This window comes from Cupriavidus sp. U2, assembly GCF_009663685.2.
In the GTDB taxonomy this organism is placed as follows: Bacteria; Pseudomonadota; Gammaproteobacteria; order Burkholderiales; family Burkholderiaceae; genus Cupriavidus; species Cupriavidus necator_C.
The window spans coordinates 1-56,198 of record NZ_RCOG02000015.1 but is presented as its reverse complement, the minus strand read 5'-3'; the positions used below and the strand labels follow the sequence as shown (position 1 = coordinate 56,198).

55 protein-coding genes and 2 rRNA genes (1 of these 57 running past the window's edge) are annotated in these 56,198 nt (G+C 67.1%); 24 read left to right on the top strand and 33 right to left on the bottom strand.

All coding sequences use genetic code 11. The features are described 5' to 3' along the window. The 19 genes from D9X30_RS14130 to D9X30_RS14040 all read right to left on the bottom strand — a co-directional run. On the bottom strand, positions 1–708 hold the 5' portion of the coding sequence (locus tag D9X30_RS14130; protein WP_153949809.1) for an SDR family NAD(P)-dependent oxidoreductase. It extends 24 nt beyond the left edge of the window; 708 of the gene's 732 nt are visible here — the first part of the coding sequence; its start codon is at positions 706–708; the stop codon falls past the left edge of the window. Positions 709–963: 255 nt separating this feature from the next. Continuing rightward, positions 964–2,166: a 3-oxoadipyl-CoA thiolase gene (gene pcaF, locus D9X30_RS14125; RefSeq protein ID WP_153949810.1), complete on the bottom strand. Its 1,203-nt coding sequence runs from the start codon at positions 2,164–2,166 to the stop codon at positions 964–966. Between the two features lie 38 nt (positions 2,167–2,204). Further along, complete coding sequence (locus D9X30_RS14120) at positions 2,205–2,852, bottom strand: CoA transferase subunit B (protein WP_153949811.1); 648 nt, start codon at positions 2,850–2,852, stop codon at positions 2,205–2,207. Positions 2,853–2,871: 19 nt separating this feature from the next. Continuing rightward, positions 2,872–3,555, bottom strand: a complete 684-nt coding sequence (locus D9X30_RS14115; protein WP_249640962.1) for a 3-oxoacid CoA-transferase subunit A — start codon at positions 3,553–3,555, stop codon at positions 2,872–2,874. A 346-nt stretch (positions 3,556–3,901) separates the two neighbouring features. Then, positions 3,902–6,955: an AAA family ATPase gene (locus D9X30_RS14110; RefSeq protein WP_153949812.1), complete on the bottom strand. Its 3,054-nt coding sequence runs from the start codon at positions 6,953–6,955 to the stop codon at positions 3,902–3,904. Continuing rightward, positions 6,952–8,097 (bottom strand): exonuclease SbcCD subunit D, encoded by a 1,146-nt coding sequence (locus D9X30_RS14105; protein ID WP_153949813.1) that lies wholly within the window; start codon positions 8,095–8,097, stop codon positions 6,952–6,954. The genes D9X30_RS14110 and D9X30_RS14105 overlap by 4 nt, the downstream gene beginning before the upstream one ends. Positions 8,098–8,183: 86 nt before the next feature. Next, positions 8,184–9,548 carry a sigma 54-interacting transcriptional regulator gene (locus tag D9X30_RS14100; protein WP_153949814.1) on the bottom strand — a complete coding sequence of 455 codons (1,365 nt, stop codon included), beginning with the start codon at positions 9,546–9,548 and terminating at the stop codon, positions 8,184–8,186. Positions 9,549–9,561: 13 nt separating this feature from the next. Beyond that, positions 9,562–11,310, bottom strand: coding sequence for a TadG family pilus assembly protein (locus tag D9X30_RS14095; RefSeq protein WP_228771084.1), 1,749 nt, complete (start codon positions 11,308–11,310; stop codon positions 9,562–9,564). A 9-nt stretch (positions 11,311–11,319) separates the two neighbouring features. Further along, complete coding sequence (locus D9X30_RS14090; RefSeq protein WP_249640961.1) at positions 11,320–11,655, bottom strand: DUF3613 domain-containing protein; 336 nt, start codon at positions 11,653–11,655, stop codon at positions 11,320–11,322. Continuing rightward, positions 11,652–12,500: a tetratricopeptide repeat protein gene (locus tag D9X30_RS14085; protein ID WP_228771085.1), complete on the bottom strand. Its 849-nt coding sequence runs from the start codon at positions 12,498–12,500 to the stop codon at positions 11,652–11,654. The genes D9X30_RS14090 and D9X30_RS14085 overlap by 4 nt, the downstream gene beginning before the upstream one ends. Then, entirely contained in the window at positions 12,497–13,627 is a 1,131-nt protein-coding gene (locus tag D9X30_RS14080) for a type II secretion system F family protein (RefSeq protein ID WP_249640967.1), read from the bottom strand. Before D9X30_RS14080 ends, D9X30_RS14085 begins: the two co-directional genes overlap by 4 nt. Positions 13,628–13,645: 18 nt before the next feature. Further along, entirely contained in the window at positions 13,646–14,572 is a 927-nt protein-coding gene (locus D9X30_RS14075) for a type II secretion system F family protein (RefSeq protein ID WP_249640966.1), read from the bottom strand. Then, positions 14,565–15,881: a TadA family conjugal transfer-associated ATPase gene (locus D9X30_RS14070; protein ID WP_153949816.1), complete on the bottom strand. Its 1,317-nt coding sequence runs from the start codon at positions 15,879–15,881 to the stop codon at positions 14,565–14,567. The genes D9X30_RS14075 and D9X30_RS14070 overlap by 8 nt, the downstream gene beginning before the upstream one ends. Position 15,882: 1 nt before the next feature. Further along, positions 15,883–17,115 carry a pilus assembly protein gene (locus D9X30_RS14065; protein WP_153949817.1) on the bottom strand — a complete coding sequence of 411 codons (1,233 nt, stop codon included), beginning with the start codon at positions 17,113–17,115 and terminating at the stop codon, positions 15,883–15,885. A 27-nt stretch (positions 17,116–17,142) separates the two neighbouring features. Further along, on the bottom strand, positions 17,143–18,438 hold the full coding sequence (locus tag D9X30_RS14060) for a type II and III secretion system protein family protein (RefSeq protein ID WP_228771089.1): 1,296 nt from the start codon (positions 18,436–18,438) through the stop codon (positions 17,143–17,145). A gap of 139 nt (positions 18,439–18,577) precedes the next feature. Beyond that, on the bottom strand, positions 18,578–19,552 hold the full coding sequence (gene cpaB, locus D9X30_RS14055; protein WP_153949818.1) for a Flp pilus assembly protein CpaB: 975 nt from the start codon (positions 19,550–19,552) through the stop codon (positions 18,578–18,580). Positions 19,553–19,558: 6 nt separating this feature from the next. Next, positions 19,559–20,020 carry a TadE/TadG family type IV pilus assembly protein gene (locus tag D9X30_RS14050; RefSeq protein WP_153949819.1) on the bottom strand — a complete coding sequence of 154 codons (462 nt, stop codon included), beginning with the start codon at positions 20,018–20,020 and terminating at the stop codon, positions 19,559–19,561. Between the two features lie 371 nt (positions 20,021–20,391). Next, positions 20,392–20,583 (bottom strand): Flp family type IVb pilin, encoded by a 192-nt coding sequence (locus D9X30_RS14045; protein ID WP_153949820.1) that lies wholly within the window; start codon positions 20,581–20,583, stop codon positions 20,392–20,394. Between the two features lie 433 nt (positions 20,584–21,016). Then, on the bottom strand, positions 21,017–22,177 hold the full coding sequence (locus D9X30_RS14040; protein ID WP_153949821.1) for a collagen-like triple helix repeat-containing protein: 1,161 nt from the start codon (positions 22,175–22,177) through the stop codon (positions 21,017–21,019). Between the two features lie 650 nt (positions 22,178–22,827). Here D9X30_RS14040 and D9X30_RS14035 point away from each other — a divergent pair. Both D9X30_RS14035 and D9X30_RS14030 read left to right on the top strand, forming a co-directional pair. Continuing rightward, positions 22,828–24,246: a collagen-like triple helix repeat-containing protein gene (locus D9X30_RS14035; protein ID WP_153949822.1), complete on the top strand. Its 1,419-nt coding sequence runs from the start codon at positions 22,828–22,830 to the stop codon at positions 24,244–24,246. A 136-nt stretch (positions 24,247–24,382) separates the two neighbouring features. Beyond that, positions 24,383–26,059 (top strand): ShlB/FhaC/HecB family hemolysin secretion/activation protein, encoded by a 1,677-nt coding sequence (locus D9X30_RS14030; protein WP_153949823.1) that lies wholly within the window; start codon positions 24,383–24,385, stop codon positions 26,057–26,059. A 32-nt stretch (positions 26,060–26,091) separates the two neighbouring features. Here D9X30_RS14030 and D9X30_RS14025 read toward each other — a convergent pair whose 3' ends face one another. Then, entirely contained in the window at positions 26,092–26,298 is a 207-nt protein-coding gene (locus tag D9X30_RS14025; RefSeq protein ID WP_029050801.1) for a dodecin, read from the bottom strand. A 202-nt stretch (positions 26,299–26,500) separates the two neighbouring features. Here D9X30_RS14025 and D9X30_RS14020 point away from each other — a divergent pair, with 202 nt between their 5' ends. From D9X30_RS14020 to D9X30_RS14010, 3 genes are all read left to right on the top strand, one after another. Beyond that, entirely contained in the window at positions 26,501–27,109 is a 609-nt protein-coding gene (locus D9X30_RS14020; RefSeq protein WP_194946593.1) for a phospholipase D family nuclease, read from the top strand. 307 nt (positions 27,110–27,416) lie between these two features. Continuing rightward, the gene (locus D9X30_RS14015; RefSeq protein WP_153949825.1) at positions 27,417–27,836 is read left to right on the top strand and encodes a hypothetical protein; all 420 of its coding nucleotides are present in this window, start codon (positions 27,417–27,419) and stop codon (positions 27,834–27,836) included. Positions 27,837–28,076: 240 nt separating this feature from the next. Then, positions 28,077–28,793, top strand: a complete 717-nt coding sequence (locus D9X30_RS14010; RefSeq protein ID WP_153949826.1) for a dienelactone hydrolase family protein — start codon at positions 28,077–28,079, stop codon at positions 28,791–28,793. Positions 28,794–28,872: 79 nt separating this feature from the next. Here D9X30_RS14010 and D9X30_RS14005 read toward each other — a convergent pair whose 3' ends face one another. Further along, the gene (locus tag D9X30_RS14005; RefSeq protein WP_153949827.1) at positions 28,873–29,631 is read right to left on the bottom strand and encodes a glycine zipper 2TM domain-containing protein; all 759 of its coding nucleotides are present in this window, start codon (positions 29,629–29,631) and stop codon (positions 28,873–28,875) included. A 136-nt stretch (positions 29,632–29,767) separates the two neighbouring features. Continuing rightward, positions 29,768–30,235 (bottom strand): MarR family winged helix-turn-helix transcriptional regulator, encoded by a 468-nt coding sequence (locus D9X30_RS14000; protein ID WP_153949828.1) that lies wholly within the window; start codon positions 30,233–30,235, stop codon positions 29,768–29,770. 190 nt (positions 30,236–30,425) lie between these two features. Between D9X30_RS14000 and D9X30_RS13995 the strand changes: the two genes are divergently transcribed. After that, positions 30,426–30,977: a YggT family protein gene (locus D9X30_RS13995; RefSeq protein ID WP_153949829.1), complete on the top strand. Its 552-nt coding sequence runs from the start codon at positions 30,426–30,428 to the stop codon at positions 30,975–30,977. Between the two features lie 198 nt (positions 30,978–31,175). Then, positions 31,176–31,448: a hypothetical protein gene (locus tag D9X30_RS13990; protein WP_153949830.1), complete on the top strand. Its 273-nt coding sequence runs from the start codon at positions 31,176–31,178 to the stop codon at positions 31,446–31,448. A gap of 137 nt (positions 31,449–31,585) precedes the next feature. On the opposite strand, the gene D9X30_RS13985 is transcribed toward D9X30_RS13990, so the two are convergent. Beyond that, the gene (locus tag D9X30_RS13985; protein WP_249640960.1) at positions 31,586–32,497 is read right to left on the bottom strand and encodes a LysR family transcriptional regulator; all 912 of its coding nucleotides are present in this window, start codon (positions 32,495–32,497) and stop codon (positions 31,586–31,588) included. Positions 32,498–32,737: 240 nt separating this feature from the next. Here D9X30_RS13985 and D9X30_RS13980 point away from each other — a divergent pair, with 240 nt between their 5' ends. From D9X30_RS13980 to sorB, 3 genes are all read left to right on the top strand, one after another. Further along, on the top strand, positions 32,738–33,559 hold the full coding sequence (locus tag D9X30_RS13980) for an IclR family transcriptional regulator (protein WP_153949831.1): 822 nt from the start codon (positions 32,738–32,740) through the stop codon (positions 33,557–33,559). A 240-nt stretch (positions 33,560–33,799) separates the two neighbouring features. Then, positions 33,800–35,047 carry a SorA family sulfite dehydrogenase catalytic subunit gene (gene sorA, locus D9X30_RS13975; protein ID WP_502799635.1) on the top strand — a complete coding sequence of 416 codons (1,248 nt, stop codon included), beginning with the start codon at positions 33,800–33,802 and terminating at the stop codon, positions 35,045–35,047. A 32-nt stretch (positions 35,048–35,079) separates the two neighbouring features. Beyond that, positions 35,080–35,421, top strand: coding sequence for a SorB family sulfite dehydrogenase c-type cytochrome subunit (gene sorB, locus D9X30_RS13970; protein ID WP_153949832.1), 342 nt, complete (start codon positions 35,080–35,082; stop codon positions 35,419–35,421). A gap of 61 nt (positions 35,422–35,482) precedes the next feature. On the opposite strand, the gene D9X30_RS13965 is transcribed toward sorB, so the two are convergent. The 4 genes from D9X30_RS13965 to D9X30_RS13950 are packed head-to-tail and all read right to left on the bottom strand — an operon-like array spanning position 35,483 to position 38,048. Beyond that, complete coding sequence (locus D9X30_RS13965) at positions 35,483–35,830, bottom strand: 2Fe-2S iron-sulfur cluster-binding protein (RefSeq protein ID WP_249640965.1); 348 nt, start codon at positions 35,828–35,830, stop codon at positions 35,483–35,485. Positions 35,831–35,859: 29 nt separating this feature from the next. After that, positions 35,860–36,174, bottom strand: a complete 315-nt coding sequence (locus tag D9X30_RS13960; RefSeq protein ID WP_153949833.1) for a ferredoxin — start codon at positions 36,172–36,174, stop codon at positions 35,860–35,862. Beyond that, positions 36,165–36,479, bottom strand: coding sequence for a 2Fe-2S iron-sulfur cluster-binding protein (locus D9X30_RS13955; RefSeq protein ID WP_153949834.1), 315 nt, complete (start codon positions 36,477–36,479; stop codon positions 36,165–36,167). Before D9X30_RS13955 ends, D9X30_RS13960 begins: the two co-directional genes overlap by 10 nt. A 30-nt stretch (positions 36,480–36,509) precedes the next feature. Beyond that, positions 36,510–38,048 (bottom strand): hypothetical protein, encoded by a 1,539-nt coding sequence (locus tag D9X30_RS13950; RefSeq protein ID WP_153949835.1) that lies wholly within the window; start codon positions 38,046–38,048, stop codon positions 36,510–36,512. Between the two features lie 274 nt (positions 38,049–38,322). On the opposite strand from D9X30_RS13950, the gene D9X30_RS13945 reads away from it, so the two are divergent. The 7 genes from D9X30_RS13945 (at position 38,323) to D9X30_RS13915 (ending at position 44,399) form a co-directional block, all read left to right on the top strand. After that, positions 38,323–39,261 carry an ornithine cyclodeaminase family protein gene (locus tag D9X30_RS13945; protein ID WP_153949836.1) on the top strand — a complete coding sequence of 313 codons (939 nt, stop codon included), beginning with the start codon at positions 38,323–38,325 and terminating at the stop codon, positions 39,259–39,261. Between the two features lie 113 nt (positions 39,262–39,374). After that, positions 39,375–40,094 (top strand): iron-containing redox enzyme family protein, encoded by a 720-nt coding sequence (locus D9X30_RS13940; protein ID WP_029050817.1) that lies wholly within the window; start codon positions 39,375–39,377, stop codon positions 40,092–40,094. An 84-nt stretch (positions 40,095–40,178) separates the two neighbouring features. After that, on the top strand, positions 40,179–41,627 hold the full coding sequence (locus D9X30_RS13935) for an aldehyde dehydrogenase family protein (protein ID WP_153949837.1): 1,449 nt from the start codon (positions 40,179–40,181) through the stop codon (positions 41,625–41,627). 35 nt (positions 41,628–41,662) lie between these two features. Beyond that, positions 41,663–42,142 (top strand): GlcG/HbpS family heme-binding protein, encoded by a 480-nt coding sequence (locus D9X30_RS13930; RefSeq protein WP_153949838.1) that lies wholly within the window; start codon positions 41,663–41,665, stop codon positions 42,140–42,142. A gap of 16 nt (positions 42,143–42,158) precedes the next feature. After that, positions 42,159–43,163 (top strand): 2Fe-2S iron-sulfur cluster-binding protein, encoded by a 1,005-nt coding sequence (locus D9X30_RS13925; RefSeq protein ID WP_153949839.1) that lies wholly within the window; start codon positions 42,159–42,161, stop codon positions 43,161–43,163. A gap of 171 nt (positions 43,164–43,334) precedes the next feature. After that, a complete protein-coding gene (locus tag D9X30_RS13920; protein ID WP_153949840.1) occupies positions 43,335–44,060 on the top strand; it encodes a GntR family transcriptional regulator in 726 nt (241 codons plus the stop codon). Positions 44,061–44,231: 171 nt separating this feature from the next. Then, complete coding sequence (locus D9X30_RS13915) at positions 44,232–44,399, top strand: hypothetical protein (protein WP_194946594.1); 168 nt, start codon at positions 44,232–44,234, stop codon at positions 44,397–44,399. 69 nt (positions 44,400–44,468) lie between these two features. Here D9X30_RS13915 and D9X30_RS13910 read toward each other — a convergent pair whose 3' ends face one another. Beyond that, positions 44,469–45,314, bottom strand: a complete 846-nt coding sequence (locus D9X30_RS13910) for a phytanoyl-CoA dioxygenase family protein (protein WP_153949841.1) — start codon at positions 45,312–45,314, stop codon at positions 44,469–44,471. A gap of 250 nt (positions 45,315–45,564) precedes the next feature. On the opposite strand from D9X30_RS13910, the gene D9X30_RS13905 reads away from it, so the two are divergent. The 5 genes from D9X30_RS13905 to D9X30_RS13885 all read left to right on the top strand — a co-directional run bounded on the left by D9X30_RS13905 (position 45,565) and on the right by D9X30_RS13885 (position 51,764). Then, positions 45,565–46,476, top strand: a complete 912-nt coding sequence (locus D9X30_RS13905) for an AAA family ATPase (RefSeq protein ID WP_249640959.1) — start codon at positions 45,565–45,567, stop codon at positions 46,474–46,476. 32 nt (positions 46,477–46,508) lie between these two features. After that, positions 46,509–47,543: a DUF58 domain-containing protein gene (locus D9X30_RS13900; RefSeq protein WP_153949843.1), complete on the top strand. Its 1,035-nt coding sequence runs from the start codon at positions 46,509–46,511 to the stop codon at positions 47,541–47,543. Continuing rightward, on the top strand, positions 47,540–49,558 hold the full coding sequence (locus D9X30_RS13895) for a transglutaminase TgpA family protein (protein WP_153949844.1): 2,019 nt from the start codon (positions 47,540–47,542) through the stop codon (positions 49,556–49,558). The genes D9X30_RS13900 and D9X30_RS13895 overlap by 4 nt, the downstream gene beginning before the upstream one ends. A 134-nt stretch (positions 49,559–49,692) precedes the next feature. Further along, complete coding sequence (locus tag D9X30_RS13890; protein WP_153949845.1) at positions 49,693–50,190, top strand: MarR family winged helix-turn-helix transcriptional regulator; 498 nt, start codon at positions 49,693–49,695, stop codon at positions 50,188–50,190. A gap of 2 nt (positions 50,191–50,192) precedes the next feature. Continuing rightward, complete coding sequence (locus tag D9X30_RS13885; RefSeq protein WP_153949860.1) at positions 50,193–51,764, top strand: MFS transporter; 1,572 nt, start codon at positions 50,193–50,195, stop codon at positions 51,762–51,764. A 161-nt stretch (positions 51,765–51,925) separates the two neighbouring features. Here the strand turns inward: D9X30_RS13885 and D9X30_RS13880 are convergent, their stop codons facing one another. Both D9X30_RS13880 and D9X30_RS13875 read right to left on the bottom strand, forming a co-directional pair. After that, the gene (locus D9X30_RS13880) at positions 51,926–52,249 is read right to left on the bottom strand and encodes a hypothetical protein (RefSeq protein WP_153949846.1); all 324 of its coding nucleotides are present in this window, start codon (positions 52,247–52,249) and stop codon (positions 51,926–51,928) included. A gap of 243 nt (positions 52,250–52,492) precedes the next feature. Then, a complete protein-coding gene (locus D9X30_RS13875) occupies positions 52,493–53,950 on the bottom strand; it encodes a DegQ family serine endoprotease (protein WP_153949847.1) in 1,458 nt (485 codons plus the stop codon). 226 nt (positions 53,951–54,176) lie between these two features. Here D9X30_RS13875 and D9X30_RS13870 point away from each other — a divergent pair, with 226 nt between their 5' ends. Both D9X30_RS13870 and D9X30_RS13865 read left to right on the top strand, forming a co-directional pair. Beyond that, positions 54,177–54,650, top strand: coding sequence for a MarR family winged helix-turn-helix transcriptional regulator (locus D9X30_RS13870; RefSeq protein WP_153949848.1), 474 nt, complete (start codon positions 54,177–54,179; stop codon positions 54,648–54,650). Positions 54,651–54,713: 63 nt separating this feature from the next. Further along, complete coding sequence (locus tag D9X30_RS13865; protein WP_029051733.1) at positions 54,714–55,136, top strand: organic hydroperoxide resistance protein; 423 nt, start codon at positions 54,714–54,716, stop codon at positions 55,134–55,136. Positions 55,137–55,183: 47 nt separating this feature from the next. Here D9X30_RS13865 and D9X30_RS13860 read toward each other — a convergent pair whose 3' ends face one another. The 3 genes from D9X30_RS13860 to D9X30_RS13850 all read right to left on the bottom strand — a co-directional run. Next, complete coding sequence (locus D9X30_RS13860; protein WP_502799636.1) at positions 55,184–55,510, bottom strand: GIY-YIG nuclease family protein; 327 nt, start codon at positions 55,508–55,510, stop codon at positions 55,184–55,186. Positions 55,511–55,715: 205 nt separating this feature from the next. Next, positions 55,716–55,829: ribosomal RNA gene (gene rrf / locus D9X30_RS13855) — 5S ribosomal RNA — on the bottom strand. Between the two features lie 122 nt (positions 55,830–55,951). Beyond that, positions 55,952–56,198 (bottom strand): 23S ribosomal RNA (locus D9X30_RS13850); the annotation flags it as partial.

Here is a 56,198-nt window from a genome sequence, read left to right as displayed (position 1 = left end):
GGTTCCGCCGCAGACGTACAGCACTTGTCCCGTCACGAAACCATTCTCGGGGGCGAGGAAGAACAGCGAGGCACGCGCCACGTCTTCCGGCGTTCCCATTCTCTTCACGGCGATGCTTGCCAGGATGCGCCGTGTCTGTTCGCTGCCCTCCGGATTGCTCTTTCGGAACAGCTCGGTGGCGATGGGACCCGGTGCCACGGCGTTGACGGTGATGCCGTCGCCGCCCAGCTCCATCGCCAGCGTTCGGGTCATGCCAACCAGCCCCGCCTTGGCCGCGGAATACACCACGCGCTCGGGCTTGCCCAGCGCCGCGCGCGAGGCCATGTTGACGATACGCCCAAAGCCGGCCGCGCGCATGGCGGGCAGGCAGGCCTGGGTCAGCAGCATCGTGGCCTGCAGCGTCAGGCCGACGACGTAATCGAGATCAGCGGCGGTGGCCGTGTCGGCCGTGCCGGGACGCGTGGCGCCGGCGTTGTTGACAAGCCGGGTCACCGCGAACTGCGAGGTCACCGTCTCCGCCACCGCGCGCGTGGCGTCGGCGTCGGTCAGGTCGGCCTGGAAAAAGGTCAGGTTCGGATGCGACCACGTCGGCTCTGCATAGTCGACATTGATCACACGGGTCACACCATCGGCGAGCAGCATTTCTGCAATCGCACGGCCAATGCCGGAACTGGCGCCGGTGACGAGCGTGGCAACGGGAAGGGACATCTCAGAACTCCGCACCGGCACACATGAGCCGGGTCAGTCAGAAAAAGATGCGGCAAGACCGGCGAGCCCGTCGGCCTGGCCGCAATGCTCTACCTCGTTGGGGAAGAGACACCACTGAAACTTCCCACCTGTATTAACGGCGGGAAGCGAGGGGAATTAAGCGGATGATGAACTGGTCGGTTGCCCCATGTTTGCTAGCCTCTCCCGCAAGGCGGGAGAGGGGCGCGCACAACGACGGCACTCAGTCCTGAACCATCAAACCCGCTCGATCACCATGGCGATACCCTGGCCCACGCCGATGCACATCGTGCACAGCGCGAAACGGCCGCCGGTACGCTCCAGCTGGTACAGCGCCGTCGTCACCAGGCGCGCGCCGCTCATGCCCAGCGGGTGGCCCAGGGCGATCGCGCCGCCGTTCGGGTTCACGCGCTTGTCGTCGTCGGCAATGCCCAGCTGACGCAGCACAGCCAGGCCTTGCGCGGCAAACGCTTCGTTCAGTTCGATCACGTCGATCTGGTCCAGCGACATGCCCAGCTGCTTCATCAGCTTCTGGGTGGCCGGTGCCGGGCCGATACCCATCACGCGCGGTGCCACGCCGGCCGTGGCCATGCCGACGATGCGGGCACGCGGCTTCAGGTTGTGCTGCTTCAGGCCCGCTTCGCTGGCCAGCAGGATGGCGCAGGCGCCATCGTTCACGCCCGAGGCATTACCGGCGGTCACGGTGCCGTCCGGGCGCACCACGCCGCGCAGCTTGGCCAGCGCCTCCATGCTGGTGGCGCGCGGGTGCTCGTCGCGGTCGACCACGATCGGGTCGCCCTTCTTTTGCGGAATCGTGACGGCGGTGATTTCCTGGGCCAGCGTGCCGTCGGCCTGGGCGCGCGACGCCTTTTCCTGGCTGCGCAGCGCCATCAGGTCCTGGTCTTCGCGGCTGATCTTGTAGTCCGTGGCCACGTTCTCGGCGGTCTCGGGCATCGAGTCCACGCCGTAGGCGGCACGCATCGCCGGGTTGATGAAGCGCCAGCCGATGGTGGTGTCGAAGATCTCGGCCTGGCGCGAGAACGCCGACGTGGCCTTGCCCATCACGAACGGGGCGCGGCTCATGCTTTCCACGCCGCCCGAGATCATCAGGTTGGTTTCGCCCGACTTGATGGCGCGCGCGGCAGTGCCGGTGGCGTCCATGCCCGAGCCGCACAGGCGGTTGATCGTCGAACCCGGCACGGCCTCCGGCAGTCCGGCCAGCAGTGCCGACATGCGCGCCACGTTGCGGTTGTCTTCACCCGCCTGGTTGGCGTTGCCGTAGATCACGTCGTCGATGGCCGACCAGTCCAGGCCGGCGTTGCGTGCCATCAGTGCCTTCAGGGGCACCGCGCCGAGGTCGTCCGCGCGCACGCCGGACAGGCTGCCGCCGCAACGGCCGATGGGGGTACGGATGGCGTCAACGATAAATGCGTCGCTCATGTTCTGTCTCGCTCGGTTTTGGTGGTCTGGGTGGTGGATCAGGCGGTTTGCGCCTGCTTCAGGGGCACGCCGGTCAGACGTTGCAGTTCGTCAAACGACAGGCCTTCCGCGAGGTCGCGGGCAACCAGGCCGTCCGGCGTCACGTCGAGCGTGGCCAGATCCGTGTAGATGCGCGTCACGCAGCCGATGCCGGTCAGCGGATAGGTGCATTCCGGCACGATCTTGCTCTCGCCCTGCTTGGTCAGGTGCTCCATCATCACGAACACCTGCTTGGCGCCGATTGCCAGGTCCATCGCACCGCCCACGGCGGGAATGGCGCCGGGGGCACCGGTATGCCAGTTGGCCAGGTCGCCCTTTTCGGACACCTGGAAGCCGCCCAGCACACAGTAGTCAAGATGGCCGCCGCGCATCATCGCGAACGAATCGGCGTGGTGGAAGTACGAACCACCGGCCTTGATCGTCACCGGCTGCTTGCCGGCGTTGATCAGGTCGCCGTCTTCTTCACCGGCAGCCGGGGCGGGGCCCATGCCCAGCAGGCCGTTTTCGCTGTGCAGCAGGATTTCCTTGTCAGCCGGCAGATGGTTGCCAACCAGGGTGGGCAGGCCGATGCCGAGGTTCACCACGGCACCGTCCGGAATGTCTTTGGCCACGCGGGCGGCCATCTGGTCGCGGGTCAGGCGTTGCATGTTCTTTCTCCTTCTAAGCTCAGGCGGCCTGGGCAGCCGAGCCGCCCACCTTGACCACACGCTTGACGAACAGGCCCGGCGTGACGATGTGCTCGGGGTTCATGTCGCCCAGTTCGACGACGTGGCTGACCTGCACGATCGCGCACTTGGCAGCCATGGCCATGATCGGGCCGAAGTTGCGTGCGGTCTTGCGGTAGGTCAGGTTGCCCCAGCGGTCTGCCGTGTCGGCCTTGATCAGCGCGAAGTCGGCGTGGATCGGCTTTTCGAACACATAACCCTGGCCGTCGATGATGCGCGTTTCCTTGCCTTCGGCCAGCGGCGTGCCGTAGGCCGTGCGCGTGAAGAAACCGCCAATGCCGGCACCGGCGGCGCGGATGCGCTCGGCCAGGTTGCCCTGCGGCACCAGTTCCAGTTCGATCTCGCCCGCATGGAACAGCGAATCGAACACATACGAATCCACCTGCCGCGGGAACGAGCAAATGATCTTGCGCACGCGCTTGGTCTTCAGCAGTGCCGCCAGGCCCGTGTCGCCATTGCCGGCGTTGTTGTTGACGATGGTCAGGTCACGCGCCCCCTGGGCGATCACCGCGTCGATCAGTTCCGCCGGCATGCCAGCCAGGCCAAAGCCGCCGATCAGGATCGTGGCGCCGTCGTGGATGCCGGCCACTGCCGCTTCCACCGAGTCATATAGCTTGTTGATCACTTGCGTTCCAGTACGGAAGGGTCCGGCATCGCGCCGGGACCGGCCGCAAGAGGGGCGGCACGCAAAGATGTCTCCGGCAGACTGCTCGGACGGGCGTCCCGCGCGCCGACCCCGTGCTCGGCACGGCGACGACATCGGGACAGGGTCCACAATCTTGCAGTTGTCTTGATGAGCCGTCTTGCGGCGGCTTCGGTGATGGTCGGCGGATCGGGCGTGCAGCGGTGTTCGCTATACGAACCCCAATTCGCAGAATGAACAAAGGTTACACCCGGCGTCAAAACAGGGTCAATAAGGGTCTGCGCGTGGCGGGCGATAATCGGTCACGCCCGGCGCACGCAGCGCACGCTCAGGGCAAGCGCAGCACCGCCTGGCTGCCGTTCGCGCCGGGGCGTACCTCGAGCCGCACATCGATCCGTTCGCGCAACTCTGCCACGTGCGAGATGATGCCGACCAGCCGGCCGGCCTGCTGAAGATCGAGCAGCGTGCGGATGGCGAAGTCCAGGCTTTCCGGATCGAGCGTGCCGAACCCTTCGTCCACGAACAGCGTGTCGAGCTGGATGCCGCCGGCGCGCGACTGCACCACGTCGGCGAGCCCCAGCGCCAAGGATAGCGACGCCAGAAAGCCCTCGCCACCCGAAAGCGTGTTGGCCGGCCGGGTGGTGCCGGTGTCGTGGTCGAACACCTCCAGGTCCAGCCCGCCGGCCATGCGCTGGTCCCCCTGCTCGCGCACGCGCTGCAGCGCGTAGCGGCCGCGGCTCATGCGCAGCAAGCGCAGCGACGCCGCCTCCAGCACCTCGTCGAGCAGCGTCGCCAGGACAAAGCGTTGGAACGTCATGCGGCGCGGATTGTTGCCATTGGCCACTTCCGACAGGCGGCCCAGCACCGCATAGCGCGTTTCCACCTCGCGCCCTTCGGCCGCCAGCGATTCCACCTGCCCCTTGCATTGCAGCAGCGTGTCGCGCGACGCGGCCACTTCGCTGCGCTCGCGGATGGCGGCTTCGAGCCTCACGGCCGCCTGGTCGCGCGTGGCCAGCAGCGCGGGCATGTCGGGGACCTGCAACGCCTGGGCGATGGCGGCGGTGCGGGCATGCCATTCGGCTGCACGGGCCAGCTCGACATCGAACGCACGGATCGCATCGTCCAGCGCCGACATGTCGTCGGCGGACAGGCACGCGGCAGCGTAAGCGTCTTCATGGTCGAAGGCGGCCGCGCGCATGGCGTCGGCCAATGCCGCCTCGCGCTCGGTGACGCGCGCGTCGGCCTGGGTGACGTTGTCCCGCGCGGACGCCAGCGCCGCCGCCGTTGCGGCCTGCAGCGCGACGGCGTCGCGCTCGGCGCCCTGTGCAGCCTGCAATGCGGCTTCGAGCGCGCCGGCTTCGCGCCGGGCAGCCTCCAGCGCGGCCGTCATCGTATCGGGGTCGCGCGAATCCTCGGGCACCTGTTCGCAGGCGGCCCGCCATTCGCCATCCAGCCGCGCGTGTTCCTGCGCGGCTGTGCGGGCGGCCGTGTCGGCAGCCTGGGCCAACACTTCGGCGGCCTCGACGGCCTTGCGGGCGTGCGCCGCCTGCGCCGCCAGCGCCTCGGCGCGCCTGCCTGCCTGTTCGGCTTGGCGGGCAGCCTCGGCCAGCGCGGCGATCTCGGCATCGAGCGCGCTGGCGCCCGCCCCGGAAACATCGCCAGCGGCCTCGATCAGATCCGCCAGCCGCGCCTGCCATTGCGCGGCGCTGGCGCCCGCCCGCTGGTGCGCGGTGCTGGCCTCGGCCAGCGCATCCTCGGCCTTCTGCAACGCCAGCCGTGCGGCATCGAGATCGTCGTCGGTCACCAGCGCCAGCGTCTGTTGCGCCAGTGCCGGATGATCCTTGCCGCCGCACACCGGGCACGGCTCGCCGCGCCGGACGCTGCCGGCCAGGCGCGCGGCCTGCCCGTGGCGCCAGTCCACCTCGGCCTGGCGCATGGCCACGCGCGCCGCATCGCGGGCTTCGGTGGCAGCGCGCTTCAGCGCCTCGCTGGACGCCAGTGCCGCGCGCAGCGGCCCAAGCTCGGCCTCGATCTGGCGGTATTTCGCAATGCGGGCGGCGCGCTCGCGGGCCTGTTCCAGCCGCAACTGCAGCGCCTGCATCCCCGCCGCGCCCGCGCGCGCCTGTTCGGCATCGGCCTCCAGCGCCTTGAGCGCCCTGGCGGCGGCCTGGAAAGCGTCGATCTTCGCCGCGCAAGCCGACTGCGCCATGGCCAGCGTGGTGCCGGCCTGTGCCACGGCATTGCGCTGCACCTCCAGCCTGCGAGCGTGCGGCAGCAGGTGTTCGAGCCGGGTCACCGTGCGTTGCGCGGCGGCCCGGGCCTCCTGGCGCGACAGTTCGGCGCGCAGCGCACGGGCGGCAGTTTCCGCCGCCTGCGCGGCCCGCGTGGCCGATGTCTCGGCTTGCGCCTGGGCCGCGCGCACCCTGGCCTGATCCTGCCGGGCTGCCTGCAGTTGCTGCACCGCCGGCGTGACCTGCGCGGCGCGCCGCGCCGCCTGCAGCCGCGCGCGATCGCCGTCCACGGCCGCCACCTTGGCATTCAGCATGGCATGCGCGCCCTCGGCTTCGCGCCAGGCCTTGATCTGGGTATGTTCGAGCTCGCCCTTGCGCAGCGACGCCTGCGCGGCCTCGCTGTCGGCGCGCGCGACGTCCTCGCGGCGCAGCAGTTCGGCCAGCGTGATCTGCAGCGCGTCGATGCGATCGGTCAGGGCGTCGATCGACGCCAGCCCGTGCTGGTCCAGCAACGTCTTGCGGCGCACGGCAATCTGCTCGGCCTCGCGCCGGATGCTGGCGGCCTGCTCCTTGAGCTGTTCTTCCACGCGGCGATACAGCTCGGTATGGAACAGCCGCTCCAGGATGCCCTGGCGCGCTCGCGAATCGGCGGTCAGCAGCTCGCGAAAGCGGCCCTGTGGCAGCACGATGACCTGCCGGAACTGCGCGCTGTCGAAGCCCAGCAGATCGCGCACGGCGTCGCTGACGCGGCCCGGCTGGCTGGCGTGGCTCTTCCAGGCGCCGTCGAGCATCACGTCCAGCTGCGCCTTGGCGGCTTCCTTGACGAAACCGCCCGCCGCGCGCTGGCTGGGGCGGTCCTGCGTGGGCGAGCGCGACACGCGGTAGTGCATCGCCCCCAGCCCGAATTCCAGCGTGACTTCGGTGCGCAGCGCTGGGTCGGCATTGGCGCTGCGCATGTCCTGTGCGCTGCGCTCGCCGCCCGACGTATCGCCGTAGAGCGCAAAGCAGATGGCATCCAGCAGCGTGGTCTTGCCCGCGCCCGTGGGTCCGTGGATCAGGAAGAACGCCTGCTCGCCGAGCCGCGTGAAATCGATGGTCTCGGTGGCGGCAAACGGACCGAAAGCCTGCAACCTCAGGTACAGCGGTTTCATGCCGATTCCCTTTCCGAAGCCTCCATACCGGCCAGAAGATGGTCCAGTGCGCGGCGTTGGTCGCCGTCCAGGTCCGCGTCAGCCACTTCGCGGAAGAAATTCGCAAACAGACTGCCGGTGTCCAGCTCGCGCATGCGCCGGCCCGCCTCGCCGGCCTGCCCGCTGCGTGCCAGGATGGCGCGTTCGATCGCCAGCGCGTTCGGATACGCCTCGCGCAGCCGCGCCATCGGGTCCAGCAGCGCGCCGGTATCGGTCAGCACCGCATGGACGTAGTCGTCGCGGCGCGCGTCCGCCAGGCCCGCCTCCACCAGCGCGGCCAGTTCGCCGGTCAGGATGCGCAGGTCGCGGCGCGGCTTCAATGCGATGGGCTCGATGCGCACGGCGCCTTTATCGTCCAGTTCGACCAGCGACACGGTCTTGTGGTGATCGGCTTCCGACAGCGAATACTTGAGCAGCGACCCGGCGTAATGAATCCGCTCGCCGATGGTCTGCGGCCGGTGCAGGTGGCCCAGTGCCACGAAGTCGAAACCGTGGAACAGGTCCGCCCCCACCGCCCCGCTGCCGCCCACCGACAGCGGCCGTTCCGATTCACTGACCGCGCCGCCCACCACGAATGCGTGTCCCACCGCCACGGCGCGCACGCCGGCCGGATGGCTGGCCCGGATCGCGTCGAGTTGCGCGCCCAGCGCCGCCTCGTGCGATGACAGCTCGACACCGAGCGCGTCGCGCACCACCGCCGGCTCCGCATACGGCAACGCGTAGATCCGCACTTCGCCGTGGGCGTCGCGCAGCGACACACAAGCCGCTTCCGGCCCCGTGCGGCCCGCCACATGCAGGCCGCGCGCGGCCAGCAGACGCGCGCCGAAATCCAGCCGCTGCGCGCTGTCGTGGTTGCCCGCGATCATCACCACCGGCACATCGGCTTCCACCACGATGCGCGCCAGCACGTCGTCCAGCAGCGCCACGGCCTCGGGCGGCGGCACCGCGCGATCGTAGACGTCGCCGGCAATCAGCACGGCATCGGGCCGCACCTCGCGCACCAGCGCCACGAACTGGTCGAGCACGTGCGCCTGGTCTTCGATCAGGCTGCGGGCATGGAAAAGCCGACCGAGATGCCAGTCGGCGGTGTGGAGAAAACGCAATTCGGGTCCTTCGGCGCGGTGGCGCGTAATGCACGGCCTTGCCGTGCGGTCCCGCATCATAACGTCCCGATGCCGGCAGGCGGCCTTCAGACCGGCTCCGCCTCGCTGTCGGCGATCTGGAACTTGCGCATCTTCTCCCGCAGCACCTTGCGGCTGATGCCCAGGCAGGCAGCCGTATCCTGGCGCCGCCAGCCGTTGGCGTCGAGCGCGGCGATGATGCGGCGGCGCTCCTCGACATCGGCGCGCGGATCGCCCCGCTCGGAACCATCGAACGCACCCGGACGCAGCCCCCGGAACAGCGGCCGTATGCGGTCCTCGTCCCAGCCGCCATACTGCCGCGCGGTGATGCCCACGCGCTCGGCCAGGTTGCGCAGCTCGCGCACGTTACCGACGAAGAACGCCGTGCCCACGGCCCCCTTGAGCCAGTCGGGCATGGGCGGCAGCGCATCGTAGGCGGCCGCGCCCATCATGTGGCGCAGGAACGATTGCAGCAGGCCCACCTTGTCGCCCGGGCCACGATCCTCCAGGCTCGGGATGCGCAACTCGATCACCGCCAGCCGGAAATACAGGTCGGCCCGGAAGCGGCCCTCGCGCACCGCCTCGCGCAGGTCCTTGTTGGTGGCCGCCACCAGCCTGAAATCGAGCTTCACGGCCATGGTCGATCCCAGCCGCGTCAGCGCGTTTTCCTCCAGCACGCGCAGCAGCTTGACCTGCTGGAACAGTGGGAGGTCGCCGATCTCGTCCAGGAACAGCGTGCCGCCGGTAGCCTGTTCGAAAAACCCCCGGTGCGCAAACATGGCGCCGGTGAAGGCGCCCTTGGCATGGCCGAAGAACTGCGACTCGAACAGTCCGTCGGGAATCGCCCCGCAGTTCACGGCGACGAACGGCCCCTTGCCATACTGGCTGTTGCGCTCGTGGAACAGCCGTGCGATGCGCTCCTTGCCCGCGCCGGTCTCTCCGTACAGCATCACGTTGCTGTCGAAGTTGGCGAAGGTCTCCACCTGTTCCAGCAACTCCTGCATGGCCGGCGATCCGGCCACCAGGTCGGCCACGTCGGGACGTGCCTCGCCGGCGGCCAGCAGCTGCGGCATCAGCTTGACGATCTGGTTGCGCAGGTCGCCGCCATTGAAGTCGTGCGGCAGGATGTACGCATACTCGGGCGGAAAGCGGCCCGGATCGGTCTCGCGGTCCGGCGCGCCCACCCAGATCACCGGCATGCCGTGGGCGGCTTCCCAGTCCAGCGTGAACTTGGCCGAGCCGATCGCCGATGCGCTGATCACGGCAATGCACGGCTTCACGCGCGCCTCGTTCGGCAGCGCGTCCAGCGCCCCGGCACGAATCACCTCGGTCCCCAGCGGCGTCAGGAATCGCGCCACGCGGTCGGCAATGTCGTACTGGCCTTCCCACACATAGACTTCGAGGCTCTCGTAGGCCCAACGCTCTGCTTTCATGATGGCTCAGGATTCAATACACAAGTTCGGCGTTGTTGCAGTCCACGCTGTTCAGCCGGACGTTGGCGTTGGCGATATCGATGCCCAGCGTGGCCAGCAGCCAGCCTGCCACCCCGTCGATCAACGGCCCCAGCGGATCAATCAGCGGCGTGAGCAGATCCCCCGGGGCGATGCTCGGCACCTTGAGACCCAGCACATCCAGGGAAAGAACAGGATTGAGATTCCGCAGGAGATCGCCGACGGTGCGACTCGCCGGCGCGGTCGCCGACGTGGAGGCATTGGCGCCAGGGTGCAGCACCAGGTCCGTGCCGGGGGCGGTCGATGCCGTTTGCAGGGTCGGGTGGGCGATCAGGTCTGCCTGGGCCAAGCTGCCCGGAATCAGCGGCAACGGCAGCGTCACGACACTGACGGTGCCCACCCGCAGTTGGCTGGACGACGTGCATTGCAGCTTGTTTTCGGTCAGGCATGCCACCATCAGGCTTGGGTCTACCCTGATGGTGGCGGTCCGCTGGTCTGCCGTGGCGGCGCACTGCAAGGCGGTCAGGTCCGCCTTGGCCTGCGCAACCTTGAGCAGCAGCGGCAGGTCGACGCTGGCTGATACCAGCGGCGGCAAGCCAATATTGGCATGCACGGCCAGGTTGACGCCCAGCTGCGCGGTGGACGCCGTCGTCTTCCAGCTGCCGTCGGGCAGTTGTTTCGCCGGGCCCACCGCCACCTTGGGCGGATCAATAATGGTCAGCGATGCCGTGGCAGTGGCGCTGCCCACCGGTTGCAACGGCACGTTCAGATTCGGAATGTTGAGCGCCACCGCGCTACTGCCGCGCGCCACATAGGCGGCGGTGGTCAGCAGCGATGCCACGTTCAGACCCACTTCGGCCGCCGACGACGCGGCGGGCGTAAGCACGCCGAGATCCAGCAACCGCGCCAGCGTCAGATTGGTGCCGAGCCCGTTCAGGCCGAGCTGCGTCTCGGGGCTGCCCAGCGCCGCACCCAGCAGCGCCTGCCGCCCGGCCGCATTCAGTACCAGCGCGTAGAACTCGCGGATCGACAGCGTGGTGTTCAGCAGCGCATCGACCGTTCCCACGCCAAGCTGGAGCCTCAGCTGCTCCAGCGTGACGTTGGCATTTGCCAGTCCGTTCCAGTCGGCCACCGAAAGATTCACCGTATTGCCCAGCAGCAGGCCCAGCACGCCGCTTGCCGAGTTCAGGTTCAGCAATCCGCTGCCCAGCGAAAACGACGCCACCGGCGGGCTGGCTGCCGCGATGGCCTCGGCATGCAGCTGGCGCGACGTGCCGCCGGGCAGCACGAACAGCAGCGGCACCGTCAGCGTGCCCTGCACCCGCACCGCATTGGGCGATAGCGCCGCCGCGTCGTAGGCGGCGTTGAAGTGCCGAACGCTGTCGCCGTTCACGGCATCGGCCGGGTCCCACACGCCCAGGCACGTGCGCATGCGGTCGGCAGCGTCGGCCGCCGCGCCGGCACAGTCCGCGCCCACTGCACCGCGATAGCCGTTCTGGCTGGCCGCTGCCGTCACGGAAGCCATCACGTTGGCCGTGGTGGTCGGCAGGTCATCGGCACGCTTGAGCTGCTGGGCGCCCGACAGCGCCGCCAGGTCCACCGCCTTCTGCAACTGCCGCTGGCTGTAGAACACGAAGCCGACATCGATCGACACCATGGCACCGATGACCACGGTGGCGATCAGTACGGCGGCCATCAGGCTGATGGCGCCGCGCTGTCGATGGAGATCGGCCCGATGCTGCATGGCGTGTCGCTATTGCCCGTTCATCGGCTGGCTGCCCGCGCCGCCGCGCAGCGGGCTGCCGGTGGAAATCGTCGAGAAGAACTCGGGCAGCGGATGGGTGAAGCTGCGCATGTAGCGCGCGTACCCCAGCGCGGCCTGGTCGCCGGTCAACGGTTGCTGCGGGCCGGCCTGCGATCCGCTGCGCTGGATGTCGAGCAGGCTGCGCGTGGTGTCGCCTACCGCTGCGTCGTTGGGACGCACCTCGGCGGGCGCCGTCGGCTGCTGGGCCATGGCCGGCGCGGCTGCCACCAGCGCGGCGAGCGCCGCCATCCGGGCCAGGCGCGGTGCAAACGGGAAAAGGGTCACGGTCTGGCTCCTGCGTTGAGCGCCACGGACTGCGCGGCCGCCGGGTTCGCATTGGAGTCCGGCATGGGGTTCGCGGCGGCATTCGGATGGGCGTTGCCGCGTGGCGCCGTCCTGTCGCGCAACTGCGCGGCGCGGGTCACGCGGTCCGCTTCCTTGCGGATGGCGGCGCGCGTGGGGTCCGGCATCGCGGCACGCTGCATCATCGCGGTGGCCTCGCTGCGCTTGCCGGTGGCCAGCATCCACACCACGGCATTGCTGATGACCCGCGGATTGTTGGCGTCCAGTTCCAGCGCCTGCATCACCGGCACGCGCGCATCCTGCAGCGCGCCACCACGCATCAGCGCATAGCCCAGGTCGTTGGCCACCTGCGCGTTGACCGGCTCGAGCACCGCCGCCTGGCGCAGTTCCACGGCGGCGCGCATGAAATCGCCCTGCCGGCCCAGCACCAGGCCGATGCCGTGGCGTGCGCGGGCGGCGCGATCGGTGTTCAGCAGGTCGCGATAGGCCTGCAGCGCCGCGTCGTCCTGGCCGGTCTCGCGCAGCGCATCGGCGCGCAGTACCTGCAGCGCGGTGCTGCTGCCGTACTTCTGCTGGTACGCGTCGATATGGGCCAGCGAAGCGTAGTACATGCCTTCCTGCTGCATCTTGCCGATCAGGCCCAGGTAGACGTTCTGGTCGTTGTACTCGGCGCGTGCGGCCTTGTCCTGCAGCCGGGCCAGCTCGATCTGCGCATCGGCCTGGCGTGCCATGGCCTCGGCGCTGTTGGGCGTGCTGGCACAGCCGCCCAGCAACGCCATGGCCGCCGCAAGCGAGCCTGCCAGCAGCGGGCGGGATAGTCTTGTCATCCATGTCCTCCGTTCATGCGGGCCAGCATCCGGATCACGCCGAGGAAGCCGGGCCCCGCCGTCAGGATCAGCAGCACCGGCAGCAGGCTGACCACCATCACGCCGGTCATCTTCACGGTCAGCCGGCCGATCTTGTCCTTCATGCGCGCCTTGCGGGCCACCTGCAGCCGCTCGCCAAACTGGCGCAGCGGCTCCTGCACCGCGCCGCCGTGCTTGTCCACCTGCGTCAACAGCGTGATCAGGCTCTTCAGGTCTTCGTCGTCGAACAGCTTGCCGATGCGCTGCAGCGTCTGTTCCCGCGAGCGGCCCGACGCAAACTGCTGATTCGCACGCTGCAGCTCGGGCCCCAGCACGCGCAGCATCGCGCCGAATTCGGTGACGATGACCTGCAGGCTCTGGTCGATCGACAGGCCCACGCCCTGCAGCAGCCGCAGCATGTCGATCAGCACCGGCAGTTCCTCGGCCACTTCGCGCTGGCGGTTGCCCGCCCAGCGGCGCAATGCGATCTTCGGCAGCAGGTACGCCGTCGCGAATGTGGCGAACCCCCAGGCCAATGCCTGCGCCGTCGGGCCGTCGATCCGCCAGAGCAGCACGGCGCCCGCCAGCGCGGCAGGCACCAGCACCCGCAGGCCGCCGAATACGGCGCGCGGCTGCAGGCCATAAAAGCCGCACTGCTCCAGCAGCAACTGTTCCTCGGCGGCGACCACCGCACGGCCAAGGCGCGATTCGAGCCACGACTGGTTGAAACGGTCGCCGAACGCCGCGCCGAGCCTGGCGCCGAGCGTGGCGGGCGCTGGTCTGGCTGCCGCAGCTGGCCGCGCAGACGCTTGCCCCAGCGCGGCGGCGGCCGCTGCCGCGCGCGCCGACATCTGCGGGGCGGCGGAAGTTGCAGCGGCCGATGCGGTGGCCGTCGCCTGTGCGGCGGCCCCGGCTGCCTGCGCCTGCCCCGGTGCGGCCTCGCCCTGCGCGGCGGCTACACCGTGCATGGCCTGCCGCTGCAGCGCGGCGTCGATGGTCCGTGCGGCCTCGCGCCGCTGCCGCCATTGCCGCAGCAGCGGCCAGGCCAGTACCAGTAGCGCCATCGCGGCCGCAGCCAGGCTCGCGGAGATCAGGGTGGTGGCATCGATCTGCATGGCCAGCGGCTCCTAGATCGACTTTGCCAGCCGGTACAGCATCAGGATGCCGGCCACTTCGAGCCCGGCGGCGCCCAGCAGCATGATGCGGCCGGTGGGGTCCTTCCACATCATCATGATGTAGCCGGCGTTCATCATGAACAGCCCGCCCGCCACCACCAGCGGCAACAGGCCCAGCACCCAGGCGGACAGGCGCGTCTCGGCCGACAGCGCCATCAACTCGCGCTGCGCTTCCTCGCGGTCGCGCATGAAGGTAGCGGTACGCTCCATCACCACGTCGGCACGCCCGCCATATCGCTGCGACAGCCGCAGCACCGACGACACGATGACCAGCTCGTCCAGGTCATAGGCGCGGCCCATCTGCATCACGGCCTGGTCCAGTTCCTTGCCGGCCCGCTGCAGGTGGATGGCCTGCACCAGGCATTGGCGCAGCGGCGGTTCGGTATTGGCCACCGAATTCTGGAACGCGGCCGGCACGCTGCTGCCGATCGTCATCAGGCGCACCACGCCATCGAGGAAGCCCGGCAGCTGGCGCAGCATCTTGCCCTTGAGCCGGCTGATGCGCAGCCACAGCACGAAGGCCGCCGTCGCCACGGCAACCACCAGCATCGCCACCAGGCCGATGGCACCGCCGGCCGCCGCGCCCGCCACGACCAGGCTCAGCATGGGCACGCCCCAGCGCAGGTATGTGCCGCGCGTTGGCGCCATGTCGGCGCGGCGCAGCAGGTCGGCCCAGCGCCGGCGCAGGTCGCGCACCGCGCCATGCGGCTCCGGTTCCGTGGCCGATGCATAACGGGCACGCACCTGTTCGGTCTGCGCGGCCAGGTGGGCGCGAGCGCGCTCGGCGTTGGCCCGGCCACGGGCCGTTGCCAGCATCAGCAGGCCCAGCCCCAGCAGCACCAGGGCAAACGTGGCGATGAACAGGCTGGCGCTAGAGATCAAAGCGGTCGTCCAGGGCAAAGGTGGCCGGACGCATGCGCGCCAGCTTGGGCGAATGGGGCAGGATGCCAAGCGAATGCCAGCGGTCGGTCTCGGTGCCGTCGGCGTTGATGACGGGCTCGTGGCGGTACAGCTCCTGCGTGGAAATGATGTTGTCGCCCAGCCCGGTGACCTCGGTGACCGACAGGATGCGCCGGCGTCCGCTGGACAGCCGCCCGATCTGCACGATGAAGTCCACGGCATTGGCAATCTGGCGGCGCAGGCTCACCTCGCTGCCCTGGAAGCCGGCAAAGCCGGCCAGCATTTCGAGCCGGTACAGGCATTCGCGCGGGCTGCTGGCGTGGATGGTGCCCATCGACCCGTCATGGCCGGTACTCATGGCCTGCAGCATTTCCAGCACCTCGCCGCCACGCACTTCACCCACGATGATGCGGTCGGGGCGCATGCGCAGGCTGTTGCGCAGCAGGTCGCGGATGGTGACCGTGCCCGTGCCCTCGAAGCCGCCGGGACGGCTTTCCAGCCGCACCACGTGCGGATGGTTCAGCGCCAGCTCGGCGGTGTCCTCTATCGTGATCACGCGCTCGCCCGCCGGCATGAAGGTGGCCAGCGCATTGAGCAGCGACGTCTTGCCAGAACTTGTGCCGCCGCTCACCAGGATGTTGCAGCGCGCGCGCACCGCCGCTTCCAGCAGTTCCGTGATCTCGGGGCTCATGGTGCCCAGCGCCTGCAGGTCGGCCGGCGTCAGCGGGTCCTTGCGGAATTTGCGGATCGATACCACGGGGCCCGCCAGCGCCAGCGGCGGGATGATCACGTTGATGCGGCCCCCGTCGGGCAGGCGGGCGTCGACCATCGGGTTCGATTCGTCCAGGCGCCGGCCGATCGGCGCCAGGATGCGTCGCACGATGCGCAGCAGGTGGCCGTTGTCGGCAAAGCGCACGGGTATCCGCTCCAGGACGCCGTGCCGCGACACGTAGACGTCGAGATGCCCGTTCACGAGGATGTCTTCCACGGCCACGTCGTGCAGCAGGTCCTCGATCGGGCCAAAGCCGGCCAGTTCCTTGGTCAGCGCCTCGGAAATCTGATGCAGCTCGGCCTCGTTGATCGGAATGCGGCGCAGGCGCGTGAAGCTTTCCAGCTCCAGATCGACAAACCGCTGGATGGCGGTGCGCGTCCAGCGGCCAAACTCCGCCCCAAGTTCCTCGATCCGCGTCAGCAGATGTTCGTGCGCGGCTTCCTTGATCTTGTGGAATTCCTGGGAAACAGGAAACGGCGCGGCGGCGTTATCCGAGAATTCGATGGCTTCGGTCATGTCAGTTCCCCGCCCGTGCAACGCGTGCAACACGCAACGCCTCGGGCAGCTTCTCCTTGATCCGGGCCAGGATGCCGCGCTCGGAAGCCTGTTCCGTGCGGTAGCCCAGCCGTTCCATGAGCGCGCCCACGGCACGCACGTAGGGGTCGGCCGGTGCGGCCTCGGCCAGCACCGCGCCGCGATTGGCGGCCTGCACCAGCGCCGCGCGCCGGTCGGGCAGCGTATCGACCGTTGCCACGCCGATGCGCTCGGCGATCTGCGCCGCATCCACGCCAAGTTCGGGATCGAAGCGCGACACCATCAGATGCAGGTCGGGGCGGTCGATCTCGCGCTTCTTCAGCTCGTGCAGCAGTTCCGCGGCCGAGACGATGGCACCCACGCTCTGCTCGGCCACCATCACGACGGCATCGGCGGCCTTGACGATCTGCGACATGAACTCGGCATTCGAAAATCCGCCCAGATCGATCACCTGGAGGTCGAAAAACGCACGCAGGCGGTCCAGCAGCGCCAGCGCCTCGGAAAACGACACATCGCGCAGTTCGGCCAGCGCGGCCGGCAGCGGCAGCACCGACACCCCGCTGACATGCCGTGCCAGCGCGGTATCGACGAACACCTGGTCAAAGCGGCGCAGGTTGCGCACGGCCTCGACGAAATGGAATTCGGGCGCGATGTTCATGTAGAGCGCGCCGTCGCGCACCGGCAGGCCAAGGTCCAGCAGCAGCACCTCGGCCGGCGGGCCCGCCCCCTCGCGCTGGCGCACGCTCGCGGCCAGGTTCACGGCCAGCGTGCTCACGCCGACACCGGGCCTGGCCCCCAGCAGCGCCACGATCTTGCCGTGCCGGTGCGTGGGCGTCACGGGCCGCACCTGGGCGCGGGGCACCATCAGCCGCCGCACGGCGTCGGTGGCCTGGGCCGGCGCACCGCGCAGGTCGATGAAGTCGCGCACGCCGGCGCGCAGTGCAGCCAGCATCGCTTCCGGTTCGCCGGCGTTGCCGATGGCCACCAGCGGCAGTTGCGGAAACAGCCGCGCCACCTGCTCGGCCAGCCGGGCCGAGGCCTCGGCATGCAGCGCGCCGAAGTCCAGGAAGACCAGCCCGGGACGAACGGCGCCGACCTGCTCGATAAAGGCTTCCTGTGCCCCGTCCTCGGCCACCAGCGTGCCGGCGCCGCCCAGCGCCTGGTCCAGCCACTGGCGCAGGGTCTCGCGCCGGGTGTTCAGCAGGAAGGCATCCATCCTCGTCACTCGCTCCATCTGCCGCCGCTACCGCGAAAAACCCGGCAGGGTCGGATCTGCGTACTCGCCCAGCACGAAGCGCCCCCAGATATTGGGGCTGGCGCTCGTGCGGCCGTCGTTGGCCACGTTCGCAGCGGCCTGGGAATCCCGCGCCAGCGGTTTCACCAGGCGCGGCGTGACCACGATCATCAGTTCGCGGTCCTCCTGGTGGAAGTTCAGGTTCTTGAAGAAGCTGCCGATGATCGGCAGGTCCCCCAGGAACGGCACCTTGCTCACATTGCTGACCGTGTTGCGGCTGACCAGCCCGCCAATCACGAAGCTCTCGCCGTCGCCCAGTTCCACCGTGGTATCGGCGCGCCGCGTGACAATGGCCGGCACCGACGCCCCATTGATGCTGATGCCGCGCGACGGATCGAGATCGCTGGCCTCGGGCGCCACCTTCAGCGCGATGCGCGACTTCGACATCACCGTCGGCGACACGGTCAGGCCGATGCCGAATGGCTTGAACTGGATCGTCGTGGTGCCCAGCGCCTGCGGCACCGGGATGGGGATCTCGCCGCCCGCCAGGAAGCTCGCGCTCTGGCCCGACAGCGTCACCAGGCTTGGCTCGGCCAGCACCCTGACCAGGCCATTGCTTTCCAGCAGGCTCAGGTTGGCGAAGATGCCCTCCTTGGCCCAGGCCGCCACCAGATTGAACGCGCTGCTCATCGGCAACGCGCTTTCGAAGGACGGCGACGGGCCGATCGTGGCCTTTGTCAGCGACGTCGGGCTGAACTGCCCGAACGTGAAGCCGCCGCTGCTCTTGACGAAATTGAGCCCGACCTCCTTCAGCACGGTCTTGCTGATCTCCACCACTTTCACATCGACCTGCACCGTGTTCGACACCGGCACCACCGAGCGGTCGATCACCACGCCGCCCTTGCCGTCCGGCCCGCCCACCGCCGCCCGCGCCGCCTGCTGCGTGCGCGCCGCGGCGGCGGCGTCGCGCGATTCGCCCCGGATGGTGGCGCCAGCGGCGGACAGGTCCACCTGCGCGCCGTCGGCATCCGGTGCCACCGCATCGACCTGCACGCTGTAGGTCACCGGCGCCGCGTTGCGGCTCCAGACCATCATGTCGGTCACGCCCGGCTGCTTCGCCACCACCAGCACGGTGGGCGCGCCATTGCGCTGCTTGAGCAGCAGTGCATCGGCCACGGCGGGGTTGCCCACGGCCACGCGCTCCAGCGCCTGGCCCGGCTTGATCTCCTGTTGTGCGCCGGCCATCAGGCGCAACGTGCGCGCGGCGGGCGGCGGCCCGGCGTCCTGCGCCATGGCCGGATGCATCGCCCCGGCCAGCACGGCCGCCATCGAGACGGCAGCCGTCATCATCGCGGCCCATCGGCGGTGGATACGATCGGTGTCGATCTGGCGCGCACGCGCCCGTTCACGGTCTGTCGTCAATGTGGGCATGCCGTGTCGTCCGCTATTCGATCGCTCGCTTGCCGGCGCGGATCACTTCCACGCCGTTGTTGTTGTCGGGGATTTCGCGTCGTGGCGCCGAGGCCGTCAGTGACGCCATCGGCTGCGCGGCGGCGCGCATGGACGGCGCGGGGGCCAGGGCGCGCGGCGCGGTGTTGCCCGCTTGCGCCTGCCCTACCAGTCCGGCCAGGCTCATGCCGGCCGCGGCCTTGTCCACGGGCGCGCGTTCGGCTTCCGGCGGCACGCCGGCGCGGGCCTGCAGCACGGTGGGCGGTTCGGCGAACATGCCGTCGCTGGGCATCGATGCATCCGACGGATTGCGCAGCGCCAGCACCAGCCGCCCGGCCTGTTGCGCCATGGCCAGCTTGCCGACCTGATCCACCGGCACGGATAGCACGGCCGTCTTCGCGCCGTCGCGGCGGGCCATCATCTGTTCGCCCTGCACCTTGCGTGAGTCGTTGACACTGCCATTGCCGTACGCCAGCACGCGCAGGCGCGACAGCAGCAGGCGTGTCTGGCTTTCGGCAATCTCCTGGTTGTCGCGGCGCAGGATCACGAACACATCGACAAAGTCGCCGGGCTGCACCTGATGGCCCACGCCGACCGCCTCGTCCACCGACACGGCCAGCGCACGGTCGCCCTCCGGAATCTGCCGCGCCAGCCCGGACAGCAGTTGTCCTTCCAGCACCGGCACGTTGCTGCCCAGGTTCACCACCGGCACCTGGCCGACCACGCGGGCCGCGTCCTGGTAGGCGCCGGCCGGCTCGATCGGCAGTTGCATGACCGCGAGCGCGTCGGCGCTCAGGGGCTTGCCGGCTTCCACGGCTCGCGTGGTGACCACCACGGCATGGGTCGGGGCGGTGCGCGCAGTCGGGATCGGCACCGCCTGCTGGCGTGCCACCTGCCACGCCAGCAGCGCGAGCAGTCCGGCCAGTATCAGCAGGACGGTGGCCAGGATTCGAATCTGTTTGCTGCTCATGTGTCCTCAGGTATCGGGAGAGAGCTGGACCACCGCGACGCCGGTCAGCGATGCGGGCACTGGCACGAACGGCACCACCGGCAGGAACGTTTGCGTGGGGAGATCGAGCGTGACCTGCACGCATTGCGTGCCGGGCGGCGCGCTGCAGGCCACGGCCTGGGCCAGCGAGCCTGCCGCGAATCGGTTGGCGATATTGGGTGGCAGCGTGCTGCGCGCGGCCAGGTCGGCGGCGATGACCCGCTGGGCGAGCGTGGTCGCCAGCGTGCCGCCGTTCGCGGTGAGCGGATAACGCAAGGCAGCCCGCGCACCTTCCTCGGCGGCGAGCGTCAGGACTTGCTGCAGGGCCAGCACCATGCCGTAGTAGACGATGCCAAGCATTACCGCAAACAGCAGCGGAAACACTATCGCGAACTCGATTGCGGCCACTCCGCCTGCGCGGCGCCGGTTCGCGTTCCCCCGTAATGCCATGCTTCACCCGGTTTTTTTCAACTTGCATGCATTGGCGACACATGACACCGTGCGGCGGACACCGGCATGGCTGCGCGGTGCCCGCTGCGGCGTGCCCCACCGGGCTGTGCCGTACTACGTTACGCGACTTGGAACCACTCTTACCGATCTTGCCCGGCCGTCCATAGCCCTGCCCGCGGCCAGTGCCTACCGCCACCACTTCTGCCACTGCGTTCCGGCGGGCACGAAGACGCCCGCCGCGGCTGGCATGGCCGCCAGCACGGTGCTCTGGTAAATGGTCTGGAGACGTCAGGTCAGCATGAAAGACGCCGTGAGCGATGCACGGACGCCGCTTATGCTTTCCGGATGGTCAGTTGGAGTCTGTCGGCAGGTCAGCTGCCGTTGTTCTTCGCGAACATGGTGGTGACCCGGGCGGCAAGGGTAGTGAAGCCGTCGCTGATACCTGTGCCGAGGGCCTGTGCGCCCACGACGATGCCTAAAGCAATCAGGCCTACGATCAGGCCATACTCGATGGCAGTGGCGCCGCGTTGGGTCTTGCGATGACGCGCCAGATTTTTTTGCATGATGTTCACTCCCGAAAGTGCGTAACCCCTGCATGGATCCCCAGCAATACGCTCCTGACCCCGATCCGACTGCCATCTGTATGAACTGCCACTGTGGCGTTATTGTGATTTTTGCGCTGGTGGATACATTTATAAGACAGGCTTTGTTTCAACCATACCCCCCATTCGGGCTAATGGTTGTCCCAGCTTAAAGTAGGACAGACGTTTGAAACAATGCGGCCGCCTTCCTCCATCGGAATGAAATCATTCGAATTGTTAAAGAGCGCGCAACAAATGAAGCGTGCCGTGCGGCGCCCTGCACGCAGTCATGCAGGGCGGCCTCACGGCACGAAATAAAAGGATGCGCCGCGCGGGGTAAGGACGACAGCGCACCGTAAATTAGCCGGGGCGGTTGACAGGGAAAGTCCCGACGCCTTCCGCGTTGTATTTCAGATCAATGGTGCGTCAGCCCGCCGAGCAGGCCGGTGACAGGCGCCAGCGCACTGCTGCCGCTGGACGAGCCGGCGCCGCTGGCCGCGCTGGTCAGTCCGCCGGTGACCGTGCCCAGCAGGCCCGTGACCGGCGCCAGCGGATTGCTGCCACCCGAGCCGCCACCTGCCGCGCCGCCCACCGTGCCGAGCAGGCCGGTCACAGGCGCCAGGGGATTGGTGCCCGATGTGCCGCCAGCGGCCGCGTTCAGGGGCAGGTTGTTCAGCAGCCCACCGAGCGGATTGCCGCCGGCGCTGCCATTGCCGTTGAGCAGCACACCTGCCACCGCCACCGTCTTGCCCGCTTCGTTGACGACGCCGCCGAGCGGCGACACCACCGGCGTGTTGGTGTTGGCGATCATGCTGCCCGCCGTGGCCACCGTGTTGCCGACCTGGGTCAGCAGGTTGTTTACCGGCGCGCCCAGGCCCGTCGCCGCGCCTACGGTCTGCGTGGCGTTGGTCAACTGCGTGGTCAGCGGCACGATGGCCTTGCTGGTGCTGTCCGTCAGTTGCGCGACCGGCCCGGTGGACAGCGCGTCGCCCAGCTTGCCGCCGAGGCTCATCACCCCTGCCCCCACGGTCTGCACCACGCCGCCGGCGGGATTGGTCACGGGCGCCAGCGGCGACAACTGGTCGCTGCCCAGCGCCTTGACGAGGCTGCCCGTGCTGACCACCGTGGCGCCGGCCTGCGTCACGACATTGCCGGTGTTGGCAACGGTCACGCCCACCGGGTTGTCCACCGCGCCAATCTGGCCCAGGCCATCGCGCACCCCCGCGCCGAGCGTGGCAACGGTCTCGCCGGTCTGGATCACCACATCGCCGGTCGCGTTCTTCGCCGTCGCCGGTACCAGCGGCAAGCTGGTGTCCTTGATCTGCTGGCCGATCTGGCTCACCGCGTTGCCGGTGGATACCACGGCGCCGCCCGCGCCTTCCACCACCTTGGCCGTGGGCGTGGTTTCGGCGGTGGGCTGCGGATTCGTCGTCCCCGGATTGGTCGGCGGGGACGGCGTGGACGGATTGGCCCCGCCGCTGGAAGCGCCCGAGGCGCAGCCCGCCAGCAACGTCACCGCTGCGGCACAGGCAATCGCCATCACGTTGAGGGGGCGCGTCTGCTTGGTTGCATGCATGTCCTGATCTCCTGAGTTTGTTCTTTGCGAGTCCGCTGTCTTCATGTCCGCGCTGCGCACGCGCTTCGCCGCGACCCGGTCGGCGATCTGGTTCGTCTGGCGTGGCTGCGGACCGATAGCGCAAACGGTGTGCCAGCGTCAATCGCATGTTCGATACGGGCGCTGGATGCGGGGGACTGCAGGGCTGGAACCCGTTGTGGCGCAAGGCTTTCGGGGATGCAGGCCGGTGGCTGCGCGCGCCGCTGGATGCGTCGTGCGGGACGGCGTTGTGGTGTTACGTGCTACGTAACGTGTTCCCGGCGGGCGTTACGCCAGACGGCCCCGGGCACGAGGCCAGGACAGGCGCCGTGGCACGGCCATGTCACCGCACATGTCACGCGACGTTACGTAACGCGTAACGCCAAACACGGGCCGCGCCACCACCGCGCGCTTCATGCGCGCGTTTGATCCATTTGCCGCAAAGCCTTGCCACACGGGCGTTTGCGCACCGCACCCCCTGCTTTGGCATGGCGTGGCCGGCAATGGCCGGCGTCACTGGCACACCGCTTGCGCAATACAGCGCAGCCACGGCACGTCACGCAAGCCCTCGCAACGAAGCGGCATGCGATACGTGAACCAGGGTCGGGAACATTAAAAAAAGGAAAAAGGTCATGCGCACACAAGAACATTCCGCAAAGCAACTGGTCGTGACGGTATTGATGGGGTCCATGCTGGTGCTGGCGGGCTGCGCCAGCGGCAGCGGTTCGACGTCGATGGGTACCAGCGGCACCGGCAGCTCGGCCGGCACCGGCAACGCGGCCAATACCAGCGGCACCGGCGGAACCGGTGGCACTGACGCCGCCAACAACGGTGGCACGAACAACAACGGTGGCGGCGGCGGCGGCGGAAACAACAACAACGGTGGCGGTGGTGGTGGTGGCACCGCTGCGCTGACGCCCACCAGCGCCATCGTCAGCAACGCGGGCGGCATCGTCACCGGCGTGGGCAGCACGGTCGGCGGCGTGGGCGATGCGATCAAGGACGCGAACGTGCCAGTGGTGCCGGCGCAGACCAAGGATGGCCTGGCTGGCGTGGTGAGTTCGGTGGGCGACGCGGTCAGCGTGCTCGGCACCGGCGTGCAGTCGGGCCTGGGCAATATGCCCAACGCCACGAATCCGGTGGGCACCACGGTGGCCAGCACCGGCGGCGTGGTGAGCGACCTGGGCAACGCCGTCAGCCATGCCGGCAGCGCGGTCAGCGGCCTGGGCAGCGGGCCGCTGGCACCGCTCGCCGCCGTGACGACGCCGCTGGGCGGCGTGGTCTCGCAAGTGGGCGGTGCCGTCAACAATGTCGGCGGCCAGTTGGGGACTGCGCTGTCGAGCGGCCCCGTGGAACAGCTGACCAGCGGCGTCAGCAAGGCCATCGTGCCGCTGACTTCCACACTGACCAGCGGCACGCAGACACTGGGCGCCGCCACCGGCCTGGGCCAGCCCGTCAACAACCTGCTGGCGACCGTCGGCGGTGCGCTGGCCACGGCGGGCACGCAACTGACCCATACGAATACGCCGGTCGTGTCCGGCGTGGGCGGCATTGTCACGGGCACCGGCACGACGGTGGCATCGCTTGGCGGCGTGGTGAACAACCCGGCCGGCGGTGCGGCGGGCAGCCCGCTGGCGCCCGTGACGGGGCTGGTCGGCGGCCTGACTGGCGGCCTCACAAGCACCACCGGCGGCGCGTCCGGCCCGCTGGCACCTGTTACCGGACTGGTCAGCACTGTCACCAGCGGCCTGGGCAGCGCCACCGGTGGCGGCGGCGCAAGCCCGCTCGCGCCTGTCACTGGCCTGGTCAGCGGCATCACCAACGGCGTCACGGGCGGGGCGGCCAGCACCACGGGCGGCAGCGCCACCCCGCTGGCACCGGTCACCGGCCTGGTCGCCGGCCTGACCGGCGGCAATGCGCCGGCCAGCAGCACCCCCGCATCGGGCGGCACGGCGGCGGGCACCAAGCCCGCCAACCCGTTGGCGCCAGTCACCGGGCTCGTCGGCGGGCTGGTTGGCGGCCTGACCGGCGCAATCGGCGGCAAGCACTAGTTTCACGGGGCGCATGCGCGCCCGTTCCAAGCAAAGCGTCACGGCCACCCATGGGCGGCGGGGAAGCGGCATCCCCTCCGTCCCGTGGCACGCGACCTCATAGCCGCAATGCAGTTTTCCATCGAGGGGTAAGACCATGCGACCACGCAATCGCGTTGCCGCGCTGATGATCAGCGTCGGCGTCATCCATAGCGGCCTGGGCCACGCCGAACGCGGACCCGTGCAGGGCGATCCCACCCAGACGCTGCCCAGCATCGCGCCAAGCAAGCCGGCGCAATCCAATGTCACCGTGCAGGTGGAACGGCCTGATTCGGCGCTGCAGAACCTGCTGGCCTCGCGGCTTACGCCCCGGCATTTCCAGATCGAGGGCGCGAAGACGCTGCCGTTCGAGCAGATCGCGGCCAGGTTCAGCCCGCTGGCCAATCGCGAGATCACCGTCGCGGAACTGCTGCAGGCCGCGGAGTCGGTCACGCAGATGTACAAGGACGCCGGCTATCCGCTGTCGTTTGCCTTCGTGCCGGCGCAATCGTTCGAAAACGGCAACGTGCTGATCACCGTGGTGGAAGGCTACGTGGCCAACGTCACGGTCAAGGGCAAACCCGGGCCGGCGGAGGCGCGGCTGCGCAAGATTGCCGACCAGCTGAAGAAGGACCGTCCGCTGCGCCAGGAGAGCTTCGAGCACTATGTCAACGTGCTGGCGCAGCAGCCCGGCATGCAGGTCAACGCCACGGTGCAGCCGCCCACCACCACCGATGGCGCGTGCGACATGGTGCTGGAGGTCAGGCGCAAGCCGTTCACGTTCGGTACGGGTGTCGAATGGATGTCGCCGGGCGTGCGCGCCATCGCCACGGCCACCACCAACAGCCTGACACCGCTGGGCGAGCAGTTGTCGTTCTCCACACTGTTCCCCAGGGGCCGCGACAGCGAGGAGTACTACGCCGCCACCTACGCCCAGCCGCTCGGCACCGAAGGCATGCTGGGCAAGATCACCGCGTCGCACTATCGCGGCGTGCCCGAGAACAGCATGCTGGCCCCGATCGGCTTCAACCCGCGCTACGTGAACGACTCCAAACGGCTGGGCGGCACGCTGAGCTACCCGGTCATCCTGAACAACCGCCACGCGCTGACGCTGACCGGCGGCTTCTATGCCAACAACCAGTTCGAACGCTATACGCAGGCCGTACAGCCCGGCGCAGGCCGCCAGGTGGAACTGTCGACCAGCGTGCGCGTGGCCAGCGCCGAGGCGTCATACCAGCAACGCGGCACAGGCGTGACGCGCAGCGCCACGCTGGGCGTGTACAAGGGCTTCGATGCGCTGGGCGCCGATCGCCAGAACAACCTCAACGACCTGAGCTTCTGGCGCACGCGGCTGCTGGTGTCGCAGGCCACCGACCTGCCGATGGGCTTCGGCATGGCGCTGTCGGCGGCAGGGCAGTACAGCGGCAACCGCCTGGCGTCGAGCGAGCAGATCAGCTTTGGCGGCCGCTTCTTCGGGCTGGGCTACCCGGCCGGCGAGATCGCGGGCGACAAGGGCTGGGGCGCATCGGCCGAACTGAACCGGCTGTTCGCAGTGGATTTCACGTACCTGAAGACGCTGCAGCCGTTCCTGGCCGCCGACATGGCGCGCGTGTACTCGAACAGCGTCTCGCTGTCGCACCGCACGCTGCAGTCGCTGGCCATCGGCCTGCGGTTCTCGGACCGGCGCTACTACACGATGGACGTCTCGCTGGCCCAGCCCGTGGGCGACAAGCCCACCAATGCCAGCCACCGTTCGCCGCGCATCAACCTGCTCTGGTCGTACCAGTTCGATTAAGCGGTGGGCCGGCGGGTGGCGCGGCCTGCGCGTCAGGTCACACGGAAGCCGATCTTCAGCGTGACCTGGAAGTGGCCGACCTTGCCGTCCGTCACATGGCCGCGCGTTTCGACCACTTCGAACCAGTCGATATGCTTGATGGTCTCGCCGGCCTTGGCCAGTGCATTGCGGATGGCCTGGTCGCTGCCATCGGGTGACGATCCGACGATCTCGACGAGCTTGTAGGTGTGGTCGGACATGCGAGGCTCCTTGTATTCGCGATGGATGCGGCGGCACAGCATGCCCCGCCGCGACACGATGCCTTCATCATAGGCACCAGTCGGGTCGAGTCCCAAGGCGCCGCCGCAGTTCCCCAACCCGGCCGCCATGCGTTTCCTGTTGCGAACTGGGCGCATGGCCTGTTACGCTGCCTGCCCTCGATTTCCTGTCATCCGTAACCTGATGTTTCCTTCCTTGCTCCAATGCAGGCGGCTTGCCACGGCGGGCATGCTCGGCCTGCTGGCCGTCGCGGGCACCGCCCAGGCCCGTACCAGCTCGATGTTCGATCGCGCCATCGAGACGCTGACCACCCCGCGCGCGCAGACCAGCCAGTTCGCCAGCGGCAGCACGTACACGCTGTGTTTCGTGCCGGACGGCCCGAGCTGCCAGGACATGATCGTCGACGCCATCAACCGCACGCGGCACAAGCTGCTGATCCAGGCTTACTCGTTCACGAGCGCGCCCATCGCCCGCGCCGTGGCCGAGGCGCACCAGCGCGGCGTGGACGTGCGCGTGATCGTCGACAAGAGCCAGGCTTCCGAGCGATACACCAGCGCCACCTTCCTCAAGAACGCGGGAATTCCGGTGGTGGTCGATACCAAACCGGCCATCGCGCACAACAAGGTGATGGTGTTCGACGACCAGGCCGTGTTCACGGGGTCGTTCAACTTCACCAAGTCGGCCCAGGAGCGTAATGCGGAGAACGGCATGCTGATCCGGGGCGACAGCGCCGTAGTCAAGGCATACAGCGACAACTGGCGCACGCGATTCGAGCAGTCGTCGGCCTACTGATCGCCGGCCGGCAAGTCACAGAATGAGAGGGGCGCCATGTGAACGGCGCCTCTCTTTGCGAGCTTCCCGCACGAATAGGGGCAGAACTGCCCGCTGTTCGCGCCACGCCCCAGACTCTTCCCGCAGCAAGATCAGTGAATCGCTGACAGACGCCCCAGGTGCAGTGGTGTGTACTTCAGGTACGTATCCCGAGGATGCGCGACAGGCCATCGTCCAGGCCTGCGTACCTGCCCTGAACCTGCCTCACGGCTGCAATGCCTGCATTGGGTACCCGTCGCTCATCCCGTCAACCTGGCAGGAGGAAGCGATGCAAACGCAAAACACGACGATCACTCGACAGGTACGTGTCTGGTGCGCAATCGGCGCCGCTGCGGCGGCGATGGGCATGGCAGGGTCCGCTCACGCGGACATGAAGACGTCGACGGCCGGCCCGTTCACCTATGTTTGCGGCGGCGTGGCTGCCGACGAACAAGCCGAAATGCGTAGCGAGGCGTCCCAGTACGACATGGGCCTGCTGTTCACGCAGGGCGGCCGCGGAGAATATCTGTCGGACGTCAACGTGAAGCTCATGCGCAATGGCCAGCAGGTGGCCGAGTTCACGGCCACGGGCCCACGGTGCCTGATCAAGGGGCCGCGCGCCGCTTATCAGGTCGTGGCCACTTACGAGGGCACATCCAAGCGCACGACGGTGAGCCCTGGAGAAAAGAATGTGCAGATGCGCTGGTAACCGGCGCGGATGAACAGTCAGTCAAGCAGTCCTGTGCCGCGCCGCTGGCGCGGCCGCCATGCCGGCTACCCCTCCCGCGGGTGCCGGCATATTTTTTTGCCGGTCGGCTACCGGCCAGCCGCGCTGCACGATTGCCGCGGCGGTGGCACACTTGGCAGTCTCTCGCCGATCCCCCGGATCGCGCGGGTCCGGCGCCCGCCCCCACCGCGCCTGCCCTGACAAACCCTGGAGTCTTCCAACATGAGCACCACGCCCAACAGCCGCTGGATCCGTATCGACACCGCCGACGGCAGCTTCGACGCCTATCTGAGCCTGCCGCCCGGCGGCAAGACCGCCGGCAACCCCGGCATCGTGCTGGTACAGGAGATCTTCGGCGTCAACGAACACATCCGCAGCGTGGCCGACCAGTACGCGGCCGACGGCTACGTGGTGCTGGCCCCGGACGTGTTCTGGCGTTCGGCCCCACGCGTTGAGCTGGGCTACAGCGGCCCGGACTGGGAAAAGGCCATGGAACTGCGCAAGGCCGTGAACCTCGAAGACACGGTGTCGGACATCGCCGCCACCGTCGAGGCGCTGCGCAACGAAATTGGCGAAGGCGGCAAGGTGGCCGCGGTAGGCTATTGCTTCGGCGGCCTGGTGTCGTACATGGCCGCGGCGCGCGGGCTGGTGGATGCTGCGGTGCCCTACTATGGCGGCGGCATCCAGAACAACCTGCAGGAGGCAGCGGCCCTCAACGTGCCGGTGCAGTTCCACTACGGCGCACTGGATGCCCATATCAAGCCCGACGATGTGGAGAACGTACGACAGGCCGTGGCCGGCAAGCGAGGCACCGAGGTCTTTGTCTACGACCAGGCCGACCACGGCTTCAACTGCTGGGCGCGCGCGTCGTACCACCAGCGTTCGGCCGCGCTGGCGCATGGCCGCGCGCTGACCTTCCTGGCCAACGCGCTCTCCTGATCGGCCAGACAGCCAAAGAAAAGCCCGGCCTTGGCGCCGGGCTTTTTTGTTGCTGGGTGTCGACGACCGATCCGGTATGTCAGTAGGGCACGGCCGTGCCGTTCTGCACCTTGACGCGGTCGCCGATGCGCAGGTTGTAGGGGCTGGCCTGCGTCAGCGTCATATAGGCGTTGTCATTGGTACGCACCCGCACGCGAAATGCCGGCGGCGTGGTGTGGGTGCGCTTTTCCACCTCGTTGCCGGCCAGCGCGCCGGCCACCGCGCCGCCGATGGTGGCCACCGTGTTGCCACGACCACCGCCGATCTGGTGCCCCAGCAGGCCACCCGCCACCCCGCCCAGCACAGCGCCCACGCCGCTGGCGTTGGCCGGCTGTCCGCCCACCTGCTCGATCGACTCCACCCAGCCGTAACGCACCGCGTAGGGGTCGTTGTAGCCGGCGCTGTTGCCGTAGGTGCCGTCGTAGCTGCCCTGGGCCTGCTGCGGGTAGCCATACTGGTCATAGCCGGGCTGCTGCGGATAGGCGGGCTGCTGGGCCTGCTGCGGGTAGGACGACTGGGGATAAGTCTGCTGCGGGTACGACTGCTGCGGATAGGCAGGCGCGCCACTGATCTGCGTGCCCGAGGTGCCGTAGGCCGATCCATATCCGGCATTGCCATAGGCACCCTGGTAGCCAGCACCCTGGTAGCCGGCGGTCTGGTAGCCGGTCTGGTAGCCCGTTCCATAGCCATCGCCATAGCCGGCGCCATAAGGGGCGGCGCAACCCGCCAGCGCCAGCGTTCCGGCAGCCGCGGCGGCCAGTGCAAGCGTGCGGGCGGCCGGGCGAATCGTGATGGACATGATGGGGACTCCTGCGACGGTGCGCGTGTTGATATTGCGCGGGAGTCTAGTGCCGCGCCATGCCGGCAGGTGTCACCGGAGATTGTGATGGGTAACCGGCTGTAACGCGGCGGGCCCGACGTGGGAGAGGCGGCGCTCAGCCGCGTTCGGACTCGTCGTCGTTGAAGGCCGTGATGCGCGCCACCCGAAACGCGCCACGCAGCGATTCCAGCTCGGCCCGGTGCAGCGCGGCCAGCCGGTTCAGGCATCGCTCGCCCTTGGCCAGCAGATGGATCTGCACCACGCGGCGGTCGTCGGGATCGGTCCGGCGCGTGACCAGTCCGGCCGCTTCGCAACGGTTGACCAGCGCCACCACGCCGTGCTGCTTCGCCTGCAGCCGCTCGGCCAGCTCGCCCACGGACGCCCAGTTCTTGTCGCGGCTGCCGCGGATATGCAGCATCAACAGGTATTGCTGCACGGTTACGCCTTCGGCCTGCGCGGCATCCTCGGAAAACCGCAGGAAGCGGCGCAACTGATACCGGAAATCGGACAGCGCCTCGAAGTCACGCTTGCTCAATACGTTGGCATCGTTCGAAGACTTCGCGGGAGCGGCGGGGCGGGGCATGGGCGGGGAGGCGGCTGCGCGTGCGGTATCGGACAAGGCGCCCATTATATGGGGGGCATGGCCGCGCCCGGTGCGATGACACGCATTGCACCCCTATTTTCCACGGGGCCTGGGCAGCGGGGTATGGCAGAATCTGTGCGGTCGTCGACACCCTGTCGCCCTCTAACGTATTCAAGGGAAAATCCGCCCGATGTTCACGGAAATCATCCTCTTCCTGCTCGATACCGTCTTTACGCTCTTCGGCATGGCACTGCTGCTGCGGCTGTGGATGCAACTGACACGCCTGCCATCGCGCAATCCGGTATCGCAGGGGGTGTTCCAGGTCACGGACTGGCTCGTGCGCCCGCTACGCCGCATCATCCCAGGCCTCGGCGGCATCGACTGGGCCACCGTGCTGGCCGCCTACCTGACCGCCGTGGCGTTCCTGGTGTGCCGCGCGCTGGTGCTCGATGCCGATCCGCTGGCGTTCCTGCCCGTGATCCTTGGCCTGGCCGTGCTGAACCTGCTGAAGTGGGGCATCAGCATGGTGATGTGGGTCACGCTGCTCATGGCGGTGCTGTCGTGGGTCAATCCGCAATCGCCGCTGGCCGGCCCGATCTGGCACCTGACCGCGCCGCTGCTGCGGCCGATCCAGCGCGTGATGCCGCGCCTGGGCGGGTTCGACATGTCGCCGCTGGTCCTGTTCGTCATTGCCCAGATCCTGCTGATGCTGATTGCCGGCGTTAGCCGTGGCGTAGTGTAAGCAACCACTAACCTTGCATCGTTGACCGGTGGCGGCGTGCCACCGTACCACAAAATGTATCCCTAGGGTTTACCCCTAATGTCCAGACGGCTGGACAGTCTGTCGAGGATTCGCCCTTTTTCGTGCGCGTGCCGACGCCTACATTACAGCCACCGCGGGCCCACCGCGATCTCTGCCAACAAGTAGGAACAGCACACCATGAAGACCCTCGCCCTCTCCCTGCTCTGCGCCATCGGCCTGTCGGCTGGCGCCACCGCCGCCCAGGCTGCGCAACCCCTGTCGGACCTGGCTCGCCTGGACGGCAGCATCGGCCGCAAGATCGATCCGTACCTGGACGGCGCCCGTGGCGTGACCGAAAAGCGTGACGTGTATTCGGAAGGCGCCCGCTCGGTGACCGACAAGCGCGATGTGTACTCGGAAGGCGCCCGTGGCGTGACCGAGAAGCGCGACGTGTACAGCGAAGGCGCCTAAGTCCTTACCCGCTGCAGCGGCTTCGCCTTTCCCCCAAAGGCGAAGCAGGCCCGGGGCACGCTCCCCCGCGTTCCGCCGGGCCACCTTCCCTACCCCCTCTCCCGCGTTCCCCCGTACCGCATCCCCCGCTGGGCCAGTTACTGCCCCAGCGCGTCAAGCTCCGCCCCCATCATCGATTCGATGGCTTCCATGAAGGCCCGCACCTTGCGCGGCTGGAGCCGCCGGTCAGGCAGCAAGGCAAACACCCTCAACGGCGGCAACGGGTAATCGGGCATTACCCGAACCAGCCTGCCCTGCGCGATTTCCGTTTCCGCGGCCGTCATCGGCACCCGCGCGATCCCCAGCCCCGCCAGCGCGGCCTGCATGCGCAGTTCGGCGTTGTACGTCTGCATGCGCGGCCGGATCGGCACCGGAATTCGCTGGCCGTCGCGCGAAAATTCCCATACCGACGCACCGGGCGTGGCCAGCGTGGGCATGTTGGACAAGTCTTCGGGCTGCATCTGCGCCGGCAGGCTGGCTGCCAGGCTGGGCGCCGCCACCAGCCCGCGCTCCACATGCCAGATGCGTCGCGCGATGGTGCCGGAATCGGGCAGATCGGTATCCACGGTCACGAAGGCGATGTCATAGCCTTCCCGGATCGGATCGACCAGCCCCTGGGCAATTTCCACCGTGATATCCAGCGCCGGATGGGCGGCCAGCGTGCGGCAGATGACGCCGCCCAGCTGCTGCGCCCCGAATTCGTAGGGCGTGGCAATGCGCAGCATGCCCTGCACGCGTTCCTCGCGGGCCAGCGTTTCCTGGCGGATTTCACGCAGCCGGGCGAACAGCGGCGCCACGTCGCGATAGACGGCGCCGCCGGCATCGGTCAGCCGCATGCGGCGCGTGGTGCGTTCCAGCAGCTTGGCGCCGATGGCGGTTTCCAGCCGGATCACCGCCGCGGACACGCGCGATTTCGGGCAGTCCAGGGCCGCGGCCGCGGCCGTGAACGTGCCCTGCTCCACCACGCTGCAAAATGCCTCCCAATCATTCCACTGGATTGTCTCGCTCACCGAACCCATTCCCTTGTATGACACTGTTGTCGTGGCCGCCCGTCGTGGCCGCCTTGTTGACGGCATCTGCCGCGCCGGACGGCCGCACATTATGCGGTAGACAGATTCGTCTCGTCAGTGCCCCCGATAGTTCCACGCGGCCTGTGGCACTGCGGTAAAGGTTGCTCCGGACTGGCAAAGCAGGCACATTTCCTCTACCCTTTCGGCCTTTCCGAGGCTTTCCGAACTTTCTCAGACCCCATGGCGCATCCTGCCGATTCCGCTACGTCCCGTGCGCCCGCCGCCGGTACGACCGAAAAGCCGAGCGACAGCTATGTGCAGTCATTTGCGCGTGGCCTGTCGGTCATTCGCGCGTTCAACGCCAGCCATCCGGCCCAGACGCTGACCGAAATCGCCCAGGCGAGCGGCCTGACCCGGGCCGGCGCGCGACGCATCCTGCTGACGCTGGTGGGGCTGGGCTACGTGCAGAACGACGGCCGGCTGTTCCGGCTGACGCCCAAGATCCTGGACCTCGGGTTCGCCTACCTGACCTCGATGCCGTTCTGGAACCTGGCCGAGCCGGTCATGGAGGCGCTCTCGCAATCGGTCCACGAAAGCTGTTCGATCTCCGTGCTCGACGGCACTGAAATCGTTTATGTACTACGCGTGCCGGCCCGCAAGATCATGACGATCAACCTGTCGATCGGCAGCCGGCTGCCGGCCTACTGCTCGTCGATGGGCCGCGTGCTGCTGTCCGGACTCGACGACGCCGAACTCGACCGCGTGCTGCAGGCGTCGGACCTGCAACCGCGTACCCGCCGCACGGTCACCGATATCGCCGCGCTGAAATCGCTGATCGCCGATATCCGCAGCCGTGGCTGGGCCCAGAACGACCAGGAACTCGAGGAAGGCCTGGTGTCGCTGGCCGCCCCCATCCGCAGCCGCACCGGCCAGGTTATCGCCGCGCTGAACATCAGCGGCCAGGCCAATCGGACCAGTGCGCAGGAAATGACGGACCAGTTCCTGCCGCCGTTGCTGGAAGCCGCCGAGAAGATTTCGGCGATGGTCAGTTTGCGGACCTGACCGGCCCCCCTTTCGTTTCAATCCCCGCCTTTTTTCCAGCGCACCGGGTCATGCCCGGTGACGCCGGGCATTCCTGCGCGTCTCCATGGCATCCGGGCGCTTTTGCATTCGACACATCGGATTTTCCGGTCAGCCATAGCGAAATAACTTGTTTCGCCAATATGGCGCACTACGATTACGCTCAACGGCTCCGACACCGATAAAAAAGCGGCCGATCCCGGCTGCCCGCGAGGAGACAAAATGGCCAGGAAACCCACAAGAGGCGACATCGATCCACGGCGTCGCGGCGTGCTGATGGGCGGCGCTGCCCTGACGCTGCAGGCGTCGCTCGGATTTAGCGCCACGCGCGCCTTGGCCGCGGCCAATACCACCGAAATGCCATTCGAAAACGGGCATCGCGAACTGGTGGCATTTCCGCAAAAACGGCCGCTGATCCTGCTGACCAACCGCCCCCCGCAACTCGAAACGCCATTCGAGGTATTTGGCGAGAATGTGATCACGCCGAATGACGCGTTTTTCGTTCGTTATCACTGGAGCGGCATTCCCACTTCGATCGACGCATCGACCTATCGCCTGAATATTGACGGCCATGTGACGCGCCCCGTGTCGCTGAGCCTGCAGGATTTGCGAAAGCTGGGCGACCCCGTGGAAATCGTCGCGGTCAACCAGTGTTCGGGCAATGGCCGCGGCTATTTCTCGCCGCGCGTCAATGGCGGTCAACTGGGCAATGGCGCGATGGGGAATGCGCGCTGGACGGGTATCCCGCTGCGCACCGTGCTGGAAAAGGCCGGCATCAAGGCCGGCGCCGTACAGGTCAGTTTCGACGGGCTGGACCGCCCGCCGCTTGAAAACGGCCCTGACTTTGTCAAGGCGCTGTCGATGGACCATGCCATGGACGGCGAGGTCATGCTGGCCTGGGCCATGAACGGCAAGGATCTGCCGATGCTGAACGGATACCCGCTGCGGCTGGTCGTGCCCGGCCATTACGGCACCTACTGGGTCAAGCACCTGTCGCACATCGAGGTCCTGGACAAGCCCTTCGAGGGCTTCTGGATGAACCCGGCCTATCGTATTCCGGCCAACGACTGCGCCTGCGTGGCACCGGGTACCGCACCGGCCAGCACCGTGCCGATCGGCCGGTTCAACGTCCGCTCCTTTATCACCAGCCATATGCCGGGCAGCTTTATCAGGTCCGGACAGCCCACCGTGATCAAGGGCATTGCATTCGACGGCGGCCATGGCATCGCCGATGTCGCATTTTCCGACGACGGCGGCGCCAACTGGCGCTCCGCCGAACTGGGCAAGGACCTGGGCCGTTATTCGTTTCGCGAGTGGAGCATCGCTTTTCAGCCGACGCGAAAGGGAGAATTCGATTTGCGGGTGCGTGCCAAAACGCGATCGGGAGAACTCCAGCCGCTGACGGCAACCTGGAATCCGGCGGGATATATGCGGAACGTCGTGGAATCCACGCGCATTCTGGTAGTTTGAGGGGGCCAATCATGAAACCGCACTACACCTTCATGCTGGCCATCGCCTGCGCATTGGCCCCGGCGCCCGGGTCAACGTATGCCCGCCCACTGGAAATCAAGCTGCCGCAGGAAACGGCCAGCTACAAACCCAGCACGCTGCCCGGTTATCACCTGGCGCTGCAGAATTGCATGACCTGCCATTCGGCCCAGTACGTATCCACGCAGCCATCGACATCGACCCGCGCGTACTGGGACGCCACCGTCAAGAAAATGAAGAAACCCTTCGGCGCGCCGCTGAAGGACGAGGATATTCCGGCGATCGTGGATTATCTGACGAAGACTTACGGGGCGGAACAGGCGCAGGGGACATCGAACGCTGCCGTGACCAAATAGCGAATGCGGGGGCGGATCTTTCCACCCCCGCATTCCATCTTCCATCCGCTTCCGGCCTCGATTACCGCGGCCCCGTCCTCGGTTCCCACGACACCGCCACGTCGCCCTTGATGAACGTCTGGCATGCCATGCGATAGCCGGCGGCCAGGTCGTCGTCATTCAGGTGCTTGCGCTCCTTGGGCTTGACGGCGTCGGTATGTTCCAGGCCCTGCTCGATCCGGCACTTGCAGGTGCCGCAGATGCCGCCGCCGCACTTGAATGGAATCCCGCCCTGCTCGCGCAGCGATACACGTAGCAGATTGCTGTTTTCCGGCGCGGTCACGGTCTTGCCGCTGTTGGTCACGAACGTGATTTCGACGGTGCGCGTCTGTGGCGTGGCGGCGCCGTGGGTGTCGGTGTGTTCGGTCACGGTGGCATCGGCTTCGGTGTCGGCCTGCATCATTGTTTCCTTATCGAGAGATCCATGCTGCCGAAGTGCGCCAGCTTCTGCAGCGCATCGTGGGCAGCGTCGAGCGTGTCGAAACGCTCCAGGAATTTGGTCGGCACGTGGTTGATCACGGGGTCGGCGTCGGGCGCGGAGGATTCCTCGATCACGCGCACCTTCACCGGCTGTTGCGTTTCCGTCAGTTCGGCAATCACGAAAATCGCCTTGGGTCGCCCGTAGAACAGGTATTCCCAGGTTTCGCGGGGTTCCACGCCGGGCACGGCCTCGGTGCGAAACTGGCCCGGCTTGCTGGTCAGGATCACGAACATGCTGAAACCACCATTTCAGGCTGTTCCAGTTCGATGTCGTGCGTCAGCCAGATCTGGCAGGCCAGCCGGAAGCCCTGGTCCAGCCGCTCGCCAAGCTGCTTCTTCTCTTTCCAGTTGGGCGGCGGCAGGTGTTCGGCGCCGGCCAGCACCTTGCAGGCGCACTTCGAGCATTTGCCCATGCCGCATTCGTAGCGCAGGTTCGGATACGGAAACTGCTTGATGCCGGCGCGCACGACGAGATTGGTCTCAGGCTTGACCTCGTCGACAAATACCTGGCCGTTCTTATGGAAGGTGACTTTCGGCATAACGATTTCTTTAATCTGGAATGACTCGGCTCAACGCCACAGGAACATGGCGCAGATCGTGGAGACAAACAGGCCGGCCAATACCGGCAACAGCAGCGCCCGCACCGCATCGAGCACCGGCACACGGGCAAAGCCGGCCACGGCGATCAGCGACGACCACGCGATCAGCGTCCCGCCGCCCGTCCACACCGCGCCCATCTGGCCCACGGCCGCGAGCGTGGCCGAATCGAAACCGACCACCGGACCCAGCGCACCGGCCAGCGTGCCGGTCAGCGGCAGACCGGCAAAGCCCGATCCGTCGATGCCGGTGATCATCCCCACGAGCAGAACGCCGAACGCCACCAGCACGTGGTTGTCCGGAATCATGTGCTGGTAGGCCTGGATCAGTTCGAACAGCAGGCTCGGTGCGCGACCTGCGTCCACACCCAGGATCTGCGCGGCGGTTTCGCCGGCACCCACGAAGAAGAAGCCCGCGATCGGCAGCACTGATCCCATGGCCTTGAACGCAAACACGAAGCCGTCGGTGATGTGGTCGGGGCAGACGTCGAGCATGCGGCGCGGGCCTTCGGCGGCCAGTGTCGCCAGCATCATCAGCAGCGCGGCCACGCCGCCCACCAATGCCGCGGCGGCGCCGCCCTTCAGGTCGGGCATGCCCGACGAGATCTTCGGCAGCACCATCAGCGTCACCACGCAGATGAACGCCAGCGGCGTCAGCACGGCGAAGAACTTGGACCACTTCACACGGCGGCGCGCCACCATCGCCAGGCTCTGCTCGATGTTCGCGTCGGTAGCCAGCGGCTCTTCATGCGATGTGCCGCGTGCGATCTCGGCCTTGTCGAATGTGCCGGTGGCCTCCACGGCGGTGTCCGCCCCGGTGGCGCGGGCCTGCCAGCGATCCAGCAGCGCGCCGCTGGCCGGCACGATATGGCGGCGCATCGACAGGTAGGCCAGCGACAGCGCGATGGCGCCAGTGATGATCGACAGGATCAGCGCGCGGTCCGCCACCACGGCAGCACTCACCGCCGCACCGGCCGCCTTGGCGCTGATGCCCGGCGCCACACCGATCACGTAGTCCGATGACAGCGCCATGCCCTGGCCGGCGATGGCAATGGCCATGGCCCCCGCCAGCGGCGGCAGGCCGGCTGCAATGGCGGCGGGCAGAAGGATGGCGGACACCAGCGGCACGGCCGGCGTGGGCCAGAAGAACAGCGAGATGACATAGGTGATGCCAGCCAGGATGAAGTAGGCGCTGTGTCCGTTCTTCATCACCACCCGGAACGGCTCGACCATGCGGATATCGGACCGCAGCGTCTTCAGCGCATTGAGCAGCGCCGTCATGAACGCAATCACCAGGAAGATGTTGAACAACTCCTTGGCCGCCACCAGGCTTGCCGAGAAGATGCCGCCCAGTGCGCTGATGGGGCTGCCGGTGATGGCCAGGATCACGAGGAAAGTGCCGACGATGGACGGCACCACGACATTGGCCCGCAGGATCATGGTCAACACGATCACGGCCACGCCTAGCAGATACACCCAATGTGCCAGGCCAATCTCAACAGCATGTTGCATGAGGCTCCCCTTTCCTGGAGGCCCTTGTGGGGGCGGTATAAGAATTCTGTAGTGCGACTGTTTTTGTATACTATATCCCGTGCTCGCTTCGAAACAAGCGAAAACTGCGCGACCTAGGGAAATCACCCGATCGGTGCGGAGATTGGCCTGAAAGCACGGTTTGCGCGCATTCCGCACCACTCCGGACATGCCGCACGCCCCGGGAAAACCCTGTGGTTTTCTTCGAAACTATGTGTAGACTGTATACCGAAATAGCTTCCGAGACGATTTCACCATGCTCCATGTCACCGACGCGATGATCGACCGCCATGTCACGGCCGCCGATGCCCAGGCCGCGATGCTCGAAGCCTTCCAGAGTTTCGGGCGCGGCGAGGCCGCCATGCAGGAACGAATCCGCACGGAAGCCGGCGGCGTGAAGCTCTCGACGCTGGGCGCCGTCATTCCGGCCCAGCAGGTAGCCGGCGCCAAGGTGTATACAACCATCGCCGGTCAGTTCTCGTTTGTCATCCTGCTGTTTTCGACGGTTGACGGACGTCCGCTGGCGTCGTTCGACGCGGGCGCCATCACGCGTTTGCGCACGGCGGCCTGCACGGTGCTGGCCGCGCGCCGGCTGGCGCGTCCCGATGCCGAAACGCTGGCACTATTCGGCGCCGGCACGCAGGGCGTGCAGCATGCGTTGCAGTTGTCGGCCGCGTTGCCGCTCAGGCGCATCCTGGTCTGCGATCCCTATGCCGATGCGGCCGCCGCCGAGCGTCTGGCCGCGCAGTGCGGCATCCCGGTGACCTTTGCGCAACCCGAGGAAGCAGCCGCTGCGGCAGACATCATCGTGACGGCCTCGCGCTCCACCACGCCGCTGTTTTCGGGCGCCATCGTCAAGCCCGGCACGTTCGTGGCCGCCATCGGTTCCAGCCTGCCGCACACCCGCGAACTCGATGACACGCTGCTGTCGCGCGCCGCCACCGTGGTCGTCGAATGGCGTCCGCAGTCGCTGCGCGAAGCCGGCGACCTGGTGCTGGCCGACAAGGCCGTGCTGCCCGACGACAAGATCGTTGAACTGGCCGATGTACTACTGAACGGAACCGATACCCGCGCGGCGCGCCGGCAACCGGACGACATCGTGATCTACAAGTCGGTCGGTGTCGGCCTGGAAGACGTGGCCCTGGCAGGCGTGGCCTGGCAGCGCATCGCTGCGGCGGAGGCCGCGGCCGCCTGATTTCGCACCACCGAAGTCGCCGCGTGCGCGCGGTTTTTTTATCGTCTGAACGATGTTGTAGAAAGTATACAAATTCATTCCACCCCGAACGCAGACAAACAGGAGTCCCCAAAATGGCTGAACTGATGAACCGTGAAGAATTCCGTGCCGCCCTGGAAAACGCCATCAAAGGCAAGAGCGCCAACCAGGCGCCGTTCAGCAAGGCATGGGCCAGCGGCACGCTGAGCCGCGAGCACCTCGCGCGCTGGGCCGAGAACCACTACCACTACGTGGGCCCGTTCGCCGACTACCTGGGCTATATCTACGCCCGCACGCCCGACCACATGACCGAGGCCAAGGACTTCCTGCTGGCCAACATGTACGAGGAAGAAATCGGCGGCGACCGCCACACCGACCTGCTGATCCGCTTTGCCGAAGCCTGCGGCACCACGCGTGAGCGGGTGGTGAGCCCCGACAACATGTCGCCGACCACGCGCGGCCTGCAGAGCTGGTGCTACGCGGTGGCCATGCGCGAAGACCCGGTGGTGGCCGTGGCCGGCCTGGTGGTCGGCCTGGAATCGCAGGTGCCTTCGATCTATCGCAAGCAAACCCCGACGCTGCGCGAAAAGTACGGCTTCACCGACGAAGAGGTGGAGTTCTTCGACCTGCACATCGTGTCCGACGAAATCCACGGCGAACGCGGCTACCAGATCGTGCTGGAACACGCGAACACGCCCGAGCTGCAGCAGCGTTGCCTGAAGATCTGCGAGATCGGCGCGCAGATGCGCCTGCTGTACACGACCGCGCTGTACTACGACTACGTCGACACCAAGCCGGAAGCCGCTGCCGCCTGAGGCATACCTGTCAGGAAGTCCGGACCCGGCGCCCTGCACGGCGCTGGTCCGGCGTCTCTCCGAACCCGAACAAGGCCCCGCAAGATGACCGAGACGTACCGCAACTACATCGACGGCGAATGGTGCGATAGCGCCAGCGGCCGCACGCTCGACAACATCAATCCCGCCGACACGCGCGACATCGTCAGCCGCCACGCGGCGTCCGACGCGCGCGATGCCGCCGCCGCCGTGTCCGCCGCAGCCGCCGCCTTCGACAGCTGGAAGAAAACGCCGATCGGCAAGCGCGCGAAGATTCTCAACGACGCGGCCGCCCACCTGGAAGCCAACGCCGACGCCATCGCCGCCGAACTGACGCGCGAGGAAGGCAAATCGCTGAACCTGGCGCGCGACGAGATCATGCGTTCGGCGCAAACCCTGCGCTTCTACGCGGTGGAAGGCCAGACCTTCAGCGGCGAAAGCTATCCGAACGACGACCCGGACATGCTCGTGTACAGCCTGCGCGAGCCGCTGGGTGTGGTCACCGTGATCTCGCCGTGGAACTTCCCCGTGTCGATCCCGGCGCGCAAGATCGCACCCGCGCTGATCACCGGCAACACCGTGGTGTTCAAGCCGTCCTCCGATGCGCCGCTGTCCGGCTATCGCCTGGCCGAGGCCTTCGTCAAGGCCGGCATCCCGAAGGGCGTGCTCAACTTCCTGACCGGCAGCGCCGGCGAGGTGGGCCCGACCATCGTCGAATCGCGCGCGGTGCGGGCGGTGTCGTTCACCGGATCGACGCAGGCCGGCGAACAGATCCACAAGTCCGTGCCGATGACCACGCGCACGCAGATGGAACTGGGCGGCAAGAATCCGCTGATCGTGATGGAAGACGCCGATCTCGACCGCGCGGTGGACCTGGCCGTCAAGGGCGGGCTGTCGCTGTCGGGCCAGGCGTGCACCGGCACCAGCCGCATCCTGGTGATGCGCGAGGTCAGGCAGGCCTTCACCGACAAGCTCGTGGCCAAGGTCAAGACGCTCAAGATCGGCAGCGGCATGACCCCGGGCATGGACCTGGGGCCGCTGGCCACGCGCAATCAGTTGCAGACCGTGCTGGGCTATATCGAGGCCGGCAAGCAGGAAGCCACGCTGCTGTGTGGCGGCCAGCAACTGACCGATGGCGATTTCGCCAATGGCTTCTACGTGGCGCCGGCCGTGTTCACCGACGTCACGCAATCGATGCGCATTGCCCGCGAGGAAATCTTCGGCCCGGTGCTGGCCATCATCGAAGTGGACAGCTACGCCGACGCCATTGCTAAGGCCAACGACACCGAGTACGGGCTTTCCGCCGCCATCGCCACGCGCAATCCGCGCTACATGCACGACTTTGCCCGCGACATCGAATCGGGCACCGTGAAGATCAACCGCACCACCACGGGCAACCTGATCAACGCGCCGTTTGGCGGGCTGAAGCGGTCCAGCACATCGACGTTCCGCGAATCGGGCCGCGCCGGGCTGGAGTTCTACACGCAGATCAAAACGGTCTACCAGGGCGTCTGAAGCCAGGCCGTCCGACACAAATTAAGGAAACAGCCATGAAGAAAGCCATCAAGCTGGAACTGAGAGAAGCGCGCCACATGGTGGCCGCCGCCGTGCGCAAGGCCGAGGAAATCGGCGTGCTGGAATCGGTCTGCATCGTCGACGACGGCGGCTACCCGCTGCTGCTCGAACGCATGGACGGCGCGCGCATCACGGGGCCGCAGATTGCGTGGAACAAGGCGTTCACCGCGGCCGGCCACAAGCGGTCCACGCACCTGTTCAACACCGCGCCGAACGGCCCGGCGCTGCCCGGCAACGAGGCATTCGGCATCCAGTGGAGCTTCGAGGGCAAGTTCGCCGTGTTCGTGGGCGGCTACCCGATCGTGGTCAATGGCGAAGTGATCGGCGGCGTTGGCCTGTCGGGCGGCAACGGCGAACAGGACACCGCATGTGGCGTCGCCGCGCTGGAAGCCCTGCGCGACCTGCTGGCGGCCGAAGACCTGACCGTGCTGGCGCAGGCCGATATCAAGAAGTAAGCAAGGGGGAATCGTCATGTCCCATCGGGTGGAGATTGCGGAAACGCAACAGGTGTTCATGGTGGCGCCCGGTGAATCGGTGCTCGACGCCGCCCTGCGCTGCGGCGTGGAACTGGCGCACGAATGCACGTTTGGCGGCTGCGGCACGTGCCGCATGCGCGTGGTGCAGGGATCGGTCTCGTACGAGGATTTCCCGATGGGGCTGACCGAGGAAGAGCACGCCGACGGGTTTGCGCTGGCATGCCAGGCGCGGCCCGACGGCGACCTGGTCATCAGCACCGCACGCGCGGCCGGCCCGCAGGTGCCGGCCCGGCGCGCCACGGCCACCGTGCTGTCGGTGGCGCCGCTCGGCCCCGACGTCATGCATCTGCGCCTGGCGCTGCCCGGCGACGAGCCCTTCGTCTACGAGCCCGGCCAATACCTGAAGGTGCTGATGGACGATGGCACGCATCGTAGTTTCTCCATGGCATCGGCACCGGCTGGCAATACCGTGGACTTCCACGTCCGGCAGATCGCCGGCGGCCGCTTCACGTCCACGCAGCTGCCGCAGTTGCGCGCGGGCGACCGGCTCGAAGTGGAATTGCCGCATGGCAATTTCAGCTTGCGCAAGGAAGACTACCGGCCGCTGCTGATGGTGGCCACGGGCACCGGTCTGGCGCCCATCAAGAGCATGCTCGAATCGCTGATGGACGATCCCGACTGCCCGCCGGTGTGGCTCTACTGGGGCATGCGCTCGGCGGCGGACCTGTACTTGCACGACGAGATCGCCACCTGGGGCGAACGGCTCTATGACTTCCAGTACGTCCCGGTGCTGTCGCGCGCCGACGACAGCTGGCAAGGCCGCCGGGGCTATGTCCACGAGGCCGTGGCCGCCGACCTGGGCGACCTGTCCGAGCACGCCATCTATCTGTGCGGATCGCCGAACATGATCCACGACGCCAAGCAGACGTTCATGGTGCTGGGGGCGCAGGCGCCGTTCATCTATTCGGACGGCTTCACGTTCCAGCACGCGGGAGGCTGAGGCGCCAGGCAGGCTGAAAGGGCCGAGGGAGGCCGGACGCCGCACCGGCGGAATGCCGGTAGATGTCTACCCTATGTCTTCAATGAGGAGGTGACGGTATACAATAGCGGCATTCACGCCGCGGCCCTTCGACCGCGGCCCATCACCGATATCCGACGGCCGATCCCGATCATGAACGACGCCACCGCTGCCCTGAAGCCGGGTCCGGACACCCCGGCCGCAAGCCTGGGCGCCCAGCATTCCCCCCTGTTCGCGCTGGTCACGGACACCCTGCGGCAACGCATCCTGGGTGGCCAGTACGAACAGGGCGAACGTCTGGTGGAAAACACGCTGTCCCTGGAACTGGGCGTATCGCGCATCCCGGTGCGCGAAGCGTTGCGCGCGCTGGCGGCCGAAGGGCTGGTGCGCATCGAGCCGCGGCGCGGTGCATCGGTGGCGCGCCTGTCGCCCAATATCGCGCGTGAAATGGTGGAAGTGCGAGCCACGCTGGAAGGGCTGAACGCGAAGCTGGCAGCCCAGCGCCGCGACCCGGCACTGATCGCGGAACTCGAAAAGGTCCTTGAGGAAGGCAACGATGCCGTCAACAGCGGCCAGACCGAGCGATTCGTCGAACTGAACTCGCGTTTCCACGAGGTACTGGGCAATATCGCGGCGAACAGCGTGCTGCAGGACATGATGCGGTCGCTGCGCGAACGCACCGCGCTGCTGTTCGCCCCGGCAAACCTGAGCCGCGCCCGCTTGAACTGGGACGAGCACGCGCAGATCCTGCAGGCCGTGATTGCCGGCGACGCCGACCTTGCATCGCTGCTGGCCACGCGGCACGTCTACAGCGCGGCCAAGGCCGTGGAATCGATCAACGGCGCCGAAGCGGCAGCCAACGCACACCCGCCTGCCTGATAGCGATACGCACCGGCAGCCGTTCCCGCAGCGCGCTGCGGGAACACATCTTGCCCCGCTTTCTACGCACCACTTCGACTCAGGCAATCCCTTGTTGCGCACCACGAAATGGCGCAGCGCACCATCCGAGTGTATACTGTAGGCGTTTCTTGACCGCAATAGGGATTGACCATGAACTACCCGGATGCTTCGTACCTCGACCGTCCGGTGGGCGAGCAGCTTCTGAGCCACTTCGCACGCCGTGACGCCGTCCGCCATGCCTCGCCGCTGCTGCCGTTGCGCCTGGCCGACCTGCTGGCACTGTTTCGCGGCAACGCCTCGCGTCACAAGGCCGTGTGAACCCGGCGCGTGACCAAACAAGAAGCCGCCCAATCCGGGCGGCTTTTTTTTGCTTGGCGGCCAGCGGTGTCAAAGCGCGGCCGGGGGCATCTCCACGCTGCCGAACTCTGCCGAGCGCGAGCCGGTGACCGGGCGATTGCTGGCGCCGAAATAGGCGAACGCCACCGACAGCTTCACGGCCTCGGAATCGTTGCGGCCTGCCGCATGGAACAGCCGGCTGTCAAACATCAGCACGTCGCCGCGATGCAAGGCCAGCGGCATCGCCCCCTTCAGCAGCATCTGGCTGGCCGGATGCGCCTCGACCAGAAATTCGGCCGGGTCCAGCTGGGCCGGATCAAGCTTTGCGCGATGCGAACCCGGAATCACGCGCAGCACGCCGTTGCGCTCGTCTTCGTCACCGAGCGCCAGCCACACGGTGACCAGATCGGGCTTCATGAACGACCAGTAGCGCGTGTCCCGGTGCCAGCCGGTCTGGCTGCCATAGTGCGGGTGCTTGGTCATCACGCAGTTGTGGTGGGCCAGCGTCAGGCGGGCGGGTTCGCCCAGCAGCGCCTCGACGGTGGCCACCAGTTGCGGATGGCTGGCCCAGCGGCGGAAGACCTCGTCGCGGCCATACGCCTGGCGCAGGCGCCGCACCGTGTGGCCGCCGGCTGCCTGGCGCGTGGCTGGTGCTCCGGGGTAGCCCAGGTCGGCCTCGAACTCCACCGGCGGCACGGCCGCCGCCAGATGCTCGCGGGTCACGGCCTCCAACGCCGCGCACGTGGCCTCGCTGGCAAAGTTGCGCAGCACGATATAGCCGCCCGCATGGAATTCGCGGGCCAGGCTGGCCAGCGCCGCCTGGTCGGCCAGCGGCGCTGAAGAGTCGAAATCGAGTGAGGCAGGCGCGCCAGACACGCGCGGTGGCGAAGCAGTCATTGCAGCGGCTAGGACGATTCTGAAAAGTGGCAGGGTGCCAACAGTTCGATGATGCCAGAACGCGCGAGATCCGGCGCGGCGCGGCGCCCGATTCCGGTGCATTCCCGGACTGTCTGTCGCGTACAACCGTGCGGAAACCCACTGTCCGATGCGACCTCCACGCCGCTACAATGGCCTGACCTTGCCGGACCCTGCCGCACCCGGCGCGCATCGCAACGTCATCGCCAACCCGCCATCGAGGCCGCCTAACGTGACAGCCAGACCCAGGATTACCGCCTCGCTGGCCGAGGCCCAGGACCAGCTTGGCCGCATCGTGCTGGGCAAGCCGCGCCAGGTGCGGCTGGCGCTGGCATGCATGCTGGCCGGCGGCCACCTGCTGCTCGAAGACGTGCCGGGCGTGGGCAAGACCACGCTCGCGCATGCGCTGGCGCAAACCCTGGGCCTGCAGTATCAGCGCGTGCAGTTCACCAGCGACCTGCTGCCGGCCGATCTGGTGGGCGTCTCCGTCTATATGCGCGACACCGGAAATTTCCGGTTCCATCGTGGCCCGGTGTTTGCGCAGCTGGTGCTGGCCGACGAGATCAACCGCGCCCCGCCGAAGACGCAGAGTGCATTGCTCGAAGCCATGGCCGAACGCCAGGTGACGCACGACGGCGTCACGCACGCGCTGCCGGCGCCGTTCTTCGTGATCGCCACACAAAATCCGCTGGAGCAGATCGGCACGCATGCGCTGCCCGAATCGCAGCTGGACCGCTTCACCATGCGCATCTCGCTGGGCTACCCGGACCCCGCCTTCGAGCGCGTGCTCTATCTGGGCGGCACCGCCGCGCAGGAGGCCTCGGCCGTCATGGATGCCGACCAGGTGCTGGCACTGCAGGCCGCGGCCAGCAGCGTGTACGCCAGCCCGGCGCTGGTGGATTACGTGCTTGCGCTGGTGCAGGCCACACGTGCGGACGCCGGCTTCGTGGCCGGGCTGTCGCCGCGCGCTGGCCTGGCGCTGCTGGCCTGCGCGCGCGCCTGGGCATTGCTCGACCAGCGCGACATGGTGGTACCCGAGGACGTGCAGGCGGTGTTCGCCGCCGTGGCCGCGCATCGGCTGTTGCCGGCGGGGCAGGCGGCCACCGCGCTGGATCGCCTGATGGCTGGCGTGGCGATTCCCTGAAGCGCGACGTTTTCCGCGTCACGCACCCCACCATGCCACGTGCCCCATCGGCGTCCGTGAAGGCGCCCCAGGCATCCGCACCCCACCGCTCCGCGCAGGCAGGTGTGGCGACGCCGCGCCCCCGCCGTCCGCGCAAGCCCGTCAATGGCGTGGTCACGCTGGACCGGCGCCATCTCTATATCCTGCCCACCCGCAGCGGGCTGGGCTTTGCCATGCTGCTGCTGGCCATGCTGGTCACATCGCTGAACTACAACATCAGTCTGGGCTTCGCCCTGACATTCCTGCTGGTTGGCATCGGCATGTCGTGCATGTGGATGGCCTATCGCAACCTGCTCGATCTGGAAATCTCGGCGGGGCCCGTGTCGGCGCCGTTTGCGGGCGACGTGGCGGTGTTCGCGCTCAACGTCGCCAACCACGACAGCGGCGCGCGCATCGGCATCGAAGCCGTTGCGTCGTCCGGTGGTGCGCCCGAGGCTGCGCCGGCACTGACGCTGGATGGACTGGGCCAGGGCGTGCTGGCGGTGCGCATGGCTGCGCCGCGGCGCGGCCGGCTGGCGTTGCCGCGCGTCACGGTGTCGAGCCGTTTTCCGTTCGGGCTGTTCCGCGTCTGGAGCTACGCCGATTTCCCGGTCACCACGTGCGTCTATCCCGCGCCCGAGCGACACGCGCCGCCGCTGCCGGTCGTGGCTCACCCCGACCAGGACGGCGACGACGGCGACATCGGCGCGGTGTCCGAAGACGGCATCGACCAGCTGCGCAGGTATCGTCCGGGCGACCCGCTGCATCGCATCGCCTGGAAGCACAGCGCACGCACCGGCCGCTGGCTGAGCCGCGCGGGCCACGTGCCGCGCCTGCCGGGATGCTGGATCGACTGGAATGCCTTGCCGACGACGATGGACGCCGAGGCCAGGCTGTCGCGGCTGTGTGCATGGTTGCTGGCCGCCGGTGATCAGTTCGACATCGGCCTGCGGCTGCCGGGCGTGGAAATTCCGCCGGGTCACGGCGCGACCCATCGCCGCGCCTGCCTGGAGGCGCTGGCCGTCTGGCCGGAGCGGCGTGCGCCATGAAGGCATCGCTTCCCCCCCGCGCGCTCGGCCATCAGGAACACGGCATGCTGATCGGCCAGCTGGCGCTGGTGCTGGCGCCGCAGCCCCGTTCGCTGCCCGTGTCCGTCAGCGTGCTGCTGGTATTGCTGCTGGCATGGCGCTGGCTGCTGTGGCGCCAGCGGGCCCCGCTGCCGTCGAAGCTGATCGTCGGCACAACGGCGATGCTGGTGCTGCTGATTGCCGGGGCGCTGGTCTGGCGCGGCGGGGGCGGCCTCGGGCGCGAACTGTGCGTGGCCTTGCTGGCCGCGTTCGTGATCCTCAAGCTGCTGGAAACGCGGGCGCTGGCCGATGCCACGCTGGTCACCCAGCTGTCGTTCTATCTGCTGCTGACGCTGTACCTGGAAGACCAGCCGTTCTGGCTGGCGCTCTACAGCATGGCCATCGGCGCGTGGATCCTGCGCAACTGGCTGCTGTTCCATCATCCCGAAGCGCGTGGGCGCCTGGCCATCTGGCCGCTGCTGGGCCGCATGGCGCTGTTCGGTCTGCCCTGGGCGCTGTTCCTGTTCGTGCTGTTTCCGCGGCTCGATCATCCGCTCTGGCGCCTGCCGCAATCCGAGCCAGTCGGGCGCACGGGCATGAGCGACACGATGCGCCCCGGTAGCATCGGCCAACTGATCCGCTCGCCCGAGGTGGCCTTCCGCGCCGATATCGACGGCGATGCGCTGCCCGTCAGTGCCTTGTACTGGCGCGCCCGGGTGCTGTGGAACTACGACGGCGCGGCGTGGCGGCCCGACGATGAACCGCCGACGCGACAGGCTGCGGGCTTGCGCAACGAGGGGGATGGCGCTGACCACGTCGCAGCCGGGCCGGGCGGTGCGAGTCCGCGCGAGTACAACGTGACGCTGGAGGCCACGCAGAAGACCTGGCTCTATCTGCTGGACCGTGGCGTGGCGGTGTCGGACAGCCTGGCCGCCTGGCACTCGGCGGACGGTGAGTTCTTTGCCCGCAGCCCGGTGGACCGGCCCCTGCGCTATCGCGCGCGGTCATGGCTGCAGGGGGTGCCGCAGCCGCTGACCCGCCGCGCGCTGCAAATGTCGCTGGCGCTGCCCGAAGGCAACCCCCGCAGCCGCGCGCTGGCCGCCGGCTGGATGGCGCGCTACGCCGACCCATGGCAGCGCGTGCAGGCCGCCATGCGGCTGTTCGCCGAGGCGCCATTCGCGTACACGCTGTCGCCGCCGCCGCTGGGCAAGGCGCAGGTCGACAGCTTCCTGTTCGATACACGGCGCGGCTTCTGCGAACACTACGCCAGCAGCTTCGTCTTCCTGATGCGCGCCGCCGGCGTGCCCGCGCGCGTGGTGATCGGCTACCAGGGCGGCGAGTACAACCCGCTGGGCAATCACTATGTCATCCGCCAGTCGGATGCCCATGCCTGGGCCGAGGTCTGGCTGGCCGGACGCGGCTGGGTGCGGGTGGACCCCACCAGCGCCGTGGCACCGAGCCGCGTGGAAAGTGGCGTCGATGCGGCGCTGGCAAGCGAGGACCTCGGGGCGCTGCGCGACCTCCGCGCGCCGGGCTGGCTGCGCGAGCTGCGCTGGGGCCTCGACGGGCTGACCTACAAATGGCAACGCTGGGTGCTCGAATACGATCGCGGCCAGCAATACCGCCTGCTGGAACAGGCCGGTCTGGGCGACCGGCTGCCACAGTTGCTGGCCATCGGCATCGGCCTATTGAGCCTGGCCGCGCTGGCACCGATGTGGCTGCGCCGCCGTCGTGTGGACCCTGTCCAGGCGCTGTACGACCGGTACTGCGCCGTGCTGGCGCGCCAGGGCATTGCGCGCGGCATGGCGGAAGGGCCCCACGCCTTCGCGACACGGGCCGAAACCGCACTGCCACACGCTGCATCCTCAGTGCGAGCGTTCACTGACATTTATGTGGCCTGGCGCTACGGCGTGCCCGATGCGACGACGCAGGCCAACATCGTCGCCCGACTGCGCAAGGCGTTGCGCGAACTGGGACGAAGCCTGGGACGCGGCTGAGTGGCCCGGATACCGCAGATCCTTTAAACGCCGGATCGTCCGGCTGGCCGTCCACACCGTCCAGCCGGAGAACCTTGCGGGGTCACAGATCCACGCATATAGTTTCATACGTAACTATTACAGATGAAACTGATATGTCGTTTGAACGCCGCATCGACCGGTTCTGCGCCGAGCACCCCGACGCCCCGCGCGACCTCATCATGGCCTCGCGATTGCTGCTGCGTTCCGCAAGGTTGCTTCGGCTTCACATCGAGCGCGCCCTGGCGCCCTTCGAACTCGACCTGAGCCAATACCTGGTGATCAGCATGCTGGCGATCGACGCGGGCGAGCCGACCATGCCATCGGAACTGGGCATGTCCATCGACGCCACGCGCACGCAGATGACGCGGTTGATCGATGGCCTGCAGGCGCGGGGCCTGGTACAACGCAAGACGTCGGAGCACGACCGGCGCAGCCTGGAACTGACGCTGACGCCGGCCGCCCACGCGCTGCTGGATCGCGCCGCGCCCGCCGTGCATGCCGCCTATGGCCAGGCGTGGGCGCCACTGGGCCAGGACGGCCTGGCCACGGCCACGCGCGACCTGGGCACGCTGCACGAGCATCTGGCCGCGCTGGCAGCAGGCAAGCCGTGACGATGCAGGCAAGCGCGTGGCACCGTTTGCGCGCCGGCATGCGCTGGCTGCGGCTGCTCAGTCATCGGCAGCGGCAGACGTTGCTCATGATGCTGCTGGGCCTGACCACGGGTGTCGAGTTCCTCGAAAACATCATGTTCGTGTTTGCGTCGAGCCATATCGTCGGCGGCATCGACGCGGACCCGCGCAGCTTCGCGCTGGTGCAGGCCGCATACGCGGTCGGCAGCATGATGATGATTCTCAAGCAGCAATGGCTGGCGCAGCGTTTTGGGTACCGCTACTACCTGACCGGATCGCTGCTGCTGTTCATGTCCGGCACGGTCGTGGCGGCCACCAGCACAGGCTTGCCGCAAATGGTCGTTGCCCGCTTCATGCAGGGCGTGGGCGGCGGCGCGCTGTTCACAAGCTGCCGCATCCTGGTGAACCTGATGTTCGCGCCCGCCGACCGGCCACGCGCGTCACGCTTCTTTATGCTCGGGATTTTTTGCGCATCGGCCATGGCGCCGGCGTTTGCTGCCGAACTGGTGGAGCACGGCGTGTGGCAGGACGTGTTCTACGGCGTGCTGCCGTTCGCGGCGCTGGCCGCCGTGGGCACTTGGCTGCTGCTGCCCGATGCCGAACCCCGCGCCGATCAGGAAGGTCCGGCGCTGGGTCCGCTGCTGCTGTTCGGCGTGGCGGTCGTCGCGTTGCAGGCGTCGATGACCGAAGCGCGCTTCGACATCTTTTCGCATCCGCTGCGCGTGGGCGTGGCCGCGGCGGTCGCGCTGGCCCTGCTCGGTGTGTTCCTCTGGCAGCAGTGGCATCACCACACACCGGTGCTGCATCTGCGCGCGCTGCGGCAACCCGTGTATATGACGGGACTGGCCATGTATTTCGTCTATTACATGATCAGCAACCTGAGCAGCTATGTGTTTCCGATCTATGCCGAGCAGGCCCTGCGCTTTCCGCTGGCCACCACCGGATGGCTCAACACACTGGCTGCGTTGATCAGCCTGGCGGGCATCTGGGTCTACCTGCGCGTGGCGCGCCGGCTCGCGCACAAGAAGCCGGTGATGGTGACAGGCCTGCTGCTGATGGCGGCCGCGATGGCGTTCTTCTCGTTCATGCCACCGGACATCGCCCCGGCGGCCCTGGTGCCCGGACTCATCGCCAAGGGGCTGTTCGGCGTGATGGTCATCATCCCGATTGCCGGGCTGACCTTCCGCACGCTGAGCGGCGATGACTTTGCGCACGGCTATCGCAGCAAGAACCTGGTGCGGCAGATTGCCAGTTCGTTTGCGTCATCGCTGGGCGCGGTGCTGCTGCAGAACCGCCAGTTCGCGGTGCATACGAGCCTGGTACATGCCATCGGCCAGCGTCCGGCCGAAACCGACGGCTGGATGCACACGGCACAGTCCCTGCTGGCGGCGCGCGGGTTCGATGCCGGGCAGGCGCATGCCGGCGCCCTGGCGCAAATGGCTGCGATCGTCGACCAACAGGCGCGGCTGATTGCCTGCGAAGATCTCTATCGGTTGATTGCCGCGATCGCGCTGGTGGCTGCGGTCTTCATGCTTGTGCAACGCCGGCTGGACTAGCCTGGCAGATGCAATGAGATGCAATGCGGAGGAGGTACTACCGGGACGCTGGCGACAGCGCGGCAATGGCGGCGGTCATGCCATCGCGGAGAGCATGCATGCCTGTGTCAGGCACGCGGTTCAGTCTCGGACTGTTCGGCGGAAGCTGTGAAACGCCAGCTTCAGAACAACGACAGCTGGCGCATGCCGAAGCCAACCGTTTCTTCCACACGGGCGCGTGCATGCGCGAGCGAGCCCTCGGCGCCGGAATAGTTGCCGGCCGCCCAATGGTAGACCACGGGCAGATCGCCGCGATCGGACAAGCGGACTTCGCCGAGCTTGTCGCCACGTTCGTTACGGTAGTAGTGGGAGCGGTAGCCGCGCTCCCAGTGGGGCGGGACTTCCTTCTTGCGCCGACGTGCCGTCGCCTTTCTGGCAACTGGCGCCAGGCGCCTCGCCAGATCGGTGCCGGGCGAGATGGGGGCGCGGTTGAAATCCAACTGCATAGACTTCCTTCTTCTGTCGATTCAGCAAGAACCTGAAGTGGTGACGTGAGTCACCACACGCTTCATGCATCGCAGTCGAGATCATACCTGTTCAAACATCTCTTTGGGGTGTTTTGTCGCCCAGAATTCCGCTTCTGGCAAGGGTTTGCGGGCGTATACGCGTATACGTATACGCCCGCCGGACACCTGTCGTATACCTGCCGTATACGTGTTTTGCGAAGCGTAAACCGCTTGCGCCAGAGGTCAGCCGAGGTCGAGCGGAATGAAGATCCGCGCGTCGTCGCGCTGCACCAGCAGGGCCACCTGCTTGCCCGATTTCGACACCAGCGAACGCAGTTGCTCGGCCGAGGAAATCGGCGTGCCGTTGAGCGACAGGATGACGTCGCCGGGCTGGATGCCGACACGCGCGGCCGGCCCCGCCACGTCTTCGACCACGAGGCCGCCATCGATACCGCTGTCGCGCCTTTCGGCCGGCGTCAACGGCCGCACGGCCAGGCCCAGACGGCCACCCACTTCACCACCGCCCTTGCCCTGGGCCACGGCGCTGTCCTTCACGGCGCCAATCTTCACGCTCAGCGTCAGCGGCTCGCCCTTGCGAATCACCTTGAGATCGGTCTTGGTGCCGGGCTGCAGGTCTGCCACGTGCTCGGGCAGATCGCCGGAGTGGTCGATCACGTCATTGCCAAGCTGCACGATCACGTCGCCGGGCTTCAGGCCGGCCTGCGCGGCCGGGCTGTCCGGCTCGACCGAGTTCACCAATGCGCCGGCCGGCTTGGGCAACTTGAACGACTGCGCCAGCGCCTGGTTGACTTCCTGCACCGAGATGCCAAGGCGGCCGCGCGTGACCTTGCCGTGGGCAACAAGCTGCTGCTCGACCTTCCTGGCCACGTCGATCGGAATCGCGAACGACAGGCCCTGATAGCCGCCGGTCTGGCTGTAGATCTGCGAATTGATGCCGATGACCTCGCCACGCTGGTTGAACAGCGGGCCGCCCGAGTTGCCCGGATTCACGGCCACATCGGTCTGGATGAACGGCACGTAGGTATCATCCGGCAGCGAACGAGACTTGGCGCTGACGATGCCCGCCGTCACCGTGTTCTCGAAGCCATAGGGCGAGCCGATGGCCAGCACGGGTTCGCCGACACGAATCTTCGACGGATCGCCGAGTCGTACCGTCGGCAGGTCCTTGGCATCGATACGGATCACGGCGATATCGGTCTGCGGATCGCTGCCCAGCACCTTGGCCTTGAACTCGCGGCGGTCGGTCAGCTTGACGGTGACCTCCGTGGCGTTGTCGACCACGTGGGCATTGGTCAGGATCAAGCCATCGGGACTGACGATAAAGCCCGAGCCCAGGCCTTTCACAAGCTGCGGCTGCTGGCTCTGCGGCCCCTGGAACTGCGGACCGAAGCGCTTGAAGAACTGGAACAGCGGATCGTCCGGGTCCATGCCCGACGGCACTTGCGCCGAGGTGCGCTGCGCGCGGGCCGTCACGCTGATATTGACCACAGCGGGACCGAACTGGTCGACGATGCCCGAGAAGTCAGTCGGGGTGGCCACGGCGGCGGCGGCGGCAACGGCTGGGGTCGGCGCTGCATAGCCGGGGGTGATCGCGTCTTTCTGGAGATAGGCGTATCCGCCGGCCAGGGCAGCAAGCGCGGCAACACCGACTGCGGAACGGGCAAGAGTCTGGCGAATCATGGTGCTTTCCTTTCTGGATGAGGGACAGCGCCGGGTGGGCGCGACAGGGCCATCCTATGCACCCACACTTAAACCAGACTTAAGGCTTGTCACCGGGGCGACTGTACAAAGGTCGTACGGCATCCGCCTTTGATCCGCTTTGATCTGTCACGGCCCGCCCCTATCCTTCATAGGGCCGATAGAAAATTTATCTTGCACACAATTTAATTGTGTATAAGATATAGCCATGACGACGCAAACGACGACCCCTTCCAAGACAGGTGACTGGCTGCAACTGGACCAGCAGCTCTGTTTTGCCCTGTATTCGACGTCATTGGCCATGACCAAGCTCTACAAGCCGATTCTTGGTGAGCTTGGACTCACTTATCCGCAGTATCTAGTGATGCTGGTGCTGTGGGAGCATGACGAGGTCAGCGTTTCGGAACTGGGCAGTCGGCTGACGCTCGATTCGGGCACGTTGACGCCGCTGCTGAAGCGGCTCGAGTCGGCGGGATTTGTGCGTCGCGGACGCGACGCCGAAGACGAGCGTCGAGTGCTGGTCAGTTTGACGGATGCCGGGCGTGGCCTGCGAAGTGCCGCAGCCGACATCCCGGAACGGTTGTTATGCGCGATGCAGTGTTCCGTGGAAGAGATCCAGGCCCTGACATCGCGACTGCATGGCTTACGGTCGACGTTGGAACACGCGCGATCGGAAGATTGACAGCCGACTCGGTCGGCATCTTGAAACTGCTGCCCGCCCCCGGGCAAATCTAGGAGAGTGCAAATGAAACTGGAAAAAGTCCTGTACACCGCCCACGCATCCGCAACCGGTGGCCGCGACGGCCGCGCGACGACGTCGGATGGCCAACTGGACGTCAAGCTTGCAGTGCCCAAGGAAATGGGCGGCGCTGGCAACGGCCTGAATCCGGAGCAACTGTTCGCGGCGGGTTACTCGGCCTGCTTCCTCGGTGCGATTCGCTTTGTCGCCGGCCAGCAGAAGATTACGGTGTCGCCTGATGCCAAGATCGAAGGCGCCGTCGGCATCGGCCAGATTCCGCAGGGCTTTGGTATTCAGGTGGAACTGAAGATCTCGCTGCCGGGCATGGAAAAGGAAGCCGCCCAGAAGCTGGTGGAAGCCGCCCATCAGGTGTGCCCGTACTCCAACGCCACGCGCGGCAATATCGACGTGAACCTGATCGTGGTCTGACAAGGCCCGATCGGCAAAGTAACACGCCGGCCATTGGCCGGCGTTTTTTATGGCGAATCGACGGTAGCGGGGGAATCCGGCTCCGGCCCCGTTACAGCGGCGGCCGTTTGCTGCAGCGTGCCACACATCGCACGTTTTTGGGCCGGGGTCATCCGCTTGGTGCGGATTTCCGCCTTGAGGGCTTCGGACTTATTCGGAAACGCCATCCAGCCGAGCAGCCGCAGCGGCTTGCGAGCACGTGTGTATTTGGCGCCGATACCGGCAATATGCTGGGCATATCGACGGCTAACGTCAGTCGTCACGCCGGTATAAATCGTATTGCCCTCGCATTCGAGCAGATAAAGAAACCAGACCGTATCAGTGCTGACCTCGATATCCGTGTCGGTATCGGCAGCAGCGTCGGTGTCGTCGGAGGAGAGTTTTTCGGCGGTCATGTCAGCGCCGATCATACGCGGGCACCGAGGCGTTTGCACCGATGCCAAGAGCGACGAGATTCGCGTTGTCGTATTCGGTCGCACGTTTCGCCCGCCCAAAAGCAAAACCCCCAAGCTTTGGGGCTTGGGGGTTCTGGGTATAAGAGCCTGGCGATGACCTACTTTCACACGGGTAGTCCGCACTATCATCGGCGCAAAGTCGTTTCACGGTCCTGTTCGGGATGGGAAGGGGTGGTTCCAACTCGCTATGGTCACCAGGCATGAGGGGTTGCCGCGCTGAGATGCATCAGCGCAGCGAATCTGGGGTGTAGTAAGGGGGTTGTGTTGTATGCCTGTGGCACACGCGGACTCGGGTCCCACCAGGTCAAACACACTGGTTATAGGATCAAGCCTTACGGGCAATTAGTACTGGTTAGCTTAAYGCATTACTGCGCTTCCACACCCAGCCTATCAACGTCCTGGTCTCGAACGACCCTTCAAGGAGGTCAAGCCTCCAGGGAATCCTCATCTTCAGGCGAGTTTCCCGCTTAGATGCTTTCAGCGGTTATCTCTTCCGTACATAGCTACCCTGCGATGCCTCTGGCGAGACAACAGGTACACCAGCGGTACGTCCACTCCGGTCCTCTCG

Bases quoted from the DNA above. Each gene is read 5' to 3' on its own strand.
- pcaF (WP_153949810.1), bottom strand. From the start codon at position 2,166: ATGAGCGACGCATTTATCGTTGACGCCATCCGTACCCCCATCGGCCGT.
- D9X30_RS14120 (WP_153949811.1), bottom strand. From the start codon at position 2,852: ATGCAACGCCTGACCCGCGACCAGATGGCCGCCCGCGTGGCCAAAGAC.
- D9X30_RS14110 (WP_153949812.1), bottom strand. From the start codon at position 6,955: ATGAAACCGCTGTACCTGAGGTTGCAGGCTTTCGGTCCGTTTGCCGCC.
- D9X30_RS14100 (WP_153949814.1), bottom strand. From the start codon at position 9,548: ATGAAAGCAGAGCGTTGGGCCTACGAGAGCCTCGAAGTCTATGTGTGG.
- D9X30_RS14095 (WP_228771084.1), bottom strand. From the start codon at position 11,310: ATGCAGCATCGGGCCGATCTCCATCGACAGCGCGGCGCCATCAGCCTG.
- D9X30_RS14085 (WP_228771085.1), bottom strand. From the start codon at position 12,500: ATGACAAGACTATCCCGCCCGCTGCTGGCAGGCTCGCTTGCGGCGGCC.
- D9X30_RS14070 (WP_153949816.1), bottom strand. From the start codon at position 15,881: ATGACCGAAGCCATCGAATTCTCGGATAACGCCGCCGCGCCGTTTCCT.
- D9X30_RS14065 (WP_153949817.1), bottom strand. From the start codon at position 17,115: ATGGATGCCTTCCTGCTGAACACCCGGCGCGAGACCCTGCGCCAGTGG.
- D9X30_RS14060 (WP_228771089.1), bottom strand. From the start codon at position 18,438: ATGCATCCGGCCATGGCGCAGGACGCCGGGCCGCCGCCCGCCGCGCGC.
- cpaB (WP_153949818.1), bottom strand. From the start codon at position 19,552: ATGAGCAGCAAACAGATTCGAATCCTGGCCACCGTCCTGCTGATACTG.
- D9X30_RS14050 (WP_153949819.1), bottom strand. From the start codon at position 20,020: ATGGCATTACGGGGGAACGCGAACCGGCGCCGCGCAGGCGGAGTGGCC.
- D9X30_RS14045 (WP_153949820.1), bottom strand. From the start codon at position 20,583: ATGCAAAAAAATCTGGCGCGTCATCGCAAGACCCAACGCGGCGCCACT.
- D9X30_RS14040 (WP_153949821.1), bottom strand. From the start codon at position 22,177: ATGCATGCAACCAAGCAGACGCGCCCCCTCAACGTGATGGCGATTGCC.
- D9X30_RS14035 (WP_153949822.1), top strand. From the start codon at position 22,828: ATGCGCACACAAGAACATTCCGCAAAGCAACTGGTCGTGACGGTATTG.
- D9X30_RS14030 (WP_153949823.1), top strand. From the start codon at position 24,383: ATGCGACCACGCAATCGCGTTGCCGCGCTGATGATCAGCGTCGGCGTC.
- D9X30_RS14025 (WP_029050801.1), bottom strand. From the start codon at position 26,298: ATGTCCGACCACACCTACAAGCTCGTCGAGATCGTCGGATCGTCACCC.
- D9X30_RS14020 (WP_194946593.1), top strand. From the start codon at position 26,501: ATGTTTCCTTCCTTGCTCCAATGCAGGCGGCTTGCCACGGCGGGCATG.
- D9X30_RS14015 (WP_153949825.1), top strand. From the start codon at position 27,417: ATGCAAACGCAAAACACGACGATCACTCGACAGGTACGTGTCTGGTGC.
- D9X30_RS14010 (WP_153949826.1), top strand. From the start codon at position 28,077: ATGAGCACCACGCCCAACAGCCGCTGGATCCGTATCGACACCGCCGAC.
- D9X30_RS14005 (WP_153949827.1), bottom strand. From the start codon at position 29,631: ATGTCCATCACGATTCGCCCGGCCGCCCGCACGCTTGCACTGGCCGCC.
- D9X30_RS14000 (WP_153949828.1), bottom strand. From the start codon at position 30,235: ATGCCCCGCCCCGCCGCTCCCGCGAAGTCTTCGAACGATGCCAACGTA.
- D9X30_RS13995 (WP_153949829.1), top strand. From the start codon at position 30,426: ATGTTCACGGAAATCATCCTCTTCCTGCTCGATACCGTCTTTACGCTC.
- D9X30_RS13990 (WP_153949830.1), top strand. From the start codon at position 31,176: ATGAAGACCCTCGCCCTCTCCCTGCTCTGCGCCATCGGCCTGTCGGCT.
- D9X30_RS13980 (WP_153949831.1), top strand. From the start codon at position 32,738: ATGGCGCATCCTGCCGATTCCGCTACGTCCCGTGCGCCCGCCGCCGGT.
- sorA (WP_502799635.1), top strand. From the start codon at position 33,800: ATGGCCAGGAAACCCACAAGAGGCGACATCGATCCACGGCGTCGCGGC.
- sorB (WP_153949832.1), top strand. From the start codon at position 35,080: ATGCTGGCCATCGCCTGCGCATTGGCCCCGGCGCCCGGGTCAACGTAT.
- D9X30_RS13960 (WP_153949833.1), bottom strand. From the start codon at position 36,174: ATGTTCGTGATCCTGACCAGCAAGCCGGGCCAGTTTCGCACCGAGGCC.
- D9X30_RS13955 (WP_153949834.1), bottom strand. From the start codon at position 36,479: ATGCCGAAAGTCACCTTCCATAAGAACGGCCAGGTATTTGTCGACGAG.
- D9X30_RS13950 (WP_153949835.1), bottom strand. From the start codon at position 38,048: ATGCAACATGCTGTTGAGATTGGCCTGGCACATTGGGTGTATCTGCTA.
- D9X30_RS13945 (WP_153949836.1), top strand. From the start codon at position 38,323: ATGCTCCATGTCACCGACGCGATGATCGACCGCCATGTCACGGCCGCC.
- D9X30_RS13940 (WP_029050817.1), top strand. From the start codon at position 39,375: ATGGCTGAACTGATGAACCGTGAAGAATTCCGTGCCGCCCTGGAAAAC.
- D9X30_RS13935 (WP_153949837.1), top strand. From the start codon at position 40,179: ATGACCGAGACGTACCGCAACTACATCGACGGCGAATGGTGCGATAGC.
- D9X30_RS13930 (WP_153949838.1), top strand. From the start codon at position 41,663: ATGAAGAAAGCCATCAAGCTGGAACTGAGAGAAGCGCGCCACATGGTG.
- D9X30_RS13925 (WP_153949839.1), top strand. From the start codon at position 42,159: ATGTCCCATCGGGTGGAGATTGCGGAAACGCAACAGGTGTTCATGGTG.
- D9X30_RS13920 (WP_153949840.1), top strand. From the start codon at position 43,335: ATGAACGACGCCACCGCTGCCCTGAAGCCGGGTCCGGACACCCCGGCC.
- D9X30_RS13915 (WP_194946594.1), top strand. From the start codon at position 44,232: ATGAACTACCCGGATGCTTCGTACCTCGACCGTCCGGTGGGCGAGCAG.
- D9X30_RS13910 (WP_153949841.1), bottom strand. From the start codon at position 45,314: ATGACTGCTTCGCCACCGCGCGTGTCTGGCGCGCCTGCCTCACTCGAT.
- D9X30_RS13900 (WP_153949843.1), top strand. From the start codon at position 46,509: ATGCCACGTGCCCCATCGGCGTCCGTGAAGGCGCCCCAGGCATCCGCA.
- D9X30_RS13895 (WP_153949844.1), top strand. From the start codon at position 47,540: ATGAAGGCATCGCTTCCCCCCCGCGCGCTCGGCCATCAGGAACACGGC.
- D9X30_RS13890 (WP_153949845.1), top strand. From the start codon at position 49,693: ATGTCGTTTGAACGCCGCATCGACCGGTTCTGCGCCGAGCACCCCGAC.
- D9X30_RS13885 (WP_153949860.1), top strand. From the start codon at position 50,193: ATGCAGGCAAGCGCGTGGCACCGTTTGCGCGCCGGCATGCGCTGGCTG.
- D9X30_RS13880 (WP_153949846.1), bottom strand. From the start codon at position 52,249: ATGCAGTTGGATTTCAACCGCGCCCCCATCTCGCCCGGCACCGATCTG.
- D9X30_RS13875 (WP_153949847.1), bottom strand. From the start codon at position 53,950: ATGATTCGCCAGACTCTTGCCCGTTCCGCAGTCGGTGTTGCCGCGCTT.
- D9X30_RS13870 (WP_153949848.1), top strand. From the start codon at position 54,177: ATGACGACGCAAACGACGACCCCTTCCAAGACAGGTGACTGGCTGCAA.
- D9X30_RS13865 (WP_029051733.1), top strand. From the start codon at position 54,714: ATGAAACTGGAAAAAGTCCTGTACACCGCCCACGCATCCGCAACCGGT.